The sequence below is a fragment of the Pseudoalteromonas sp. 78C3 genome (genome assembly GCF_002836695.1).
GTDB classification, from domain to species: Bacteria; Pseudomonadota; Gammaproteobacteria; order Enterobacterales; family Alteromonadaceae; genus Pseudoalteromonas; species Pseudoalteromonas arctica.
This window is the reverse complement of record NZ_PJAV01000147.1, coordinates 1-57,313: the sequence shown is the minus strand read 5'-3', so window position 1 is coordinate 57,313 and position 57,313 is coordinate 1. Positions and strand designations below refer to the sequence as shown.

60 protein-coding genes, 1 pseudogene and 1 riboswitch (1 of these 62 cut by a window edge) are annotated in these 57,313 nt (G+C 41.8%); of the genes and pseudogenes, 42 read left to right on the top strand and 19 right to left on the bottom strand.

Going from position 1 to position 57,313, the window contains the following annotated elements; translation table 11 throughout:
* Positions 1-487 carry the 5' end (the start) of an efflux RND transporter permease subunit gene (locus CXF76_RS11725; protein ID WP_101163750.1) on the bottom strand. 2,663 nt of this gene lie to the left of the window's left edge, so only the first 487 of its 3,150 coding nucleotides appear in the window; it begins with the start codon at positions 485-487; its stop codon lies off the left edge, out of view.
* 2 nt (positions 488-489) lie between these two features.
* Positions 490-1,668, bottom strand: a complete 1,179-nt coding sequence (locus tag CXF76_RS11720) for an efflux RND transporter periplasmic adaptor subunit (RefSeq protein ID WP_101163749.1) — start codon at positions 1,666-1,668, stop codon at positions 490-492.
* A 169-nt stretch (positions 1,669-1,837) separates the two neighbouring features.
* Here CXF76_RS11720 and CXF76_RS11715 point away from each other — a divergent pair, with 169 nt between their 5' ends.
* Positions 1,838-2,101 (top strand): YkgJ family cysteine cluster protein, encoded by a 264-nt coding sequence (locus CXF76_RS11715; RefSeq protein WP_024612699.1) that lies wholly within the window; start codon positions 1,838-1,840, stop codon positions 2,099-2,101.
* 204 nt (positions 2,102-2,305) lie between these two features.
* Entirely contained in the window at positions 2,306-2,776 is a 471-nt protein-coding gene (locus CXF76_RS11710; protein WP_101163748.1) for a hypothetical protein, read from the top strand.
* A 108-nt stretch (positions 2,777-2,884) separates the two neighbouring features.
* Here CXF76_RS11710 and CXF76_RS11705 read toward each other — a convergent pair whose 3' ends face one another.
* On the bottom strand, positions 2,885-4,750 hold the full coding sequence (locus CXF76_RS11705; RefSeq protein WP_101163747.1) for a TonB-dependent receptor plug domain-containing protein: 1,866 nt from the start codon (positions 4,748-4,750) through the stop codon (positions 2,885-2,887).
* A 188-nt stretch (positions 4,751-4,938) separates the two neighbouring features.
* Between CXF76_RS11705 and CXF76_RS11700 the strand changes: the two genes are divergently transcribed.
* On the top strand, positions 4,939-5,427 hold the full coding sequence (locus CXF76_RS11700; RefSeq protein ID WP_024607556.1) for a peptide-methionine (S)-S-oxide reductase: 489 nt from the start codon (positions 4,939-4,941) through the stop codon (positions 5,425-5,427).
* Between the two features lie 373 nt (positions 5,428-5,800).
* On the opposite strand, the gene CXF76_RS11695 is transcribed toward CXF76_RS11700, so the two are convergent.
* The 4 genes from CXF76_RS11695 to CXF76_RS11680 all read right to left on the bottom strand — a co-directional run bounded on the left by CXF76_RS11695 (position 5,801) and on the right by CXF76_RS11680 (position 11,043).
* Positions 5,801-6,352, bottom strand: coding sequence for a DUF4136 domain-containing protein (locus CXF76_RS11695; RefSeq protein ID WP_101163746.1), 552 nt, complete (start codon positions 6,350-6,352; stop codon positions 5,801-5,803).
* A 96-nt stretch (positions 6,353-6,448) separates the two neighbouring features.
* Positions 6,449-9,223: an ATPase gene (locus CXF76_RS11690; protein ID WP_101163745.1), complete on the bottom strand. Its 2,775-nt coding sequence runs from the start codon at positions 9,221-9,223 to the stop codon at positions 6,449-6,451.
* The gene (locus CXF76_RS11685; RefSeq protein ID WP_101163744.1) at positions 9,220-9,768 is read right to left on the bottom strand and encodes a condensin complex protein MksE; all 549 of its coding nucleotides are present in this window, start codon (positions 9,766-9,768) and stop codon (positions 9,220-9,222) included. Before CXF76_RS11685 ends, CXF76_RS11690 begins: the two co-directional genes overlap by 4 nt.
* A 3-nt stretch (positions 9,769-9,771) precedes the next feature.
* Positions 9,772-11,043, bottom strand: a complete 1,272-nt coding sequence (locus CXF76_RS11680; protein WP_101163743.1) for a hypothetical protein — start codon at positions 11,041-11,043, stop codon at positions 9,772-9,774.
* A 222-nt stretch (positions 11,044-11,265) separates the two neighbouring features.
* Between CXF76_RS11680 and nhaD the strand changes: the two genes are divergently transcribed.
* Both nhaD and lysC read left to right on the top strand, forming a co-directional pair.
* Positions 11,266-12,513 (top strand): sodium:proton antiporter NhaD, encoded by a 1,248-nt coding sequence (nhaD, locus tag CXF76_RS11675; RefSeq protein WP_007375803.1) that lies wholly within the window; start codon positions 11,266-11,268, stop codon positions 12,511-12,513.
* 101 nt (positions 12,514-12,614) lie between these two features.
* Positions 12,615-12,787, top strand: a riboswitch (Lysine riboswitch).
* 75 nt (positions 12,788-12,862) lie between these two features.
* Positions 12,863-14,266 (top strand): lysine-sensitive aspartokinase 3, encoded by a 1,404-nt coding sequence (gene lysC, locus CXF76_RS11670; protein ID WP_101163742.1) that lies wholly within the window; start codon positions 12,863-12,865, stop codon positions 14,264-14,266.
* Between the two features lie 72 nt (positions 14,267-14,338).
* Here lysC and CXF76_RS11665 read toward each other — a convergent pair whose 3' ends face one another.
* Positions 14,339-15,097: a 4'-phosphopantetheinyl transferase family protein gene (locus CXF76_RS11665; protein ID WP_101163741.1), complete on the bottom strand. Its 759-nt coding sequence runs from the start codon at positions 15,095-15,097 to the stop codon at positions 14,339-14,341.
* 141 nt (positions 15,098-15,238) lie between these two features.
* On the opposite strand from CXF76_RS11665, the gene CXF76_RS11660 reads away from it, so the two are divergent.
* Positions 15,239-16,561: a sodium-dependent transporter gene (locus CXF76_RS11660; RefSeq protein WP_010553436.1), complete on the top strand. Its 1,323-nt coding sequence runs from the start codon at positions 15,239-15,241 to the stop codon at positions 16,559-16,561.
* Positions 16,562-16,649: 88 nt separating this feature from the next.
* Here CXF76_RS11660 and CXF76_RS11655 read toward each other — a convergent pair whose 3' ends face one another.
* Both CXF76_RS11655 and CXF76_RS11650 read right to left on the bottom strand, forming a co-directional pair.
* Positions 16,650-17,630 carry a 2-hydroxyacid dehydrogenase gene (locus CXF76_RS11655; protein ID WP_101163740.1) on the bottom strand — a complete coding sequence of 327 codons (981 nt, stop codon included), beginning with the start codon at positions 17,628-17,630 and terminating at the stop codon, positions 16,650-16,652.
* Positions 17,631-17,740: 110 nt separating this feature from the next.
* Positions 17,741-18,301 (bottom strand): glutathione peroxidase, encoded by a 561-nt coding sequence (locus CXF76_RS11650; protein ID WP_101163739.1) that lies wholly within the window; start codon positions 18,299-18,301, stop codon positions 17,741-17,743.
* Between the two features lie 121 nt (positions 18,302-18,422).
* Between CXF76_RS11650 and CXF76_RS11645 the strand changes: the two genes are divergently transcribed.
* The gene (locus tag CXF76_RS11645; RefSeq protein ID WP_101163738.1) at positions 18,423-19,304 is read left to right on the top strand and encodes an NAD(P)-dependent oxidoreductase; all 882 of its coding nucleotides are present in this window, start codon (positions 18,423-18,425) and stop codon (positions 19,302-19,304) included.
* A 1,018-nt stretch (positions 19,305-20,322) separates the two neighbouring features.
* On the opposite strand, the gene sbcB is transcribed toward CXF76_RS11645, so the two are convergent.
* On the bottom strand, positions 20,323-21,774 hold the full coding sequence (gene sbcB, locus CXF76_RS11635) for an exodeoxyribonuclease I (protein WP_101163736.1): 1,452 nt from the start codon (positions 21,772-21,774) through the stop codon (positions 20,323-20,325).
* Positions 21,775-21,912: 138 nt separating this feature from the next.
* On the opposite strand from sbcB, the gene CXF76_RS11630 reads away from it, so the two are divergent.
* Together CXF76_RS11630 and CXF76_RS11625 are read left to right on the top strand one after the other, a co-directional pair.
* Positions 21,913-23,130, top strand: coding sequence for a tyrosine-type recombinase/integrase (locus tag CXF76_RS11630; protein ID WP_101163735.1), 1,218 nt, complete (start codon positions 21,913-21,915; stop codon positions 23,128-23,130).
* A gap of 64 nt (positions 23,131-23,194) precedes the next feature.
* Complete coding sequence (locus CXF76_RS11625) at positions 23,195-25,126, top strand: ATP-binding protein (protein WP_101163734.1); 1,932 nt, start codon at positions 23,195-23,197, stop codon at positions 25,124-25,126.
* Between the two features lie 216 nt (positions 25,127-25,342).
* Here CXF76_RS11625 and CXF76_RS11620 read toward each other — a convergent pair whose 3' ends face one another.
* Both CXF76_RS11620 and CXF76_RS11615 read right to left on the bottom strand, forming a co-directional pair.
* The gene (locus CXF76_RS11620) at positions 25,343-26,278 is read right to left on the bottom strand and encodes a hypothetical protein (protein WP_157823349.1); all 936 of its coding nucleotides are present in this window, start codon (positions 26,276-26,278) and stop codon (positions 25,343-25,345) included.
* Positions 26,279-26,291: 13 nt separating this feature from the next.
* Positions 26,292-26,930 carry a LexA family protein gene (locus tag CXF76_RS11615; protein WP_101163732.1) on the bottom strand — a complete coding sequence of 213 codons (639 nt, stop codon included), beginning with the start codon at positions 26,928-26,930 and terminating at the stop codon, positions 26,292-26,294.
* Between the two features lie 151 nt (positions 26,931-27,081).
* On the opposite strand from CXF76_RS11615, the gene CXF76_RS11610 reads away from it, so the two are divergent.
* From CXF76_RS11610 to CXF76_RS11570, 9 genes are all read left to right on the top strand, one after another.
* Positions 27,082-27,300, top strand: coding sequence for a YdaS family helix-turn-helix protein (locus CXF76_RS11610; RefSeq protein WP_101163731.1), 219 nt, complete (start codon positions 27,082-27,084; stop codon positions 27,298-27,300).
* Complete coding sequence (locus CXF76_RS11605; protein WP_008135661.1) at positions 27,297-27,590, top strand: helix-turn-helix transcriptional regulator; 294 nt, start codon at positions 27,297-27,299, stop codon at positions 27,588-27,590. Before CXF76_RS11610 ends, CXF76_RS11605 begins: the two co-directional genes overlap by 4 nt.
* Before the next feature lie 9 nt (positions 27,591-27,599).
* Positions 27,600-27,872, top strand: coding sequence for a hypothetical protein (locus CXF76_RS11600; protein ID WP_101163730.1), 273 nt, complete (start codon positions 27,600-27,602; stop codon positions 27,870-27,872).
* Positions 27,873-27,874: 2 nt separating this feature from the next.
* Positions 27,875-28,279 carry a hypothetical protein gene (locus CXF76_RS11595; RefSeq protein WP_101163729.1) on the top strand — a complete coding sequence of 135 codons (405 nt, stop codon included), beginning with the start codon at positions 27,875-27,877 and terminating at the stop codon, positions 28,277-28,279.
* 9 nt (positions 28,280-28,288) lie between these two features.
* Entirely contained in the window at positions 28,289-28,888 is a 600-nt protein-coding gene (locus CXF76_RS11590) for a DNA N-6-adenine-methyltransferase (protein ID WP_101163728.1), read from the top strand.
* Entirely contained in the window at positions 28,888-29,196 is a 309-nt protein-coding gene (locus CXF76_RS11585) for a hypothetical protein (RefSeq protein WP_101163727.1), read from the top strand. Before CXF76_RS11590 ends, CXF76_RS11585 begins: the two co-directional genes overlap by 1 nt.
* An 18-nt stretch (positions 29,197-29,214) precedes the next feature.
* Positions 29,215-29,496: a hypothetical protein gene (locus CXF76_RS11580; protein ID WP_101163726.1), complete on the top strand. Its 282-nt coding sequence runs from the start codon at positions 29,215-29,217 to the stop codon at positions 29,494-29,496.
* On the top strand, positions 29,497-32,616 hold the full coding sequence (locus CXF76_RS11575) for a replication endonuclease (protein ID WP_101163725.1): 3,120 nt from the start codon (positions 29,497-29,499) through the stop codon (positions 32,614-32,616).
* Positions 32,617-32,898: 282 nt separating this feature from the next.
* Positions 32,899-33,180, top strand: a complete 282-nt coding sequence (locus tag CXF76_RS11570) for a hypothetical protein (protein ID WP_101163724.1) — start codon at positions 32,899-32,901, stop codon at positions 33,178-33,180.
* Positions 33,181-33,297: 117 nt separating this feature from the next.
* Here the strand turns inward: CXF76_RS11570 and CXF76_RS11565 are convergent, their stop codons facing one another.
* Positions 33,298-33,543: an ogr/Delta-like zinc finger family protein gene (locus CXF76_RS11565; protein WP_101163723.1), complete on the bottom strand. Its 246-nt coding sequence runs from the start codon at positions 33,541-33,543 to the stop codon at positions 33,298-33,300.
* A gap of 343 nt (positions 33,544-33,886) precedes the next feature.
* On the opposite strand from CXF76_RS11565, the gene CXF76_RS20915 reads away from it, so the two are divergent.
* Positions 33,887-34,447 carry a hypothetical protein gene (locus CXF76_RS20915; RefSeq protein ID WP_232785118.1) on the top strand — a complete coding sequence of 187 codons (561 nt, stop codon included), beginning with the start codon at positions 33,887-33,889 and terminating at the stop codon, positions 34,445-34,447.
* A 17-nt stretch (positions 34,448-34,464) separates the two neighbouring features.
* On the opposite strand, the gene CXF76_RS11555 is transcribed toward CXF76_RS20915, so the two are convergent.
* From CXF76_RS11555 to CXF76_RS11540, 4 genes are read right to left on the bottom strand one after another with little or no spacing between them, the layout of a single operon-like run.
* Positions 34,465-34,920 carry a hypothetical protein gene (locus CXF76_RS11555; protein WP_101163722.1) on the bottom strand — a complete coding sequence of 152 codons (456 nt, stop codon included), beginning with the start codon at positions 34,918-34,920 and terminating at the stop codon, positions 34,465-34,467.
* Positions 34,920-35,246 carry a phage holin family protein gene (locus CXF76_RS11550; protein WP_101163721.1) on the bottom strand — a complete coding sequence of 109 codons (327 nt, stop codon included), beginning with the start codon at positions 35,244-35,246 and terminating at the stop codon, positions 34,920-34,922. Before CXF76_RS11550 ends, CXF76_RS11555 begins: the two co-directional genes overlap by 1 nt.
* Entirely contained in the window at positions 35,243-36,307 is a 1,065-nt protein-coding gene (locus tag CXF76_RS11545) for a phage portal protein (RefSeq protein WP_101163720.1), read from the bottom strand. The genes CXF76_RS11550 and CXF76_RS11545 overlap by 4 nt, the downstream gene beginning before the upstream one ends.
* Complete coding sequence (locus CXF76_RS11540; RefSeq protein WP_101163719.1) at positions 36,307-38,091, bottom strand: terminase large subunit domain-containing protein; 1,785 nt, start codon at positions 38,089-38,091, stop codon at positions 36,307-36,309. Before CXF76_RS11540 ends, CXF76_RS11545 begins: the two co-directional genes overlap by 1 nt.
* 192 nt (positions 38,092-38,283) lie before the next feature.
* On the opposite strand from CXF76_RS11540, the gene CXF76_RS11535 reads away from it, so the two are divergent.
* From CXF76_RS11535 to CXF76_RS11435, 22 genes are all read left to right on the top strand, one after another.
* A complete protein-coding gene (locus tag CXF76_RS11535; RefSeq protein WP_101163718.1) occupies positions 38,284-39,165 on the top strand; it encodes a GPO family capsid scaffolding protein in 882 nt (293 codons plus the stop codon).
* Between the two features lie 42 nt (positions 39,166-39,207).
* Entirely contained in the window at positions 39,208-40,245 is a 1,038-nt protein-coding gene (locus CXF76_RS11530; protein ID WP_101163717.1) for a phage major capsid protein, P2 family, read from the top strand.
* A gap of 76 nt (positions 40,246-40,321) precedes the next feature.
* Entirely contained in the window at positions 40,322-41,062 is a 741-nt protein-coding gene (gene gpM, locus CXF76_RS11525; protein ID WP_101163716.1) for a phage terminase small subunit, read from the top strand.
* Between the two features lie 107 nt (positions 41,063-41,169).
* On the top strand, positions 41,170-41,607 hold the full coding sequence (locus CXF76_RS11520; protein ID WP_101163715.1) for a head completion/stabilization protein: 438 nt from the start codon (positions 41,170-41,172) through the stop codon (positions 41,605-41,607).
* The gene (locus CXF76_RS11515; protein ID WP_101163714.1) at positions 41,604-42,077 is read left to right on the top strand and encodes a phage tail protein; all 474 of its coding nucleotides are present in this window, start codon (positions 41,604-41,606) and stop codon (positions 42,075-42,077) included. Before CXF76_RS11520 ends, CXF76_RS11515 begins: the two co-directional genes overlap by 4 nt.
* Positions 42,070-42,702, top strand: a complete 633-nt coding sequence (locus tag CXF76_RS11510; RefSeq protein ID WP_101163713.1) for a phage virion morphogenesis protein — start codon at positions 42,070-42,072, stop codon at positions 42,700-42,702. Before CXF76_RS11515 ends, CXF76_RS11510 begins: the two co-directional genes overlap by 8 nt.
* A 21-nt stretch (positions 42,703-42,723) precedes the next feature.
* Positions 42,724-43,824, top strand: coding sequence for a DUF2586 domain-containing protein (locus CXF76_RS11505; RefSeq protein WP_101163712.1), 1,101 nt, complete (start codon positions 42,724-42,726; stop codon positions 43,822-43,824).
* 8 nt (positions 43,825-43,832) lie between these two features.
* Positions 43,833-44,282 (top strand): phage protein, encoded by a 450-nt coding sequence (locus CXF76_RS11500; RefSeq protein WP_002960021.1) that lies wholly within the window; start codon positions 43,833-43,835, stop codon positions 44,280-44,282.
* A complete protein-coding gene (locus tag CXF76_RS11495) occupies positions 44,282-44,911 on the top strand; it encodes a hypothetical protein (RefSeq protein WP_101163711.1) in 630 nt (209 codons plus the stop codon). The genes CXF76_RS11500 and CXF76_RS11495 overlap by 1 nt, the downstream gene beginning before the upstream one ends.
* Positions 44,912-44,913: 2 nt before the next feature.
* A complete protein-coding gene (locus CXF76_RS11490; RefSeq protein ID WP_101163710.1) occupies positions 44,914-45,201 on the top strand; it encodes a putative phage tail assembly chaperone in 288 nt (95 codons plus the stop codon).
* Positions 45,177-45,365 (top strand): DUF6890 family protein, encoded by a 189-nt coding sequence (locus CXF76_RS20910; RefSeq protein ID WP_425607974.1) that lies wholly within the window; start codon positions 45,177-45,179, stop codon positions 45,363-45,365. Before CXF76_RS11490 ends, CXF76_RS20910 begins: the two co-directional genes overlap by 25 nt.
* Before the next feature lie 4 nt (positions 45,366-45,369).
* On the top strand, positions 45,370-48,531 hold the full coding sequence (locus CXF76_RS11485) for a phage tail tape measure protein (RefSeq protein ID WP_101163709.1): 3,162 nt from the start codon (positions 45,370-45,372) through the stop codon (positions 48,529-48,531).
* On the top strand, positions 48,531-48,860 hold the full coding sequence (locus tag CXF76_RS11480; RefSeq protein ID WP_101163708.1) for a DUF2590 family protein: 330 nt from the start codon (positions 48,531-48,533) through the stop codon (positions 48,858-48,860). The genes CXF76_RS11485 and CXF76_RS11480 overlap by 1 nt, the downstream gene beginning before the upstream one ends.
* Positions 48,850-50,001 carry a baseplate J/gp47 family protein gene (locus tag CXF76_RS11475; RefSeq protein WP_101163707.1) on the top strand — a complete coding sequence of 384 codons (1,152 nt, stop codon included), beginning with the start codon at positions 48,850-48,852 and terminating at the stop codon, positions 49,999-50,001. Before CXF76_RS11480 ends, CXF76_RS11475 begins: the two co-directional genes overlap by 11 nt.
* Positions 49,991-50,794 (top strand): hypothetical protein, encoded by an 804-nt coding sequence (locus tag CXF76_RS11470; RefSeq protein WP_101163706.1) that lies wholly within the window; start codon positions 49,991-49,993, stop codon positions 50,792-50,794. The genes CXF76_RS11475 and CXF76_RS11470 overlap by 11 nt, the downstream gene beginning before the upstream one ends.
* The gene (locus CXF76_RS11465; protein WP_101163705.1) at positions 50,791-51,366 is read left to right on the top strand and encodes a phage tail-collar fiber domain-containing protein; all 576 of its coding nucleotides are present in this window, start codon (positions 50,791-50,793) and stop codon (positions 51,364-51,366) included. The genes CXF76_RS11470 and CXF76_RS11465 overlap by 4 nt, the downstream gene beginning before the upstream one ends.
* A complete protein-coding gene (locus CXF76_RS11460; protein ID WP_101163704.1) occupies positions 51,366-52,619 on the top strand; it encodes an SUMF1/EgtB/PvdO family nonheme iron enzyme in 1,254 nt (417 codons plus the stop codon). Before CXF76_RS11465 ends, CXF76_RS11460 begins: the two co-directional genes overlap by 1 nt.
* A 68-nt stretch (positions 52,620-52,687) precedes the next feature.
* Positions 52,688-52,963: a hypothetical protein gene (locus CXF76_RS11455; RefSeq protein WP_101163703.1), complete on the top strand. Its 276-nt coding sequence runs from the start codon at positions 52,688-52,690 to the stop codon at positions 52,961-52,963.
* Positions 52,956-53,585, top strand: coding sequence for a hypothetical protein (locus CXF76_RS11450; protein ID WP_198551857.1), 630 nt, complete (start codon positions 52,956-52,958; stop codon positions 53,583-53,585). Before CXF76_RS11455 ends, CXF76_RS11450 begins: the two co-directional genes overlap by 8 nt.
* Entirely contained in the window at positions 53,582-54,067 is a 486-nt protein-coding gene (locus CXF76_RS11445; RefSeq protein ID WP_033040806.1) for a baseplate complex protein, read from the top strand. The genes CXF76_RS11450 and CXF76_RS11445 overlap by 4 nt, the downstream gene beginning before the upstream one ends.
* Complete coding sequence (locus CXF76_RS11440; protein WP_039037828.1) at positions 54,064-54,768, top strand: hypothetical protein; 705 nt, start codon at positions 54,064-54,066, stop codon at positions 54,766-54,768. Before CXF76_RS11445 ends, CXF76_RS11440 begins: the two co-directional genes overlap by 4 nt.
* Positions 54,741-55,697, top strand: a complete 957-nt coding sequence (locus CXF76_RS11435; protein ID WP_101163702.1) for a hypothetical protein — start codon at positions 54,741-54,743, stop codon at positions 55,695-55,697. Before CXF76_RS11440 ends, CXF76_RS11435 begins: the two co-directional genes overlap by 28 nt.
* Here the strand turns inward: CXF76_RS11435 and CXF76_RS11430 are convergent.
* Complete coding sequence (locus tag CXF76_RS11430) at positions 55,694-56,209, bottom strand: hypothetical protein (RefSeq protein WP_039037826.1); 516 nt, start codon at positions 56,207-56,209, stop codon at positions 55,694-55,696. The genes CXF76_RS11435 and CXF76_RS11430 overlap by 4 nt on opposite strands.
* 422 nt (positions 56,210-56,631) lie before the next feature.
* On the opposite strand from CXF76_RS11430, the pseudogene CXF76_RS11425 reads away from it, so the two are divergent.
* Positions 56,632-57,313, top strand: a pseudogene (locus tag CXF76_RS11425) (hypothetical protein); the annotation flags it as partial.

Genomic DNA, 57,313 nt, shown 5'->3' with positions numbered 1-57,313 from the left:
TTATATCGTTGCCAAGCTCTTTTAACTGGTAGTTACTCATGTCGCCATAAAGCGCGAGTATCATTACCTCTTGCTCAAACTTATCGCGGCGAACAACAGGGCGCTCCATTCCCGCAGGAAAGGTGTTTATTGAATCAACTTGTACTTTAATTTCATCAAGTACTTCTTGTGGATTGTATTGTTCTTCTATTTCAATCCACGCTTGTGAAAAACCACGGTTAGAGTAAGTAATTAGGCGTTTAATGCCTTCAATACCTTCGAGGTTTTCCTCAACTTTTATGGTTATTCCTTCTTCAACTTCTTGCGGGGCTGCACCTGGGTAAACCGCTTGTACGCTTATCCAGTTACTTTCAAACTGTGGGAACATTTGTTTGCGAATTGTCATCGCCATTAAAATACCACCGACTAATATAAATATCATTAGTAGGTTGGCAGCAACCGGGTTTCGGGCAAACCATGCTATTAACCCTGTTTCACGAGTGTTCATGATTATTCCTCTTTCAGCGCAAGTTGAGTTACATCAGTTTTATCAGGCGCAATATCTTCAACTTTTACTGCCATACCTTCAGTTGGATACTCAAGCGCTGAGGTAACAATTTGCTCGCCATTTTTTAACCCTTGGCTGGCTATAATCATGCCGTTTTGTTCGCGTATAATATTGAGAGTTTTAAACGATAATGTTAAATCGTCATTTAAAATTACAATTTTATTATCTTTAACTAAATGGTGCGCAACAATAATTGCGTTATCAAGCGGGCGACCTTCAATGGTAGCGTTAATGTATGAACCAAAACGAAGGGGGCGTGTTTTATCGCCATAAGGTGTTGCAAGTTGTGCTACCAAATAGCTCATGCGGCTTGTTTGGTCAACCACACCTTCGGTGCGAATTACTTTGGCTTGCCACATTGTTTGTTTACCTGCGTATTCTGCGTTAAATGTAACATTTGAACCTACGCCGCCATTTTTTAAATATTGCAGTTCTTGATCGGCAACCGGTAAACGTACCTCTGCAACTGAGGTTGCACTCAATGCACCGAAACTATTACCAGGGTTTACTACTGAACCCAAGCTAATTGTGCGTTCATTAATAATGGCATCGTATGGGGCTTTAATATAAGTACGTTCAAGATTGCGGCTAGCACGTTTAACACTTGCTTGAGCAGAACGGTAACGCGCTAGTCTTTCGGCCAGTTGTGGTTTACGTAAATAAAGTTCTGAGGCAATAGCTTCGCTTGAGTCCGATTTAATACGCTCCCATTCAGCTTTTGCTACATGTGCTTGTGCGCGTTCTATTTCAAGTGCTGAGCTTGCTTGTGCTAAACCTGCTTGCGCTTCAATAAAGTCTGCCTCGTAATCATTTGCATCAATTCGTGCTAAAATATCGCCTTGCTTTACAAACGCGCCTTCAACAAATTGATCTGATACCGAAATAACTTGCCCACTAACTTGCGCTATCAGCTCGGTACGGTCCTTTGGTTTAACAATGCCGTACGATTTAACATCGAGCGTTATAGAATCTAAAAGTATGCTTTGTGTTGCAACTAAAGGGCGTAAATCTTGCTCTGGCTTTTCTTCGGGTGGTTTTTTCATTGCCATAAAGGCGAAAGCTAAAGCAATACCGCCTGCTAAAACAGCAATTGGGAGTATTATTTGTTTTGTAGTAGCCACAAGGCATTCCTTCATAATTGGTGGTGACAGAGCAATAATACGCAATAAAGTGTTTACAAGGCGTTTTAAGATGTAACAAAGCATTACATATGTACATTACAACTCAACATGCGGCTAATTACGTTCCTAAAAAGGAATTAAAGTAAGTGTGTTTTATTCAGAGGATATTATGAAAACCGAATCGATGAGTTGCAGGCTAGGCTGCGGCGCATGTTGTATTGCGCCAAGTATTAGTTCGCCTATTCCAGGTATGCCAAATGGTAAAAAGGCCGGAGAGCGCTGTATTCAGCTAGACGAACGTAATTTATGTAAGTTATTTGGTGATTCAAGCCGACCTAAAGTATGTAGTGATTTTAGCGCCACATTTGATGTGTGCGGGTCAACAAATGCACAAGCTTTAGCACTTATTACAGAGCTTGAAGAGCTAACTTAATCCTCGTTTTTAATACACATCTATTTACAATATATTATTAATAAAAATCTTCATAAGGTTATTAAAAGCAGTCGTTAATTTATTTAATGGCGAAATATTAGACATATTTAACTTTGTTGCTAATATAGGAAATTGTAAGATACTTTTTATAAATCTCATTTATAGGTGATTTCGTTCAATCTTAATTTTTAAAAGGAAAGAAAAATGAAAAATTTACTTACAGCATTTACATTAGGTGTGACTTTATTAGGTTGTTCAAACTTACCCATTAAAACCGATATTAAAGAAGACCATTTTAGACTCGAAAACTTTAAAAGAGAGCAGGGAGTAGATCTAGAATATGTCCACTTGATGTGCTTTAACAAAAAACCTACACAATGGGCTGAACCAAAGCAGTATATCAGTGGTGAGCATGATTTATGGGTAAAGGCGAGAGTTTCAAACCCTGATGTTTTAAATAGTCAAAAAGAAGCTTTTGTTAATTTTAACGTTAATTTAGATTCTGATAAAAGCTACATGCTAAATAGAAAAAGGGAAGGGGATAAAATATCAATCTGGATACAAGAAGTTGAAACCGGTACGGTTGTTTCGCAGGTTCTTACAGATGAGCTTAGTCGCCCTTTACAAATTGATAATGAGCTAAGAAAAAGACAATGTCGTTCTGGTTCAATATAAGCTGAGTAATCAAAGCTCTTAATATTTAGTATGTCGTTTATTCTTTGCTAAATATTTATTCAAAGACCTGTTTTAAATAAACAGGTCTTTGAATGTGATAGCTCAATTCTACCAACTATACGTTGCGCTTAACGTATATTGCTCACCTCGCCCTGGTGTACCAGGTATCTCTTCAAACGATTCACCCCATAAGTTATCTGCTGCTAAAGTAATAAATAAGTTTTTTAGCATTGGCGGCGTAATTTTTAACGTTAAATGAGTAAATAAAGCATCGTCGTCACTACCGCGCAGCGCATTTTCGTGCTGTTTGCGCCACTCGTTATCTATTCTAAACTGCAATATATCAGTAGGATTCCACACTGCGCCGAGTGTTAGGCGGTGATCAGGAAAGTTTAATGCGTAAAAACTAGCGTCAATATCTGCCGCACCGTAATTTTCTGATTTATGAAGGTAGGTGTAACTCGCTACAATTTCGGTTGTTTCAAAGTGTTTAGTTGCTAAGAACTCAATGCCCGTCGTATTTATATCTACAGGGTTTGCAAAGCGTGCAGAGCTTGAATCAAAATTAAACGTCCAATCGGTTAAGTTGTCATCTTTGCGATAAAAAATAGCCGAATTAAGTTGCCAAGTTTGCTCATCAACTAATAAACCTAGCTCTAGGCTTTTAGTCGTTTCGCGCTCAAGGGTGTAATTACTTCTAAATAACCCGCCTGAATCACTTCCGCCAATGGCGGTATAGCCTGCCACTTGGCTTGCCTCTGCGTACGATAAATAAAACGTGCGCTCAAAACCTTTGCTGTTTTGTGTATTAAGCGTTATATCACCAATAAGTGACAGTTCAGAGTCGTCTCTGTTTGTATCGTCAAACGCAGCACCTAAACGAAATGTAAGTTGTTTATTATCCTCAAGCGCCATTTTGTATTCAGGCAATACGCTTAATTTATAATACTTACGAGAGGTAAAGTTGTTTTCAAGCGTGGTAGATTCAATTGAGTCGTCAATAAACTGTGCTGAATAATTTACAGCAAATACATCGCTTTGAGCATGATGCCCCGATAGCGCTAACGACTTAACTTCACTTTTGTGAAAAGCTTCAAAAGCGCTTGGATTTTCGCGAGAGTAAATATAATGATCGTCGTGTGTGCGGTAATAAGCCGACACTTCAAAGTTACTATCCTGCGCATAACTTTGCTTATGGTTTAGCATTAATAAGCGGGTTTCTAGCTCTTCTGTTTCGTTAACGCCAAATGGTGTGTACAAATTTGGCCAGCCAAAAAACTTATCTTGTGAGCCAAAAAACAAATCTGTTTGAGAATCAGCGCCAGCTAATTGAACGCGACCCGATGCACGCGTAAAGTCGTGATCGCCGTTATCAATAGTGCCATCGCTTTGTGAGTGAGAAATCTCACCTTCAAAACCAAGCTTCCAATCCTTTGCGCCTTCAAGGGGCATACTTACAGCTGCATGTAAGCTTTGTAAGTTAAAATCGTTTGTGCCAGTACCTACCGATACACTGCCGCCCGTGCTAATTGGTTTCCAGCCAAACGATACAGTGCCTACAGAGCTATTAGCACCATTAAGTGCATTGTCTGCGCCTGTTAAAATATAAGGGCCGGTAAGCATTTGCGGTGCAATAGGAATTTCAGCAAAGTAATGACCAGACTGTGGGTCAAGTAAAGTAGCACTGCCAACCCTAAAGCCGGTATTTTCAAAAATACCACCACGTATAGTTACATCGGCTTGCGCTTCAGCCATATTACGTGATTGCAAATCAACACGTGGGTCATACTCTAAATTAGATACTGGAGAGTCAAATGTACCTACAGGTAATGTGTTTGCAGTGGGCGATGCCTCAACCGTTATTTTCTCGATTGCCGGTGATGCTTCAGTTTTATCAGTTACAGCTTCGCCGTAGGCAAAACTGCTCGCGCTGCATAGCAGTGCAGGGAGTATAAAGTGCGGTGACCATTTCATGTTGTGTGTCTCATTTTTTTATATGCAATTACGGTAACAATTAAATTCAGAACACACTTTTAAGGCGTGATAAAATAATTCAATTAAACAACTGCGATTTTGGCGCGATTGTACATTAATTCATTAAAAACTGCATTTGATTATCATTTGTAAAGTTAATGCATCTAACAAACTTGGTCACATTTATTATGAATATAAAACAGCAAGATACTATTTACTTTGCAGGTGGCTGCCTGTGGGGCGTGCAAGAGTTTTTAAAGCACTTACCTGGTGTAATAAGTACTGAAGCAGGGCGGGCTAATGGAAAAAACGATAATACACAAGGAGAATACGACGGTTATGCTGAGTGTGTAAAAGTAATATTTAGTACAAAAGAGGTTAGCTTAAACGAGCTGTTTGGCTTCTTTTTTGAGATTATTGATCCGTATAGCGTTAACAAACAAGGGGATGACGTAGGCCCTAAATATCGCACTGCCATTTATAGCAAAAGCCAAGATCATTTAAAGGTCGCTAGCAATTATATAAGCCAGCGAAGTGATGCAGATAAAATTGTGGTAGGGGTAGAGCTGCTAACTAACTACGTGCCAAGCGATCCTGAGCATCAAGACCGCTTAACTAATCATCCTGATGATTACTGCCACATACCGCTTGAGTTACTGCATAAGTATAAATCGTAACTTAGAGTAGTGTAAGCGCACAAAGATAAGTAATTAGAAGCTATCGCTTCTCGCGCAAGCAAGCTTAGCGCCTACAGGTAAAGTTTAATCTGGTATTTTGTAGACGTGCAGTTTGCTGACGTGACGAGCGCAGCTCGTAATTTAAGATGGAATATAGCGCTATAAAGTAATTAGAAGCTGTCGCTTCTCGCGCAAGCAAGCTTAGCGCCTACAGGTAAAGTTTAATCCGGTGTTTATTTTGTAGACGTGCAGCTTGCTGACGTGACGGGCGTAGCTCGTAATTACTTTATTTTAAAAGTCCCAAAAACAAACAGACACAAAAAAGCTCACGTACTGTGAGCTTTTTTAAAACTTACTTATAGCTAATTTTAACTTACTGCTGCTTTTGTGGCGGGAAGTTACTTAAAATTTCGCTCACTGTATTATTAATTGATGCTTCACGTTGTTCTGGCGATTGATTTTTCTTTAATCGACCTTCTTTTGCGCCGCGCCATACTAGCTGGTTAGATTCACGATCCACAATATCAATAATCAACGTACCCACTTCGTATTCACGTGCGGTTGTATCACGTTGAAAACCAGTACCCCAATAACCCCAATGCGGGCGGTAGTTTACATTAAATGTATCTACTTCAAGCTCTTTGTCTACCGATGCATGATAGTTAACAAGTACATCAGCTTGCGCTGCATCAACTAAGCTCATACCTAATGTTTGGCTCAGCTCTGCGTTAACGGCAGTGCGAACACGCTTTTCCATTAGGCCATTAATTTGATAGTTATTTGTGTCTTTAGTTAGGCTGGCATTTTCTACCCAAGCAAATGTTTTAAAATTACTAAAGTTAGCTGATTTATCGTAATCCCAATCTGGGGTTTGTGTACAGGCTGTAAGTAGTGCTAGCGCTGCAACAATAAGTATGTTTTTCATTACGTTTGCTCCAATAAAATGCATTAATTTAAAATAACACACATAGTTTAAATGTGTATTATTTAAACGTCCTAAATATTAGTCCAATCACTTTGGCTAATGTTCAACTTCAATCCAATCTTTTTCATCTACCCAGTTTTGTGCACCGTCTTTTACTGAACGAATAGGCACAATGTAGTCACAACTTATTTGTGGCTTAACTGAGGCAAATATAGGCACAAAACCAAAGCTTAGTGCGGTTTCTATAATTGCTTTTTGATTTTGTGGGTCAATGTCGGCCGCTTCATCTATATAAATTGGTATACGGTATAGGTTTTGTTCTTGGTCACTTAATAAGTAACGGATAAACAACATGCCACACAATAACTTAATCGTAATTCGTGTGCCGTTTGAACCCGCCGAATCTATTTTTTCAAAGTGCTCTGTTTCACCTGCACGGTTAACCACTTCAAATCGAATATCAAATAAATCGGTAAGTGTTAAGCCCGCTTTATCTGAGGCGAGTTTAATTAAGTGATCTTTCGCTTCGTTTACTGCGCTTTCGCTGTACGGTTCTTGGCTAAGTAAATCAAGCGTGTCACCTTGCTCAAACTGATGCGACGTGCTGATAATGGTATCTATACTATCAACCAGCATTTTGCGCGGTATGACGTTAATTTTAAATGCTTGCAGGTTTGAAATACGGTGCTGGCTTATGCCTTTATTAAAGCTGTTCATTTCGCGGCGAAGTCGGTCTAAATCTTCTCGTAAGCCTTTAATGGTCGCAGCCACTTCGGTAAGCGCAACGCGAGCTTGGCGCTCAACAGCGTCGCGTTCGTTATCAATATTATGAAAGGCGCTTATTAGCTTTTGGTATTTAGTGTATTCGTCATTTTCGTTATCGAATTTAGTAATACCCGCGTTATATACATGCAAATAGGTGTTGCGCACGTTTATGTCAAAATTACGCAGCTCTTGGCAGTCTTTATTAAAGTGATGAACAAGATCGCTTAAGTTATCAAAGTCGACCGTAATATCAATCATGTACGGGGTCACTTTGCCGCTGTATAAATCAAGCGTGTGGTCAATTCGCTCGCTTTTAACTTGGCGTAAGCGCTCAGTTTGGCGATTAATTTGCTCTTGTTTCGATTTAATTAACGAGCGACGATCGGCAATTGAGCCACTATTTTTTTGAATATCTTGCAAGTAGTCGTCAACTTGTTCACGCTCAGCTAATAATTGCTCTTTTAGCGTGGCTTGCGCTTCAACCGACTGTTGCATTATATCAAACTGCTCTAAGCGTTTTAGGGCGCTCTCAGCGCTCATAAGCTCATCGTATAGCGCGTCTTTTTCTTTTTGCTTGTCGGCAACGTTTGCTGCAACATCGCGTTGTTGCTTAAACTCTTTAAGTGAATGCTCAAGTGCACTGAGCTGAGCGGTTAATTGCTCTTTGTTTTCGCCGCTTTGCATTTGCACAGGCGAGAGCTTTTTAAGCTTAATGCTCGCACCTGGTAGCGTTAGTACGCCGCCTTTAACGTTTTCACTTAATAGCGATAAAAATTCCCCAAACGCATCTTCGTCATCAATGGTTATATCGCCATTAGTGGTGGTTGCAAACGAGAGAATATCTGGGTTTAAAATCCGCGATATTTCTTCTACTTCTTTTAACGAGAGGTCTTCGCGCATGCGGGTAAACAAATTAAACTCAAGGTTTTTAAGTTGCAGCTTTAAGCTCTTAATTTGTTTTTGTGTTTCGCTAATGCGATAGTCAAGCGTATGTAGGCTTTGCCCTTGTGCGCTGGTTATAGAGTGTGAAAGCGACTCGTAATCTTGTTTTAATTGAGTCAGGCTGGTTTTAAGCGTGGCTTTATTTACCAGTTCAAACTCGCTTTTAAGCGCATCGTAATCTAAAAACCACTGCTCAATTTGTGTTTGTCTGCGCTCTATATCACGCGATTGCTGTACGTATAGGCTTTGTTTTTGCTCAAACTCGTGTTTTTCGTGCTCTATATCTTCAAGGGCTATGGCAAGCTCAGAGAGTTGCGACTCTTGATAGGTATCAAAATCAATCAGTGCTTGGTCAATTTTAGGCGCATACGCGGCTAATTTACCTTTAAGCACGGTTTGGTTTTCAAGCATTGATTCAAGCGCGGCTATTGGCTCTTGCATTGACTCAAGGGCTTTTAATTCGCGTTTTGAGCGATTTACTTTATCAAACGAGCGACGCCATACTTCATAAAAATCGACCTTAGAGTTCGACATATGGCGTTCAAACACGCGTAGCATAAAGCGTTTTACGTCGCTTGCGCCTAATTTGTGTAAGTTAAGAATACGTCTAAATATTTCTTTATAAATAGAAGAGTCTTGCACATTATTAAGCGGGATCATTTTTAGGTTAATGTCGCCGTCAAAAGGCGTTGCGCCGCCAGTAAGTAGCGCGTTGAGCTCTTGTGCTTTAAGCTCAATAGGGTTGTAGTTAAGCGATTTTAAATGGTTGAACAGCTTGGTAAATTTAATAATAGTTTTACCTTGCGTGTACTGCTCTAAATCAAGCTTTCCTTGATAACAAAAGTACTGATGCGCGTAACCGGCAATTTTACCAAGTCCCGCAACGCCTATTACTACCGAGCCATGAGGCAAGTTAGCTTCTAGTAAAATGTACGACTGATCGGATGAAAAATAAAACTTACGGGTTTCATCTAAATCGTGTCCGTCCCATTCTGTTAAGCGTAAATCGTTAATAAGTGGAAACTGCAGGGCGTTAATAACCGAGCTTTTACCTGTGTTATTTGGCGCGCAAATAGAGCTGCTTTTATCAAGCGGGATCACACATTTTGCATAGCCTGCGGTGTTAAGTAGGGCGAGTTTACTTAGTCCGTATAGATTTTTCATTCCTCGTCCTCTGTAATATAGGTTTCTTCGTTTACTTCCATGAGTGCATCTATGTAGCGGTGAATTGGCGCTTGTAGCATAAAGCCGCCTTCTACTTCACGGGCTAAACCTAAGCGCACCATGCGCAGGTAAACGTCTTTGCGCAAATCAGATCCCGAAAATATCTCAAGCTGATCAAACAAATGTTTGTTAATTTGCACCAGCGTTTGCATAAGCTCTAAATCGTTTACGTCGTCAAACAATGCGCGCATTGGGTCTTTACCCGTATTGGCGTAGTGCTCAATTAAAATGTAAATAGTGAGCGCGATAGCGCGAGATATTTTGCCCATATTGGGTGTGCTTTCGTCGCTACCAAAATAATAAAAGCCACGGCTGTCGCGTTTTAAATTGTTACCTAAAGCGGTAAATAGGGCGGTGTAGTCTTCTATGTGTTGGTCAAGCTCTTGCCACATTACGTTGTCTTGCTCGCAAATGTGATAACCCGCTACTAATTTTTTATTAATGGCTTGTAGGTGGGTTAGCTCGTCTAAGTTTATGTGTGTCATGGTTTATTTACCTGCCTTTGAATCTGGCTGAGGCTCTGAATTAAATGGATATAAAGAAAAGTGCTGACCGGCAATTTTTACGCGGGCTTTTTCATCGCTTTGAATTATTTTAATATCGCTGTCGCTGACTAATTTTTGATACAAAAATAGCATTTCGTCGGCATCGAGATTTGGGTAGCTTTCGTCTAAAAATTGCAGCAAGGGCTGAGCCTTTTTGCGTTTTTTATTAAAGCGCTTAGCAAAGCTGGTTTTAACATCGTTGTAGTCAGGAATATTAGGCGTAACAAATGCAGGCACGTCTTGTTGATCTGGCAATTGGTATTCTTCGTGTTCAAATTCAACCAAGCTTGCCATGTAAGCCACAATATGGCGCTGCTGACCAAGCGAATATCGCTGCGCGTCGCTCACAAAATGTGGCTGCACAGCACTTAGCATGTTGTCTACGCCATTTTTGCGCACAAGCCCAAGTACTTTGGCTGCTTGGCGAGTAATTAAGTTATTACGGCGTAACTCTTCGCGCAGCGGCATAAGCATATCGGCACTTTTACGTAAGCTTTCTCTACCCACTAAATGCATTTCGAGTATACGGGTACGTAATTGCTCCAGCATACGTTTGTCGTTGTACGCTTTACCTGAGCGCTCAATGTGCAGTATTTGCTTACTTATTTGCTCTTCAATGAGGGTAAAACACGCATGAAATTCACCGCGAATATCAACCATTTCAAGCATGGGCTCTATGTATTCGTCAAACGCTTCTATTACTGCTTTGTAACGCTTTTGCAGCGATTGCACCGCATTATTAGATTTAGCTTGTTCAACAATATTTAAAATAGCGTTTTCGTTGTGTGCGTATAGCTTCATTATTTTACGCACCCGATCATCCATAATGCGGCTGTAGCGGCGTAAATCGTCAAAGTCTTCTATTTCGCCAGCGTTATCTAGGCGATTACCTAAACGTGCCAGGTCGTCGACTAATACGCTAATTTCTTGCGCTAAGCCTAAATGCTCTTCTTGCAGTAAAAACGTAGCAAAATCGGCAATGGCACGATTTATTTCAAGCTGAGAAGATTTAGCCAGTGGAATTAAAATATCTTGGTTTAACAAACGATTTGTTTCTTTATAAATGCGTTCGTTTGACCACGTAGGCTGCTTTTGCTTAATCGCGTTTTGTACGTCTTTTAGGCTAAAGTCAGCCATTTTAAAACGTTTAAATAATAGCTCTAATACACCCCAATGTTCGGTTATGGTGTTTAGCAGCTTTTTAGCTGGGATCATAAGAGGTTACAACATCCTAGTATTTTATTATTGAGTTCTTTTAGAAGACTCATTATTACGTATTTTTAATTAACCTTGTCTGTATATAGTATTCGTTTTTAAGACCATTTAATAATAGTTTTTGCATAGAGGCAGTGCTAAAATTCGCGCCGAAAATAGGCACATGAAATGGAATGTTATTTGTGTGTTCTTTAAAACTATATCAAAGGTTGTTTAACTACCATGGTTTCCTCGATTATTCTAACCCTGATAGCGATTGCATTTTTACTGATCGTTATAGAAGATATAATCCATGTCAATAAAGCTAAAACCACGCTGTTTTTTGGTACGCTTTGCTGGATTCTTCTTTTTATATACCCTCTACACGGGCAAAGCCCCGATACGATTCAACACCTTTTAAATGAAAATATTTTAGAAATTGCCTCGTTATGGCTGTTTTTAATGGCTGCGATGACCTTTGTAGCGTATTTAAATTCAAAGGGGTTTATAGAAAACATTGTTCACCGCGTTATGCCAAAAAGTATTAGCGAAAAAAAGCTCATGTTTTTGGTGGGTGGTTTTGCATTTTTGTTTTCGTCGATTTCAGACAACGTAACAGCTACGCTTATATCGCTCGCGGTTGTTATGTCGTTAAAACTTGAACCTAAAAAACTCATTAAATACGCCACGCTTATTGTATTTGGGGTTAACTCAGGTGGGGTATCGCTAATAACAGGTGACGTAACCACATTGATGATATTTTTAGATGGCAAAGTAACCATTGCTCATTTATTACTACTTATAGCGCCAGCACTTGCAAGTGTTATGCTGCTAGCCGCGTTACTGTCTATCGGTATGAAAGGGCGTGTTGAGTTTGCTGGTGCAGGTAAAACCCGCATCGAAAAAACCGACATTACCATTGCTGTTATATTCTTATCTACCGTAGTGAGCACACTTATGCTGAGTGTAGTTTACAGCGTACCGCCTTTATTAACCTTCTTGTTTGGCTTGTCAGTGATGTTTTTAGTGGCGCAATTTTTAATGCGCAAAAAAGACATAAACAAAGACATAATCGATTTTGTTCGCGATATAGAATACGACACATTATTGTTTTTTGTAGGTGTACTTTTACTTGTAGGCGCACTTAAAGAAATTGGTATGTTGAGTAAATTTACCGACCTATATACGGTAATGGCACCTGAATACGCAAACTACTTAATGGGCATATTATCAGCAGGGGTCGATAACGTACCGCTTACCGCTGCATTATTAAAAGCCGATATAGTAATGAGCCAACAACATTGGTTGTCGTTTACTTATGCAACGGGCGTGGGCGGTTCAATGCTTATCATTGGGTCGGCTGCGGGCATTATTGCCATGAGCAAAGTTAAAGCACTTACCTTTATGAGCTACTTGCGTTTATCGCTGCATTTATTAATTTGTTACACGGTTGGATATGCGGGCTCGTATTACATGGGCAGTTTTATTTAACTCATAAATTATTAAATGCTTGACAGCTAGACGTCTAAACGATAACTTTCAAAGCCCCGCTACTTAGTGGGGTTTTGTTTTATTAGCCACTGGTTAATAAAGCATTCAGAAGAGGTGCGATACTTAGGTACTTAATGTTAGGCGACGAAAGCCGATGATCATTAAGGAGGGAAGTACTCGCCGAGGAAAATAATGATACGTCGTCATTGTTTTTCGGTTTATGGGGCTGAATCCTCAAAACTGTCACCAATATAGGTGGAGAGCTTCTGGCAGTGGACTTATCTTCAAGCATTCCTTTGCCAAGTTCTTCTTGTTTTATTGCGATTTGGATATCGCGAAAGGAGACTAAATGACTACCCAATCAGCGCCACAAACAGTGCCTAAAACAGAGTTAAGCGCAAAATCAGATTACATCGTTGCCAAATTTGGCGGAACCAGTGTTGCAAACTTTGAAGCGATGAGTCGCTGTAGCGAAATTATTGTTGCAGATAAAAGCGTACGTATTGTTGCCGTGAGCGCTAGTGCCGGCGTAACTAACCACTTAGTTGCACTGTGCAAACCAAGTATTACCTCAAGTGAGCGCCAAGAGCATATAAACGGTGTGCTTGCTATTCAACAAACTATTTTAGATGAGTTATCGCTAGATGCCGATTTAGCGGTTGGCTTTAACGAAACCCTAAAAGCATTTCAAACATTGGCTCAAGAGTCACTAACAACCGATCAGCAACACGACGAGCTACTTAGCTTTGGTGAGCGTTTGTCGTCGTATTTGTTTGCACAAGTGCTGCGTTTACAAGGTTTAAACGCCGATCGCTTTGATGTGCGCAAGGTGCTTAAAACCGACAGCCAATTTGGTAAAGCAACGCCTAATGTTGCAGCCACAGCGCAAGCCGCTAAAGAACATTTAATCCCGTTATTAGACGCTCAAGTAATTGTGACTCAGGGCTTTATTGGCAGTGACGAATACGGTCAAACCACAACGCTTGGACGTGGTGGTTCTGACTACAGTGCTGCATTATTAGCTGAAGCAATTAACGCTAAAAGCGTGCATATTTGGACCGACGTAGTGGGTATTTTTAGCACCGACCCGCGTTTGTGCTCAAAAGCGACGCCTATTGCACGTTTAAGTTTTGACGAAGCCGCTGAAATGGCAACCTTTGGCGCAAAAGTATTACATCCAGCGACTATTTTACCAGCGAGCCGTAGCCACATTAATGTGTTTGTAGGTTCTAGCCGAGAGCCTGAGCGTGGCGGTACGTGGATTGAGCGCGAAAAATCGCAGCAACCAGGTATACGCGCAGTAACACAACGTAAAAACCAAATTTTGCTTACGCTTAAAAGCCCAGAAATGCTACTAGCAAGCGGCTTTTTAGCACGCGTATTTACACTATTAAGTGAATACAATATATCGGTAGATTTGGTAACCACATCAGAAATCAGCGTAGCTATAACCCTTGATAACGCGCAGAACGCCTCGCGCCCAGAGCTTGATCAAGAATGCCTAGATAAGCTTGCAGAGTTTTGCCATGTTTCGGTAGAAAACAACCTAACATTGGTGGCACTTATTGGCTCTGAGATTCAATTACGCCAACACGAAATGAACTTAATGAGTGTACTAAAAGACTTTAACATTCGATTAATTTGTCACGGTGCAAGTAAGCACAACCTGTGCTTTTTAGTAGAGCAAACTGAGTCAGATAACGTAGTACAGTCTATTCATAGCCGTTTACTAGAAAATGATTTTGCTGCGTAAGTAATCGTTATTCAGGAAAATCACCTAGTAAAGTTACCTAGTAAAATTAACTAGTAAAGTTACTTAACAAAATTACTTAACAAAATCAGTTAATAAAAAGCATCGCCAGTCGATGCTTTTTTTATGCACCACACTCACATCAAAACAAACATTGCTGTCACTGCTATCAACTACAGTAACGCGATTACTGCAAGCACTCAGCTTTGCACTATGTAATTCGTCAAACACATTGGGGCTAAGTAATTTTGCAATAGGGCGGCTGGTGGCTTTAGCAAGTGACTCTTTTAATGTCCAAATTCTAAAAAACGTATCTGCTTGGGCTTGGGTATTAGTAGGCTCAGTGATAAGTGTAATTTCATCATTATGATAAAAATGCTTAGCGAGCTTTTCAAACGGGCGCTTTAGGCTTACTTTTTCAATATCAAAACCAAACTCACTTTTATCAAGATTTAGCGCGACCCCAACTAAACCATGCGAGTGCGAAATACAGGTATTTATAACATCACCACTCACATGTATTTGCAGCTTTGAGCTTGCCTCGTCAAATTCGGTACTCATTTTATTAAGCGCCACGTGCGCATGTTGCGGCTGCGCTACTTTAATAAGGTGTTTTAACAATAACCGCGTCGCTAAATACTCTTGCTTAGCTGGCGGGCTTTTACGGCGGTTTATAATGGTTAACTCAAATGGGCTTAAGCAATCGGGCAAATTAAAGTCACTAAGCTCAAGTGTTTTAGCATTAAATAATAAAATACTGTTACTCGCTAAAGACAAATTTGCCAATTGAGTTGAAGTAATACTCAAGGCGTTTTTAAAATAGTGTTCAGTCATAAAAGCCCTAAAGCAAAAGAAGTCGCTGATATTGTGAGCGGTTAACGCCACTAATAAAGGCTGGGTACAATTTTATTACTCAGCTGGCATGAAATATGGTTTAATTCACAATAATCAAAATAATAACAGATTTGTAGATGTATGGCACAAGTGCGTGATGGGTTTCAAAGCCGACTTGGTTTTGTTTTAGCCGCTGCTGGCGCAGCAGTGGGTTTGGGTAATATTTGGGGTTTTCCTACGCAAGCGGCCAACCATGGCGGCGGTGCTTTTTTACTGGTTTATTTTATTGTTATATTTTTACTTGCGCTACCTGCGCTGTATACCGAACTTTATTTAGGTCACAAAGCACAAGCTAATCCTGTAAAAGCATTGGGCGATGCATGGCAAAACACTAACCGTAAGGTTGGTGCTGCGGCAGGTTATATAGGCCTTGCGGGCGCAGTTGTTATGCTAAGTTTTTACTCAATAGTAGCAGGGTGGATGCTCTCGTACGCTATTGAACCTATAACAACCTTTTTTGGGTTTACAGGCGCAAGCGAGTTTTTACATAGCGACTCAGTGCTGCGTAATTTTGTATTTACGCCGCTTATGCTTATTTTAACTGCCAGTATTATTTTAAAAGGTGTTAAATCGGGAATCGAAACCTGGTCGCGCCGTTTAATGCCACTGTTACTTGTGCTGCTTGTTGGTTTAATTGCCTACATTGCAACACTCGATGGCGCAAGCGAAGGTTTTGCTGCGTATTTAATTCCTGATTTTAGCCAAATACTCGACCCTAATTTAATTATTGCTGCAATGGGGCAAGCGTTCTTTTCGCTCTCTTTAGGTGTGGGTTGTATGATGATTTACGGCTCGTATTTACAGCCAGATGCTAATTTACCAAAGCTCACAGCCGGTGTTGCACTACTTGATACTGGCGTTGCTTTTTTAGCGGGGTTACTTATTATTCCTGCTATTTATGTGGCGCAGCACAACGGTGTTGAAGTATTTAGTGGTGGTAAACTGATTGGGGAAGGGCAGCTTATTTTTGCTATTTTACCTGAGCTATTTAGCACCATGGGCGAAATTGGCTTATTAGTTGGTTTATTATTTTTTGTATTAATGTCTATCGCATCGGTTACGTCAACTATATCGACGACTGAAATTCCGGTAGCGTTTTTAGTCGAAAACCACAAGGTTAGCCGCACCAAAGCAACATGGGCGGTAAGCGCCGTTGTTCTTGTGTGTGCAAGCGCGATTATATTAAATTTTGATTGGTTATTTGGTTTGGTAATTATGCTATTTACTCAATACCAATTACCGCTTATGGGTTTATTTTACTTTATTACAGTAGGGTGGATGTGGCAGCGTGGTAACAAATTACATCAAGCAACAACAGGCGTACATTACTGGTTTGCTCAGTATATTCGTTTTGTTTGCCCAGTATTAATGACCTTAGTATTTGCAAACGTTGCCTTTGGTTAAGCTCTATTTAAAGTAAATTTTTAAACAAAAAAGCGAAGAGACTAACTTCGCTTTTTTTGTGCCTATTATTTAGGTAAAGCTAAGGTATTTATAAAACCTCATTAGTCAGAGGTTTACCTTCATTTACTTCAAGCGCGTTAAGTAGGGTTGTGTTTGCTATTTCGGTGAGTGCTTCTTGGGTAAAAAAGCCCTGATGGCCTGTTACTAAAACATTTTTAAAGCTCACTAAGCGCGAAAATATATCGTCTTGATTTATTTCGTCGCTGTGGTTTTTAAAAAACAGCTCCGACTCTTGCTCGTAAACGTCGAGCCCTAAATACCCTAGTTTTTTAGTTTTAAGCGCACTAATACATGCGCTACTATCAAGTAATGCACCACGAGAGGTGTTAATAAGCATAACGCCGGTTTTCATTTTGCTAAATGCCTCGTCATTTATTAAATGATGAGTTTGCTCCGTTAAAGGGCAATGCAAAGAAATCACATCGCTTTGGCTAAGTAAGGTGTCTATATCGGTAATTGTATAATTGCCAGGTTGTGCGTAGGGGTCGCACACTAATACATTAGCGCCAAAGCCATTTAAAATGTTACACAGCGCAAGGCCAATTTTACCGCAACCTACAATACCCACGGTTTTATTGTGCAAGTTAAAACCAAGCAATCCATTTAAATCAAAATTGTCTTCGCGTACGCGGTTATACGCTTTATGTGTTTTACGGCTAAGCGTTAGCATAAGTGCAATACAATGCTCGGCTACGGCCTCAGGGCTGTAAGCAGGAACACGTAATACTTTAATTTTATGTGCTTTTGCTGCAGGTAAATCAACATTATTAAATCCTGCACAACGTAGCAAAATAGTATTTATGCCTTGGCTTGCCAATTGTTCAATAACAGTGGCGTTTACAGTGTCGTTAACAAATACGCATATGGCATCAAACCCGTTTGTTAAAATGGCCGTTTGTTCGCTCAGGGCTTGCTCAAAATACGTTATTTTTATATCACGGTGATCGCGTGTACTTTGTTCAAAAAAAGGCAGTTCGTACTTTTGAGTACTAAAAAAAGCAATGTTCATGGTAATAGCCTCGACGCTTAAGGAGTATTATTTATTACTAATACAATAAACTACTTTATAAACCTGTGCTTTAGTAACACGCATTTTATTGATTTAAATTAAGCCCTAATTTATGCCTTAGCCGACGTAAACAAAGGTATTTTTGACGATACTTTTTTACCACCTCTAGCAGCGCTTAACTTTGCGGCTTGCAGTAGGTTGCTTTCTATTACTTGTTTAAGTGTTTCGGGCTTAGTACGTGGTGCATAGCGTGCAACAAGTTGCCCTTGTGAGTTAATTAAAAACTTAGTGAAATTCCACTTAATTGCACGATTTTGCGAAATACCCCGCGTATGCGATTTTAAATAATTAAACAACGGGTGTGTTTCTGGCCCATTTACCATTACCTTGCCAAATACCTCAAACGAGATATTAAATTGATCTTGGTAAAAGTCTTTTATGGCTAAATTATCAAGCGGCTCATTTTGGCCAAACTGGTTACAGGGAAACGCAAGTACAGTAAAACCATTGCTTTTGTATTGCTGATAGAGCTTTTCGAGCGCGTTTAATTGCACCGAAAAATTACACTTACTCGCTGTATTAACAATAAGAACGGTTTTGCCCTGTAACTGGCTAAGAGGAAAATTTTCGCTGTTAAAAAGTGGTGCATTAAATTGATAAATACTGTCCATAGGTTACCTACTTACCTTTCCCGTTGAGGAAATTTTATAAAGACTTTCATTCGCTTTTTTATCGACCGGTTGACATAATCGAGGTCTAGTTTCTAAGTTATCAGTTAAATAGGTCATTTTTATGTCAATGAAAGTCGCATTTATAGGTTTAGGCGTAATGGGTTACCCAATGGCGGGGCATTTAGCAAAAGCAGGATACAGCGTATGCGTTTATAACCGCACTCAAGCTAAAGCACAAGCGTGGACTGCAGAACATTCAGGAAGCTTTGCACCAACCCCGCGCGAAGCTGCCAATAATGCCGACATCGTATTTATGTGTGTTGGTAACGATGACGACTTACGCTCAGTAGTGTATGGCGACGACGGCGTGTTAGCGGGCATGTTGCCGCACACTATTTTGGTTGATCACACCACAACCTCTGCCGAAGTAGCACGCGAAGTGGCTGCAAAAGCGGCTCTGCAAAATATCGACTTTATTGATGCGCCTGTATCGGGCGGACAAGCTGGCGCCGAAAACGGCGTATTAACGGTTATGGCGGGTGGCAGCGAAGCCGTATTTGCTAAAGTGCAGCCAGTTATAGGGGCGTTTAGTCGTTTTAGCCAACTGTTAGGCGGCGTTGGCTCGGGACAACTTTGTAAAATGGTTAATCAAATTTGTATTGCTGGTGTAGTGCAAGGTTTAGCCGAAGGCTTACATTTTGCCAAGCAAGCTGGGCTTGATGGTGAAAAAGTTATAGAAACCATTTCTAAAGGTGCAGCCGGTTCGTGGCAAATGGAAAACCGCTACAAAACAATGTGGGCGGGTGAATATGAGTTTGGTTTTGCCGTAGATTGGATGCGTAAAGATTTAGGCATTGCACTCGATGAAGCTAAAAACAACGGCGCAACACTGCCAATGACCGCAACGGTCGATCAATACTACGCCGATGTACAAGCACTTGGCGGCGGCAGATACGACACCTCAAGTTTACTAGCACGCATTGAAGCACTGCATAAAAAGTAACGTTTAAGTTGGGTATGTCGATGTAGACGCGAAGCTTGCTTGCGTGACGGGCAAAGCCCGTAAAGTGATTTATCACAAAGAGGTTATGAGGCGCTGCGCTTTTAGAGGAAGTAATAGATCTAAAAAACTATTGTTTTTATGTTTCTCATTTACTCCTCATTCGCTTCTCTTTGTGAAATAGTATTTTATTTAAGTAATTAAAAGCTGTGCTTTTCACGTGAGCAAGCTCAACGTCTACCCCAAAGTATAGATTTGTGGTTGTTTCGTAGACGCGAAGCTTGCTTGCGTGACGGGCAAAGCCCATAAAGTAATTTATTCACAAAGAGGTTATGAGGCGCTGCGCTTTTAGAGGCTGTGATAAGTCTAAAACGGTTGTTGTTTTTATGTATTCTCATTTACTTCTCATGCTCTTCTCTTTGTGAATAGTGTTTTATTTAAGTAATTAAAAGCGGTGCTTTTCACGTGAGCAAGCTCACCATCTACCGTCAAAGTGTAGATATCAGTTTTACTTTGTAGACGCGAAGCTTGCTTGCGTGACGGGCAAAGCCCGTAAAAGTGACTTATTCACAAAGAGGTTATGAGGCGCTGCGCTTTTAGAGGAAGTAATAGATAAAAAAGATTGTTGTTGGTCTTTATATTTTCTCATTTACTCCTCTTGCTCTTCTCTTTGTGAATAGTGTTTTATTTAAGCAATTAAAAGCTGCGCTTTTCACGTGAGCAAGCTCTACGTCTACCCCACAGTATAGATTTGTGGTTGTTTCGTAGACGCGAAGCTTGCTTGCGTGACGGGCAAAGCCCGTAAAGTGATTTATTCACAAAGAGGACATGAGGCGCTGCGCTTTTAGAGGAAGTAATAGATCTAAAAAAGATTGTTTTTTATGTCTTCTCATTTACTCCTCATTCGCTTCTCTTTGTGAAATAGATTTTGCTTTGTTTGAAGTGGTACAGATATTTATAAACAAAAACGCGACGCTTTATTGCTAAAGCGTCGCGTTTTTAATGCGTTATACAAACCAAATTACATGCTTTGTGCGTAGTTATACAGTGCCTTTAAAATTGTAAGATTTTTTTCGCTGTCGTCATGTTCATGCGCTAGGTTTTCAAGGGTGATCATAAAATCTTGCGCATTAATCGACGGTTGATCTTCCCCGTGCATTAACTTGTTTTGGCAATACTGGCGCCATTGGTCAAGCTCTTGCTGGTTTAGCGTTTCAGGCCAGTTACGGGCGCGGTATCTAAACAACAATGTATTAAACTTTTTATCTTCAAAGTCTAACTTCAATCCAGCCAATTCATCTGGTTTTGCATCACGAATAATCGCAAACTTAGCTTTATCGGCATGGCTTGTAAACCCATCGTAAAGTAAGTAGTCAACGTTAGTGGTTGCGCTGTAATCGCCTTGCTCGTTAAACACTTCGGTTACTTTATCGCGAAGGTCGGTATTGGCTTTTAAAATAGCTAAGTTAGCTAAGCACTGCTCGCGATCAATCCCAAGGCGAGCGGCGTTTTCAGGCAATAATGTTTTAGCTGGGGCTAAAATAGGGCACTTGTTTAAATGCACTAGTTTTAAGCCAACAGGTAATTCACCCTCGGCTAAATCTACACGTTTGGTGTATAAGCGTTTGCGTAACTCTTCTACGTTTAAATCAATGAGTACTTGCGGGTTTTGAGTTAAATCAAAACAAATAACCGCGTTTTTATTTACCGGATGAAAGCTCATTGGTGCAACCCAGCTTGTACAGCCTTGTGTTGCAGGTATGCGCGATGTGGTATGCACCAGCGGCGTCATGTTAAATACATCAACCAATTCAGCAAGGGCTTTTTTATTACGCAAACCAAAAAAGAAGTTATACAGCTTTGGTTGTTTTTCTTTTATTAGTTTAGCCAATGCAATAGTGGCGGTTACATCGCTTAGTGCATCATGCGCAGCGGTGTGTTCAATACCATTAGCTACGGTTAAATGCTCTAGCTTAAAGCTTGGGCTGCCGTCTTCTTTTAACGGCCATTCAATCCCTTCAGGGCGCAGCGCGTAACAAGCACGTACTAAATCAATAATATCCCATCGGCTGTTATTGTTTTTGTATTCGCGCTCGTATGGGTCGTAAAAATTACGGTAAAAGCTATAACGGCTTACTTCGTCATCAAACCGAATGCTGTTGTAACCGGCAACACAGGTGTTTGGCACACTAAACTCAGCATGAATTTTTGCTATAAACTCAGCCTCAACCAAGCCTTTTTTCATCGCTACTTGTGGCGTAATACCCGTAATTAAACACGCCTCAGGGTGAGGCAAGTAATCCGCTTGCGGCTTACAATATTCAATAAGCGGCTCGCCAATAATATTTAAATCAAGATCGGTACGAACACCCGCAAACTGGCTCGGCTTATCCTTTTGAGGGCTCGCCCCCCAAGTCTCGTAGTCGTGCCAATAGATTGTCGCTTGATTCTCTTGATAGCTTTCATTATTCATTCTATGTCTTAGCCCTTTATATTTGCGGGTTATTAGCGCTGCTCAGTTTCTTTTTGTATTTTTGAGTTTCTTGTAATTGACGCATTGTGTGTATAGTATTGTGTATAAATTTTTTGCTAACTGTGTATAAAAAATTAAATGGCAATCAGTGACACCAAATTAAGAAAGCTGCTAGGTAAAAATCAAATACCGTGCGTATTATCGCATAGAGATAGTTTAAGTGTAAGGGTATCAGCTAAGGGCACCATCACTTGGCAATACCGTTGTCGTGTTGATGCTAAGCAGGTAATTATTACACTAGGCCGCTATCCTGGGCTAAGCATAAAAGAAGCACAAGATTACATACCATTGTTTCAAAATTGGTTGAGTCAGGGTAAAGACCCACGCCTAGAACTTAAGTTTATGCGTAACAATGCCAAGGGCTTGCCCACAATGTCAGAAGTTGCTGCAAAGTGGTTAGATAAAAAAGTACCCGATCTAAAAGAAAAAACGCAAACTTTATACACAAACCAAGTCAGCAAATGGATTGTACCAATCCTTAATGATAAAAATATGCCGCTTGATTTAATGACCATCAAAGATTGGATAACCTACTTTGATGACGTAAAAAAATTAGGCAGTGCTAAAACAGCCGGCACTATATTAGTGCGTATTAAATCAATTATTGGTTGGGCTGAAAAACGCGGCGAAGTTAAGCCGTTTAACCCAGTACTAACACTCAACGTAAATGATATTGGTGAGCAAGCATCAGTTGGCCAACGAGTTATGCGCTTTGATGAAATTGCAAAGCTTTGGATACAAATAGAAAGCTCAAAAGCCACACCAGCAACTAAAGCATGCCTTCAGCTAATTTATATAACAGGGGCAAGGCAATCAGAAGTTCGTTTAGCCAAGTGGGAGCATTTTGACTTTGACAACAATATTTGGACAGTACCACCCGAAAATTCAAAAACAAATAAAGCAATCCGTCGCCCAATATCAACTAAGATGAAAAGTATATTAGATAAGCTTGCTATGGTATACGGCCGTCAAGGTTATTTAATACCTGGCGGTAATCCACACAAACCAATGACCACCCACAGCATCAACCGTTACTGCTGCCGAATGTGGGATCACCTGTTTGAAAAATACAAAATGCCTAAGTTCCTACCGCACGACGCTCGCCGTTCAATATCAACATTACTAAGCGAAAATGGTATAGCACCTCACGTAACAGAAAAAATGCTCGGCCACACAATGCGCGGAGTAATGGCCGTATACAACAAACACGATTGGATAAAAGAGCAAGCAGAAGGGTACGAGTTATATTGCCAGCTGATACATAAAGCGATAGAAAATGAGCTTGTTAAAAATTAGCCAATAGCTGCTAATATAAACTGTTGTACAGTAGTTTTGATTTAAAACATTTTAGGGGAACAGAGTGCTAATTAAGCTTGAAAATATAAAAGAATATAATGGTTTTAAATTGCAGAGTCCTGTTAATTTAGATGAAAAAATAGTTGTTTTAACAGGAAGAAATGGATCAGGGAAAACACGCTTATTAGAAGGAATTCAAAATAATTCTATCTCATTTTATTTAAAAGACTCTTTGCTTGAACGACAAGATATTAGATTGGTAGCACAATCAAGTTTGATACAGCCACAGGCATCTGGGTATTATACGTACAGTAGTCAGCAGAATCAGCTTATAGCAACGCTTCAATACTATCACCAGATTAAGAGTGATTTTGATACCCTTACTAACACTAAAACGCCAAGTCATCATGGAAGAATGATGGGTGGTAGAGGAGAAGAAATAGGCTTAGATTACCAATCCATATTAAAACTTGCGACTTCGATTGGAAGAAAATTAGGTAAGCGAGCATCAGAACTGACCGAAGACGAGCTTATTCTGTATTATGAAGAACCATCTCTCAATGTTCTTGGAACCCAGAATGTATCTACTATTGCCAATCAATATATAAAGCGTCGAAACCAAAATGAGCAGAATGAATATTTCCACAAAGTAAAAAGTAGAAATGTTAAGTTCTTTTCTGAAGAGGAGTTTATAAAGCAGTTTGGTGATAAACCTTGGGTACTTCTCAATCGTATATTAGATGATACATTTGACGGTAAATTTCAGTTTTCAATTCCTGATGAGAATTCACAAAGCTATTCTTATCAAGCCGAGCTACTTCAAGGGCAAGAAGAAACACCAGTTAAAGTTGAGCACCTATCTTCTGGAGAAAAAACTTTATTATGGTTAGCGCTGACTTTATTTAATAGCCAATACTATGATTCTGATATGGCAAATGCTCCAAAGGTGCTTATGCTCGATGAGCCTGACGCTTTTTTGCACCCCAAAATGGTGGAGAAAATGTATGAGGTATTTAAATCATTTAATAAAAATTTTGATTCAGTCATTCTTATTACAACACATTCACCAACAACCGTAGCGCTAGCACCAAGTGATAATGTTTATTTAGTTGATGATAATTATATACAAAATATTGATAAAGATACTGCTGTTACAGAGCTTCTTGACGGAGTTACTCAAATTGCAATAGACCCCAAAAACCGTAGGCAGGTTTATGTTGAAAGTAATTTTGATGCAGATTTCTATACGATTATTTTTAATGAATTAAAATTACTTGGTAAAGTCGATCCATCTATATCTTTAAACTTTATTCCGTCTGGAGCAAAGGTTCCTGAAGAGACCCTTAAAAACAAATTAAGGCAGATACTTGATATTACTGATGATGCTCTCGTAAATAGTTTTGTTAATGCTATCAACGGCGAAGGGGACTGTGTGAAAGTTGTTGCTAGTGTTGAGTCATTGAGTTCCGATGGAGCTACAAATGTTAGAGGAATTATCGATTATGATAACAAGCATAATAAAAGACCAGAAAATGTAAAAACCTTAGCGAATAATTATGCTTATGCAATCGAAAACCTATCACTTGACCCAATAAATGTAATACATTTACTACATGACACTGGTAAAACTGAGTATTCACTTGAAAGCATCTGTGGTGAAAAAGTTTCTTTTAATGATTGGTTAGAAAATGATGCTCTTTTGCAGATATCTGTAGATTGGTTTATAGCTAAAGTTCTTGGCCGAGAGTCAAAGAAAGACATTGATTTAAAATATATTTCTGGACTTGTATTGAAAACAGACAGTGAATATCTTTTGTATGATGGGCACCCACTCGAAAATAAGGTTGTTAGTATATTTCCTGACCTAAGGAAGTCTTTTATAAATAATAATCAAAGTACTTTAAAAGTAACTATAGCTAAAAAATCAATGTGCAAAATTAAAGGAAGCTTCATTCCGCAATCGTTCTTAGATGTAATTCTTGAAGTTCAAAAATAAGAACGCAACTAATGAAACAAAAAGCCCACATTAGCGGGCTTTTGGGTATTTAAATTGTTGGGCTATGGCCCTGTAAATTCACTTGATTTCATAACAACCTCCAAAGATTTAACGGTGTCGCACTAATGTCGCACCAAATAAGGCTTGTATTGAGTATATGACAACAGATCATAACTATCAATATTAATTAAATACTAATTAAATACTAATTAAATACTAATCAGGTAGTTTCCAGCTTTCAAAATGGACAATAATTTTTTCACCCGGGGTGCAAGAGCCTACTTTAAAATTATGTGAGCGGCCAGGTTGAATTTGAAAAGATACATCAGCATCATTAGGTATGCCCACCCGGAAATCTATAGCGTATTGTGTTTCATTGTGAAGCGTCACATCTTGGCTTTCGGTATAACGTGGTGGTGTAAACCTTAAAGATTCTTTAATAGGTTGCCAAAGCCATGCTGACGTTTGATAACTTACAACTTCACCAGGTGATAATTTTAATGAAAATGTTTCCGAAAATTCAGGGCTCGATGTTGTTATAGGATAAGCACCACTAAGAATATGTTGGTTTTTACTAGGATCTTCAAGATTAGATAAGATCGATATATCGTTCACTTCACCTATTAAGTCTCCATCTACTTTTACTGGGTCAGACTTAACACCAAATGACATTGAATCAGTTGCATAATGATGGTTGTTATGGATATTTTTTATAATACAGTTAGTTCTCGACATCACCTTAACAGTTTCATTTTCTTCAGAAATCTCTTTAATCGTAATAATTCGGCTAGTAACAGGGCTAATACACGCTAAAGCCGAAACCTTACTCGCCAGAAACCTTCCTAAAGTTGAGTCCGCGTCAGCATCAGGAAAAATGTACTCTATTTTAGTTGCTAATTTCTCTTCTTCTGGCCTCTTAATTGAAATGATAGTGATGGCTAAACCCACTACGGTAAAGAAAATTAGGCTATCTAAAGCTGATGCAGCATAAGAAATAGAAAAATTAGATGGTTTCCATTGGATTCCATTAATATGGTTCATTATCGAAGGGCAAAGAGTTCTAGTGTAAATGAGCCACCCTAGTACCCACAGAAGATAAACACCCGCAGATAGACATAATATTTTCCAATACCGTTTAAAAAAACTATTCATAACAATTCCTTGTTTATAACGACTTACCTGTAAATATTACCTTTCCAACCAACGTGCAATTACCATTAATTGGAATTAGCTGTTCAGGCCAGTTGGGGTTGGCGGCTTTTAGGAATTTGTGGCCGTTTTCGATAATTAGCTGTTTAAATGTCGCTTGGTTGTCGTCGTCTAGGCGGGCTACTACGTATGAGCCGTGGATGCATTCGGCTTCAGGATCTACAAAAATCAAATCGCCCTCATCAAACTTTGGCTCCATGCTAATACCTTGCACCTTTAAAACAAAAGTTAGGTCGCTGCAATTAACAGGGCACATAAAGCGTTCAGCGTCGTAGGCTTTAATTTCACTTATTTCTGACCAAGCACCGGCTTGCACCCAGCTAATAAGTGGGGCGGTGGCTTTGATTGATGGCCCTGGTGTAACGTTGTTATTTATATTTTTTTCATCACTCTGTATTTCGCCAATTCCAAATAGTAAATATTCTGGAGTGCAATTGAGAGCTTGGGCGAGAGTATCAATCTTACGAGGGCGTTTAGTTTCGCCTGATTCAATATTATGAATAGAGTTTTGTGCTAAACCCGCAATTAAGCCTAGCTGTGCTTGAGTCATCCCCAACTGAACACGTCTTTTTTCTACTCTTTTTCCTAAATCCATTTTTAAATTCCTAATATTAAAATCGCTTAAAGTGATATTTACTGATTATTGCCTTTTTATTTTATTTTGTCTAATCAGTTAAATCGATATTGACATCGGTTAAATAGATATTTATTATCGGTTTAATTGATAAATACTGCTTGGAGGAAATATGAGTGCCGTAGCAAAAGCAATAGAAATAATTGGTGGGCAAACAAAAGCCGCCAAGTTGTTAAGCACAAAACAAAACATTATTTGGTATTGGATTAACCGTCACTGCCAAGCCCCAGCGAAATACATTCCGCGTATTTCAGAACTAACTAACGGTGAAATATCGGTAAACGATTTACTAGCCGATCATCAAAAAAGCAACAAGGAAGATGCAGTATGAGTACTGAACAACAAATCATATTATTAGATATTCACCCAGACGCTAAAGCTGTGCTGTTTGCACTACTGCAAGAAAACAACCAACTACGCACTGAGCTTGAAGAGCAAAAAGACCGCCTAGTTAGCACCGTTGAGGCATGCGAAGTATTGGGATGTGCGCGTAAAAAGTTTTGGATTTTGTCGAAGTTGTCTGATTTTCCTAAATCAATTCAGTTTGGCAAAACTAATCATTATCGCTTAAACGAGCTAATTAAATTTAGAACGCAGCACCAACAAAGCGTTAATAACTAGGAGCAAACAATGAGCACATATCAAGTATTTGACCAAAACACGTATAACGCATTACCTAACTTAGCTATTAAGGCTGAGTATTTACTTACGTGCCAAATAAGCACCAAAGAAGCCGTTAATTGTAAATCAGTTGAATTTGAACCGTGCTTACAAGCCTTTGTTGGCGAGTTGCCATTACCTATTTACTGCCACGGAAACGAAAACCAAACCATACAAAAAGCCGTGTACTGGTTAAAAACACAAGCTTTATCTAAACCACAGCAACAAGCACAAGGAGTATAACCATGGCAAATGCATTAGTTAAACACACCAATAACGCACAACCAGCGCCATTAAAAGCTGTAGAAGGGCGCCACATACCAAAAGGCTTAGCTGAAATAAAAGCATTAATGAGCGATAGAACGCGCACACCAGGTTATGTGTTTAATGCCGTTTTAACTGATCAACAACGAAAATTAGTGTGTATTGCTGCAGGACTTAAACAACGCCATATAGAAATGAGCTTTTATCAATTTAATTTGCAAGAGCGTGAAGCAGTGCGCAAAGGCATTTTAGCGTTACAAGACATTGTTGCCGCTTTTACCGACGCCAACGTACTTGGCCGCGAAAACTTCGAAAGAACCCCGCCTAAGTTTGATGTTGTTCCGCGTTTAGTTAAACAGTCAAAAACTGATTCACAAACACACTAAGGAATAGCCATGACTCCCGATCAGCTAATCAATCAAGATAGTGGCAATGTTGAATTTTACACGCCCGATAAAGTTTTGAAGTATGTGCACCAAATGTTTCCGGTTATTGATTTAGACCCAGCAAGTTGTGTAGTGGCTAACAAGTCAGTAAAAGCAACGTGTTATTTAACCAAAGATGATGATGCATTAACACGAAATTGGATAGCAAACACGGTTTGGTTAAATCACCCATTCAATAAAGGTGAACAGGCATGCAAACAGAAGTGCGTTAAAAAAATATGTAACGACCCGACTTACAGTAAGTATCGCGGCCACTGCATTACCGAAGACATAGCCAGCAACGGCGATTGGATTGACTATTACTTAGACCAATATGCGCAAGGTAACTTTAAAGAAGCAATGAACATTACCTTTGTTAATAGCTCAGAGGCATGGTGCCAAAAGTTATTAAACGCAGGCTTAAGCTGTTTTATTGATGGTCGTACGCACTTTAATGATGCACAAGGCAATGTAAAAAAAGGCGCACCCAAAGGCTGTTTTATTACTTACCTTGGCAATAGAACCGACGAGTTCCGAAAAATATTCTCGGCGCTTGGAGTAGTGAAGTAATGAAACTACACCCAAAAGCAAAAAAGGCACTTAGCTATTTAGTTCATTGTGAAAAATCAATGGACTTTAGAAAGATGTTTTCTGTTGGTCACGAGATAGCAACCAAAGCACTTGAAAAATACGCCCCTGAAATATCAGCGAGGTTTGATTGCATTAACTCACAAACAATAGAAGAGGCTGAGCGTGCAGATGCTTGGTTTAACTACTCATATAAAGAATACATGATTCAGGATCATCACGATGTAAAAAATGTAGAAGTTTTTCATCAAATACACCTACCCAACGAATTAAACGACATCCCGTTTTAACCCCAAAGGAATACTAAAATGAACACTATCAAAGACCAAGTTATGCCTAAAAATAAGCTATTAGTTAAAAACATTGTTGAGCACGCGGTAGAGCAAGCAAACTTTACGATTAAAAATTTAGGCAAGCGCTCTACCGTTGCCATGCTTATGGAGTGCGAAAACTGCCTAACTGACTTTATGCCAGTGGTTAAACTTATTGCCGATGACTACATTGAGTACGTACCAATTCACGACCAAATGTGCGCCGCTATTGATGCCGTTCAAGTAGGTAAAGATTTAGTAGAAATAGAGTTTGCATAAATGAGCATGTGGCCCATTGTAAACTTTGATGTATGTAAAGCGGCTTTAACTTTGGTTAAGGCCGTTGACGACATTGAACACCGCACCACATTAATAAACGGCCTTGGCCGTTTTACTGCGTACAGCCAATATAAAATGGTTAAGCAGTACATTGCCAAAATTACCCCACCAAATAATGCCTGGTATAAAGACGAGCCCATAAACCCAAGCGAAAAAGCAAACGCTTGGCTTTATGATGAGCTTAAAACAGCACAACACCGCATTGATGTAACTAACCTTAAATTAAGTAAGCCAGCTAAAGCGGCACTTAAAAAAGTGCATAACAATAATATTCATAATTTTATTGTAAAAGACATTATTGAAAGCAAACGCGCACCCAGCATACAAGCCAGCTTTGTACGCCAAACTGCTAAAAATATGGAGTTTGCACAAAAGCAGCGCAACGCAAAAAATAAACAACCTTTAACCGAGCAAAATTTAAAACAAGCAGTAGGCGATCAGGTTTCTAGCTCAGCCATGTCGGTTATTAACGCAATAGACGACGCTGAAGAGGTTAAGTTTGTTTACCAATGTTTAAGCAAAGTACCCAAGCCACTGCAAATGCGTGTAGCTAAGCGCTTTATTAATAAATACGACACCAGCTTAAAAAGCACAGCCAACGCAACCAAAGACGAACTAATACAAATAAGCCGTGCGCTTTACGACTTTAGCGGCACTAAAAACCCGCACCAAAAAGCACAGCCAACAAGCGCAAATATTCGCGCTCAATACAGTGCAAATAACTGGTTACGTCGTACCGTTAAAACATTAAAGCCACGCCTTAAAATACTAGAGCAAATTACTAATGCTATGCCATTACCGTGGTACATATTAGCCAATGCAGATAAAACCAAAAAACATGCAAATGTATTGGCTATGCAAACAGCTGAAATAATAGCCGACCTAGCAAAAGAACAACCCACGTGGGATGCAACCGACATACACGAAAAAGTAAACGAATATGCCGCACAATTTAGCGTGCAATTACAGTTTGCCGAAAAAAGCGAATACCTAACAATACCCGATGCCGAAGTAGCGCTTTTAAAAGCACAAGATCATAAGTGGTGGGCGCGTAAACTTAAAACAGTACGCAGCCGCTACCTAGAGCACCTAGAAATTGCAACGGGCGAAGTAGGCCGCGACCTATTTAATAGCATTGATAAAAAAGGCGCTAAAACCACCAAGCGCCGTGGCATAAGTGCGTATTGTTCAAAGCAAGCAATTGCCGAATACACCACCAATCGCGAACGCGGCCAACGCTACCTAGAAAGCCTAGAATTAGTAAACGAACAAAGCGATGTTATATCGCTAATGAAAGCAGTAGAAGCAGGCGTTGCCAACCCTGAAAACATGCGCAACGAATTAATGCTACGCATACGCGAAACCGAAGAACTGGCCGACGAAATGGGCTACACAGGCGGCTTTTATAACATTACAGCGCCTAGCCGTTTTCATGCAAACTCGCCTACGTGGGATGGGTCAACGCCAAAAGATGCAAGCCTATATTTAAATAAGCTTTACTCACAAGCCCGCGCAAAATTAGACCGCGAAGAAATACCATACTTTGGTATACGCGTAGCAGAACCACATGCAGACGGTTGCACTCACTGGCACATGCTTTTATGGATGCCAACCCGTTACTACGACAAAGTTAACCACATATTACGCCGCTACTTTACCCGCGACAACCGTGAGGTATTTTTTCAGCGCTTTAAAAACCGCAAAGCATTACGCGCACGCTACACAAAGGCGCGCCGTATTTGGGGTTTAAATAAATCTAAAAAGGTGTACACCCGTGCACCGGTTAAAAACTATTTTCCGAGCAGCCCACGCTACACCGCTATAAAAATGCTACCTGCGCAAATTGGCAAAGACGGCAAAAAATCAGGCGGCGCAGCGGCTTATGTTGCTAAGTACGTAAGTAAAAATATTGATGGCTTTGCACTGGCAAACGAACATGACGCAGAAACAGGCGAAAAGCTCACCCAAGCAGTTAACCCAGTTAAAGCATGGGCCAGCACGTGGGGTATTAGGCAGTTTCAGTTTCAAAAGTCGCCATCTATTACTATTTGGCGCGAATTGCGCCGAGTGCGCGAAGAAGTGGAAGGCAACGAACAACTAGAGCAAGTACGCCAAGCTGCCGACAAGGGCGACTTTAAAACCTTTGTTACCTTAATGGGTGGCTTTGGTATTGGCCGCGATGCACGCTTTAAACCTGCATACCAACATACCGAATACGGCAATCAATATGCCGAATTTACTAAAACCCTAAAAGGCGTTGAAGACACCTTTGGCCTTTGCACGCTTGTTACTCGCGTTCATACCTGGTCTAAGCAAGTTATAGGCACCGCAGCAAACGAAAACACCGCCGTTATTGGTGGGCAGGATGCCAACAACGTCGGCGCAGCCGACCTACCTTGGACTAGTGGGAATAATCGTACGCCTTTAGCTGTAGGGCATACAGACGAATTATTGCTAGACATGATCGGTTTTTCTAAAAAAGAGATCATTAACGTTAAAAAGGACCTGTTAGCAGGTAAGCGGGTTAAAAATAACGACCATATTTACCTAATAAAAGACGGCCATTTAGTGGTATTGGACGAAGCAGCGCAGCAAAAAGAGCATCGCCAGCTATCTATTGACGAAATAGCCCGTACTGAAGCCAAAAAACACACCCCAGCAGCAGACGAGCAAACAGCCAAACCATGTGATGACCTATTAAACATGTTTACAGGCGCTCAAATGAAGCAGTTAAACCAAGGCGGCAATGTTATTAGAGCCAACCGCGTGTACTACCTGCAAGAACGTGAGCTACACAGCTTTGAAAAGCTCGATATGGCAAAACCTAAAAAGCCAATAACGCTAGCCCCAACCGAAAAACACTACGCATATGCCCGTGAGCTTTACGACCTAGCGCACATGTATGCAGAGCTTGACGGGCGTAACACCCTATCAAACACCCAATTTAGTAAAGGTAATGCCGACATTATTGGTGATTTAGATTTAGCTCGATTAGTATTGAACGGTGAGGCCACGGCCATCAGTGATAATGATTGGTGGGCAATAGATTTAATGGCCTAAGTGTACCCGTTAATTGCTTAATTAGCGGGTACACTTAGAGGCGCTGATATTAAAGAAGGCTACATACGCGAATTTAACGCCAAAAAACGCGGCCGACTCTACGGCCACCCCACACCAGACAATATCCGATTTTTAGCCCCATTAGGCAAAGCTGGGGATCAGTTAGCTAAATATTAATAGATGGTAAAAAGATTAAAATTTTTTATTTTTATTGATTGGGTTTTAGACAGTAACCCCCATTAATTTAATTGTGTAAACAATATTCAAATAAAGGATGCCATCATGGCTAACAATTTAATAATTTCTTATGATTTAAACTCACCGGGTCAAGATTACGACAAAATTTTTGATAAAATAAAGTCGTTAGGTAGTTGGGCTAAAGTGCAAAAATCTTTTTGGTACGTAAAATCTAGCTTAACAGCGGCTGAAGCGAGAGATAAATTAAACAGTGTAATAGATTCAAATGACTCTTTGATAGTTATAGATTGTACAAATAACGACGCTGCATGGTTTGGTCTTAATGAAGAAGTAGCAAACCATTTAAAATATAAATGGCTAGATTAATTATTTGCAAAACCCACAAAAGGGACTAACTTTGAAAGTGCCGAAAGGCAATTTTTAACGTTTTCGTTCTAACCCACACATGTTGTGGGTTTTTTTATGGCTAAAACAAAGTTAGGGCTAAAGCCCAATCAATTCTAATTGTTGTTCTCGAGGTAAGTTTTTAATAAGCGCTGCGGCTAGTTGCGCAGTGGTTTTACACGGAGGATTTAAGAAGTGATCAAACGATTGAGTAATACGAAATGTGGCCCCGCATTCTTTAGTATTAGTACACGAGCAATATAAATTAACAACATGGGCGCTTTGCTTTTCGCGTGATGTAATCGTTGCTTTAGCTTCGCAATTTGGACAAGTAACCCGCGCCATAATAACCACCAATAGTTAATAAAATACACTGTCATTATATACAGTGGTCGGGTGCGTTACAAATAACCATTTAACTATTGGCTGAGAATCAAAAAGCTAAAAAATTCACTCCTCCTCGCCTTCCGCTTTCGTGCAAAAAATGCGTTTAATTGACAACCCCAGTGACAAGCCATTTTTAGCTAGCCCTTATAACTAAAGGATCTGAATGGAAGTTTAAAAGGATCGTAATGGCAAAAATGTGACAATGTTTGACAAAAAATGACAATTAAAAGATCAAATAGGTGGTGATTTACTTAATATTGAAATATCATTAATTTATTATCAGTTAAGTGATAAATAAATTATGAATTATTTATACAAAGGCTCTCAAAGCCAAGAGCGGTTAAATGCACTATTGTCGTTTGGTAAAAGCACCAGTGAAGATATAAAAGCAGCACTCAGTGATTACTTAGTTCGCGGTATAAGCAAGACCAATGCAGCAACACTTAATGGTGTGCCTGGGCCAAATTTTACAAGGGCACTTAAGCGTCTTGAAGTTGTTGCAGGTAAATTGGAAAACGCATTAGAAATTGAATGGTACTCAAAGAGGCAAGATATGAAATTAGAATTAATAAAAGAAAGAGTTGATGCTTTATTGGTTGAGTTAAATTCGTTACTAACTAGCCTTGATTATTCAAACGATGACCTAGAAAACCACACACTTAGAATAGCTAATAGGCTTGAGCTAGAGGTAGAGCACATAGGCACAAGCAAGCGTAGTACTGAAAATGAACATTGTTATCTTGCTGCCATTTATGATGATGTGCTAAACCCAATAACGGATAATAAATACGAGGTTACACAAAGAATAGATAACAGTATTTTTAATTTAGAAGAATGGCAAAGCAAACTAAGTGGTTTGTAACACCAAAGCGCTAGCTCCTAACTAGCGCTTTTTTTATTGACGTTCTTACTTCCCCAAAATGCTCTAAACAATCGCATTAATCCAAGCGTTGAAACGGCAATACCTACAATCACAAATTCAAAGTACCAAGGCGCACCCTCATAGCCCATTGCTTGCCAGCCCTTATACATGTACGGCTGCATTGCCGGTATAAAGTGGCAAACAAACAAGCCCAAAAAGAATAGGATGATCACTTCATCCATAATGGTTTTGTCGCGGTTCTTTAAAACCAGTAAGTCATAATCAGCGTCGTTTTGCTCGGCTTGCATACAGCGTTTTGCTTTGGCATTAAACTGCGCAATTTTAAAGTTGTTTTCAGCGCGTGCAACATCGGCAGCCATTTCGGCCGCTATCCGTTTACGCTCAACATAGCCACCGGTCAAATCGGCTATTGGGTCTGTGATAAAAGAAACTAACGTTTTTAGCCAGCCCATTATTTGCCACCTCTAATTAATTTAATAAAGCCCTTTGGGTCTTTGCTAAACGTTTCAATAAATTTATTGATCCCCTCCAAAATGTGCGGGGCCGCGTAGGCGGTTACCCCAATTACACCCGTTTTTAAACTTTCATCAAACTGCCGCCACTCGCAAAACATAGCCGCAAGGTAAGCTGCAAATATCGCAATGAGTACACTCATAAAATAATGAAAAAACGTAAACACCTTACGGCTTAAATACATTTGTATAGCCGCCGCTAAAAAGCTCAACATAAGCAACTGCCCCCACTGTTTTATAAATTCAACTATATCTATCCAGCTCATGCGTCTTCCTTGGGTGTTGGGTTAAGGTCTGAATATTCAGGCTCTTTAAATTCAATATGCTGCGCGGCAGGCAAATAATTATTAATACCTAAAACATCTTGCTGCAGTGGCACCACTTCGTTGTTGTAATAGGCGCGGGTAATTTTATCTAAATCACCAAAGCCAGCACTATCACCAGACGACTGGCCGCTTAGCGCTTCTTGCGCGCGGTGCATACTTAGCATATCGTTAAGCGTAATTTTTTTAATCCGCTCAAATTCATCTTTAGTTGATATATCGCCAACCGGTGTAATGTTTATCGCCTTTTCGGCATCAGCTTTATTACTGCGGAAGTTAAAAAACAAACTTCTAAAATTGCCCACGCCTTTGCTATCGCGTATAGCATCTTTTAATGCCGTTTCATCTTCAGCGCTTAAATTAGGATCAGCCATTGAAAATATAAAACCCATGTGCGCACCGTTTTTGTAATACCGGCGGCGAAACAAAGTCGCATCTTCATTTAATAATGCCGACTGAATACCGCCATAATATTGCGGTATACCGTAAATACCTTGGCCGGGATCGTACTCTTTTACGTGTATAATTTCGCCCGCATTAAAATAAATAGGCTCATGGCTGCGGTTACTTAATTGCACATACACACCGCGCGTACTCGTATAGCGCATAGTCAGTGCAGGTAGGTGTCGCAGTTTAATAATTTGCCCAAACGAATTTTTAATAATTTGCAAATAAGCGTTGCCACTCCACAGCAAATCAAAGCCAAATTTGCTTAAAGCTTGATGGCTTAAAAGCGCGTTCGGCTTATACCATTTTAAAATCATATTGCGCTTAAAATATAAAATGGGTCCGTGCTGGGCATTAACGCGCAGCAGTTTAATTAAACCCTGCAAACTAATGGGCGGCGCATAAATACCATTGCTATCACTAAACACACCAACATAATCAGTTAGCCGGTTGTCTAAACATGGCTCTGGGTCGCCAAAACTAAACGCATCAGTTACCGCAGTGCGTTGGTTGTAATTAGGCGCTTGCCCGTTGCTTACTTGTAATCGTGGTTTCATTAAGCTGCAATTCCTACAGATGTTTGGCGGCTGTGGGCATTACCGTCCAGTGGTTCAAATAACAAGGCGTGCATAATTGCCCACGCAATATCGGCATGGCCCGTAGTAGCGGTGCGGTTAGTGGCATACGTAATTTGGTCGCCAACTACTTTGCGGCGAATATTAATAAACGAGCTAGCAATGTTTACCGCGTCCTGGTCAAACTCAAGGCGGCGGTTTTGAATAACGTTAATCGCCTTAATAACCATGCGGTTTTTAATAATAGGGTTGTAATGTATTGGCTCGGCATTAGGGTAAAACTTAGTAATAAGCTCCCACACACCGTAACCAATACCGGTGGTATCAACGCCAATGTGCACAACATTGTATTTTTCGGTAAGTAGTTTTATTTCGCTGGCCATAGCTTCAAAATCATTACCGCTCAAATCAATTGCTTCAAGCAGCAAAAACTTTTCACCAGGCTTTATCGGCGCACTTAAAATAGCCACGCTCGCCTTATCGCCAAATCGCGCAGGGTCAAAACCAATAACGACCGGCTTTAACCCGTAAGGGCGTTCGTAATCTAAATCAAAGTCAGGCCACTTGGTAGAGTCGCCCACGCAGTTCATAAGCTGCTTAAGGTTAAACGCACTGTGCGCATCATCAATAAATTTGCACATAAACAAGTTGTTAAACTCATCTACACTGTACTCGTTTTCAAGCACGCCAATATCAATGCGGTCAAATCCACTGGTAACAACATCGTACACAGTAAGCATTTGTCGCCAAATGCCATCTTCGCAAAGCCTGCCATTTTTTAAACTTTTATGGCTAACATCAATCGCAAACTCAGGATCATTACACGCCTTAGTTTTGCGGTACCACTTACCATTCCAATGTTCATACGCTTCATGGCTCGTAACACTCGGCGTACTAAAATAAGTAATGCGCAAATGCTTATGCGTTGCCATAGCCTGCGCCAACCCGCGCAAGCTCTTATATTTAGGGATCCAAAAAACTTCATCTATATATAAGTCGCCGCTTTCCGATTGTGCAGTGCGCGCATTAGTGCTTTTAAAAATAAGCTTAACTGTTTTGCCGCCAGCCAAATTTAGCACCATTGGTGAACCGGTTAGCTCAACATTAAAATGTTCACGCACCAGCGCCACAATATTAGCTTTAAATACCTCAGCCTGATCACGACTCGCCGATATAAATATTTTATTGCGACCATTAATAACCGCATCGTAAAAGGCTTCAAACGCAAAGTAAAAAGTAGCCCCAATTTGACGGGGCTTTAAAATAAAGCGGGCGCGGTGATCTTGGTTTTCAAACCAATGTTTTTGGTGGGGATAAAGCAGTTTATCTTTAAGCTCGTCAAGCATTTCAAGCGTAATGCCAGAGCAATCATTTTTCTTTTTCTTCTTCGACTTTTTGCCGCTACCGGCATTATTACTAGTGGCCGCATCGTCATTGTTAGCACGTTGCTTAGGAGCAGGCGCAAGTTTGCTTTTATTAAGCGCACACAGCTGGCGCGTGCAAAAGTCTAGCTCTTTATATTCAGCATCGGTTTTATTGTCTTTATCGGCTAACAAATTAATGCGGCGACTAAACGCCATTTCGGCATTATACGTTGGGCACATGTCCGCCCAGTTCTCAGACTCAGACCAACGCCTAATGCTGCGCGCACTTGGCATGCCTGCTAAATCAGCTATTTCCTCGTAGGTATAGCCATCAACAACATACAAATCCTGTGCTTTTTTGCGTATGTCTGGTCCGTAGTTAGCCTTCATATTGCGCCACATTAATTAATCCATGGCGGCAGTGTATTAGTAATAAAGGGCGTAATCTGTTTGTTAAAAACCTATCCATTCCTAAAAGTTAAATATAGGAATTTCAAAAAGTTAAACCGTTGGAAAGGGTTAAAAGGAGGGTGCAAACTGCAGTTACTTTAAAGCATAAAGCTTAATTAAAAAACATTTAAAAGGTTTGTTTATATGCCAGGTCAACTACGCACAAAACCATTATCAATTGCCGCTGTTGGCATGACTGTCGACGGCCGCGAAATAACCGAGCAAGACGTAGCCGACATAGTAGAAACCTACAACCCCCGCAAATATGGCGCACGCATAAACCTCGATCACGAATTTAACTGGTCAGGCTGGGCTGCTAAAAACCTACACAACGTAGACATACCAGGCATGCTCGGCGACGTAGTAAGCGTAGAAGCATACGAAAACGAAGAGGGCATATTGTGCCTATACGCCGTACTGGCGCCCAATCAAGGGTTTGTAGCATTAAACAAAGCCGACCAAGCCGTATATTTTAGCATCGAAATAAGCCGCGACTTCATGGGCACTGGCAAAACCTACCTAACCGGACTAGCAGTTACCGACTACCCAGCAAGCTGCTACACCGACCGTATTCATTTCAGTAGTAAGAGCAAAGCAGATGACACGGAAGTCTCTTTATTAACCGTTGACTTAGGGTCATGTGAGCCTATCGACACACCTAAAAAACCCTTTTTCAAACGACTATTCACTAAGGAAGAACCCGACATGAACGAAACACAATTAGCCAATGCATTAAAAGATGCACTCGGCGCACCGCTTGAAGAGTTTGGCAAAAAGCTAGACAGCCTAACCACAAAGCTTGATTCATTCTCAACCACTAAAGTGGAAGGCGAAGAAGAAACCGCCCCGCTAGCCGAAGAGTCAGCCGAGCTAACAAAGCTTAAAGAAGAGCTATCAAGCACAAAAACAGCGCTTGAAGAGCTTAGCGACAAGTTTGCCAAAGCATTAAAAACACCTGCGGGTGACACAACCAACGCCGACGAAGAACACGAAGGCGACGAAGGCAAATACAGCAACTGCTTTTAATTGCCGCACCCTAACTTAACTTAGCAAAACGCAGGAACGAAAATGAAAACCAGAACAAAACAATTATTTGTCGCAGTACTAGCAGGCATGGCCAGCAACTACGGCGTAGCATCAATGAACGAGCAGTTCAACGTAGAGCCAACAACTGAGCAGCGCTTATACGACGCAACTTACGACTCAGTAGAATTTCTACAATTAATCAACACCGCACTAGTAGACGACATCGTAGGCCAATCGGTAATGATGAGCGTAGACGGTGGCGTAACAGGGCGTGCCGGTGTAGAAACCGACGACGACAAAGAGCGTCAAACGCGCGACGTTGCAGGCTTAGCAAAACGTGAATACCGTTGCTACCCGGTAGAATGCGACATTCATTTATCATGGGCAAAAATGGATCAGTGGTCAAAATTCCCCGACTTCCATCAGCGCTACCGCAACCACGTGCGCCAAGCAATTGCACTCGACATTATTAAAATCGGCTTTCACGGCACGTCAGCCGCCGACTCAACGAACATTACAACTAACACAATGCTGCAAGACGTAAACATTGGCTGGCTGCAACTCATTCGCCGCGACGCACCAGAGCGCGCAGTTAGCGAAGGCGCAACCGTTGGTGAAATTCGTATCGGCGCAGGTGGCGATTACGAAAACCTAGACCAAGCCGTGTTCGACGCACTGCAAGCAATACCAGAGCACAAGCGCGTAAACATGGTTGCCATCATTGGCGACGAACTACTAGCAAACGACCAAAACAAGTTGTATGCAAAGCAGTCGCACACGCCAAGCGAAAAAACCAAAATCGAACTTGAGCAAATCATTAAAACCTATGGCGGCCTAGCCAGTTATAAAATTCCGTTCTTTCCATCGCGCGGTATTTTAGTAACAAGTTTCGACAACCTAAGCCACTACGTGCAAGCCGGCTCAACCCGCACCCACGTAGAAGACAACCCAAAAAAGAAACGTGTAGAAGATTACCTATCGCGTAACGACTGTTACTACATCGAAGACCTAGAAAAAATAGCCTACTTCGAATCAGCCAATGTAAAACTGCCAAACAAAGCAGGCACCAGTTGGGAATAGTTTTTTAGCAGCGCCAAGCCGCCCTTTTATCCCAAGTTTCGGGCGGCTTTTTTTAACAATTAGCGAGTATTTTTAAATGAGCCTTTTCAAAAAATCATTAGCCCAAGCTAAAGCAGTACCAACAAGCACTGAAAATAAAGCGCCAACGGCAGTGGCTAACGCCACTCAAGCCAATGCGCCAGCAACCGTAAACGAGCAAACCGAGTACCAGCTTTATGCAGCAGCCATTGAATCTGACTTGGCTCAATTAAAAACATTTGCCGACATTAGCGACAAAGCAACATACAAATCAGAAGCGCTAGAGCGCCAAGACTACCTAGCATACATAAACCAATACCGCCTAAGCGGCCAAAACCACCACAACAAGGTGCTGGCATGGGTGTTTATTTGGCTCGTTGATTTAAAGCGTTGGGATGCAGTAATGGACTTATTGCCATTAATGATCGAGCAAAAACAACCACTGCCAACCGTGTTTAATACCAAGCATTGGGCAGCGTTCGTTATCGACCAGCTCTACGACGACGCAAATTACTACCTTGCCGAATCATACCAGCAAGGCCTGTACGACATTGGTTTTATCCTGCGCCGCTTAATTTACGTAGTTAAAAACCAAGACTGGGCAGGGCTAGAAGTAGTAGGCGGCAAGCTTTACGCAATAGCTGCAAAAGTAAATAAAGCACAGATCAACTTAGGTAATGCACTTTACTTTGCAGAAATGGCCCAATCAATTAACGACAAAGCAGGCGTTAAAACGTTGCTAAAAGAATTGCAAAAAATGATTAAACCAGCGGAGCCAGAGCAGCAAACCGCTAACTAGCTCCAGCGCCAGCGGGCAACTTAGCACAGTGCGAGTATTAATTATGTCGTCAATGTGACTAAGTGGCGCCCGCACCCAATTTAATGTGTGTATTTTACAGGTGCAATATGAACTTAAGCGGCATGCCACAGGCTGATTTACAAAGTGTCAATGTAACAGTTGAAGGCAATGGCTATTACCCGGCATTAAGCACGGCTTATTTTATAGAGCATTACGCCGTTGCCCAAGAATACGCAAGCAAAAGTGATTTGCTAGTTGAAAAACTTAAACGTGCACAGGGCGAAATTAACCAAGAACTAGCAAGCGCAGTTCTCACCAATGGTGAGTCACTAAATGCACAGCAAGTAATTTTTTATAACGATGCGGTTTACAGTAAAGCCAAAGCAAATTTACTGGTATCAAAGATGGGGAGTACGCACCGCGACAGCGCCACAGCACAAAGCCAAGCGGCAATAGACAATCATGAGCATTGGTTAAGAGAAAGTATAAACGCCATGCGATTACTGCAATCGCTTAGCCCTAACTTATCGGTAGAACTGTTATGAGCAAAAGCAAAATAGCAACGCTTAAGCAGCATTTAGCAACCGCAGAATACCAAGGCCGCAACCTAGCGCTAAGTACTCAGTTCGACAGCTGGATAGAAGGCGGGCGCATAGAGCCAAGCAGCAAAACTATTAACGGCAACGGCCTATTGGCCGCACGCTTTTATTACTCAGGGGTTATTAGCATCAACCCATGCGCAGCACCGGCCGCACTTATTTGTGCCTTTGCATCGTTTTGGTTGCAAAACAACGGAGGCAGATACGACAGCACCGACATTGAATTTAGTGCCGACGTTAACGACGACAACAGCAACGAAGTAGAGCTAACAATAAATCAGCTTTGCGAAGACATAGAGCTAATACAAGCGCCAAACGGCCCGTTTGAATTTAACAGCAAACGTTACGACTTTGGCGAGCAAAGCCTATGGATAGCAGAAGCGTTCACACTTGATGGTCAAGTAAGCGGTGCTTAATCTCAAGTTTGACGAAGGCCGCAGCCAAGAGCAGTTAGCGTTTTTGCAGCTTAAGCCACAAAAGCGCCGCAACATATTGCGCAGTGCAATACGTGCAGCAAACAAAAGCAGTAAAGAGCGGATCACCAGGCAAAATGATTTAGCCGGAAAAACTTGGCAAGGCCGCGCTAACGGCAAAAAAAAGAAAATGCTAACCAAGCTAAAGCGCAACATGAAAGTGCGCTACGGAGCAAATAGCGCAAGCGTATATTTTAAAGGTGGCAACAGCGGAAAAATAGCCCGCGCCCACCAAGAGGGCATAAGCCTAGATGCAGGCAAGCCCAAAAGCAGTGCCGCCCAAAATAAAGAAGGCCCAGCCACGCGCAACTTAGCCAGGGCATTAATAAGCGAGGGTTACAAAATACCGCGCGGCAAAGGCAAGGACAGCAAGCGGCCAAGCATTAAATGGATAACAACAAACTTAAGTATTAACCAAGCAGGGTTTTTACTGCGCGAACTAAAGGGCAGCTCAGGTAAGAGCAGTTGGAAAATTGATTTACCGGCCCGCTCCTTTTTGGGGCAAACATTAGCCGAGCAAAAAGAGCAAATGAATTTTATTTTAAACAAAGCTATGCAAGTGGCGTAGCGCAAAGCAAAAGGAACGACCATGGCACAAGGTAAAGTATCCGTTGCCGCCATTCAAACAGGCAGTGGCGCTACAAAACAGGTAGAACGCACCGTATTGTTTATAGGCCAAGCGCCCGAAAACAACGGCAAAATTCTACCCATTAATGCACAAAGCGACTTTGATGCTGAGTTTGGCGCAGCCGACTCACCATTAAAAACCCAAGTTAAAGCATGGCAGCGCAACGGCGACGACCTAGTAAGTGGTTATGCAATAGCGCACGCAATCGACGCCGACGTAATGGCGCTTATTGACGAAGCAATGGATCAAGACATCAGTCCAGAAATTATTGTTATTTGCACACCCGTAACAGGTAAGGCCGAAGTAGAAAGCTATCAAGCTAAAGCCCTTGAAATCCTAGCAAGTCTTGCTCGCCGCGTGCGCTTTTTAATAGCAGCGCCAGGGCTAACCGAATTACAAAACTGGTCAGACTTAGTAACCGCATTACAGCCAATAACCGACGGCGTAGTAGCAACGCAAGCGGCTGTTATCCCTTTGTTATTTGGTGACGAGCTAGGCGCAGTTACTGGGCGTTTATGTAAAAGCTCGGTCACTATTGCCGACAGCCCAATGCGCGTACTTACGGGGGCAATGTCGCTAATGTCGCACCCAGTAGATGCAGCAGGTAAACCGCTAACCAACTCAACCACAGCTGCGCTCGACGCACTGCGCTTTAGTTGCACACAGTTTTATCCTGATTTCGACGGCGTTTATTTTGGTGACGTAAACATGCTAGATGCAGAAGGCGGCGACTTTCAGCAAATCGAAACAGGCCGCATTGTCGATAAGGCAGCACGCGACGTACGCATTATTGCTATTCAAAATATTAAAAACCGCCGCTTAAATAACAGCGCCAGTGGCATTGAATTTGGCAAGCGCATTATGGGCAAGCCGCTACGCGAAATGGCGCGCTCAATTAACATTGGTGCCGACAAGTTCCCGGGCTTAATCGATACACCAAAAGACGACAGCATCAGCTTAACATTTATGAACGCAACTACATTGCAGGTAGTGCTGAAGGTTAAGCCAATCGGTTCACCCAACACCATTATTGTTGGCATCATGTTAGATAGCGCAGAGTAGGAGCGAACATGCAAAAAGTACTAGGCGGTAAAGACTTCGACATCTTCATTGGCAACTCAATGGTGCACGTAATCGAAGCAACCGTAAAAATCACCGACGGCCGCACCGTTAAAAAAGTGCGTGGCGTACCAAAAGGCTTTATCGATGGCGACGTAGAAGGCGAAGTAACGCTAAAGCTCGATCACGAAAATTGGCTAATTGTTCAAGCGCAAGCGGCAAAAGCGGGGAGCTGGAAAGGCATCGAGCCGTTCGACGTGGCATTTAACGCAGAAGTAGCAGCAGGCAAAAAGAACATTGAAGCGTTTGGCTGTCTACCGCAACTAGATGAAATTCTAAACATTAAAGCCGACGGCGGCGAAGAAGACACAACATCAATTAAGTGTCCGATCACCAGCCCCGACTTTGTAAAAATTAACGGCGTGCCGTACCTAACATCTGACGAAGTGAGAGACTTGTAATGACTAAAGCCATTCGCAAACTAACTGCCGCAACACTGATTGACACTTTAAAGGCCTGCGGCTACCGCGTGTTTGAAGGCGAATTAAACCTAAATATCATAGGTATTCGCCACAACAACACGCGCGCCAATACCTTTAACGATGTTATTTGCGTGCTGTATCAGCAAAGTGGCGAATGGCAATTAAAGCAGTACAAAGCTACAACAGACGCAGGAACGTACTGGCGAACCAACCCAATGAATGTAAGTGGCACCGCAGTGCTAATTGCAGGGCAGCATAAAAGCGTATGGAAATTGGGTTATCACCAGGGCAAATATCGCGCCCTAGTGCAGCACAAACCTGTTGTTGTTCTACGCGACAACGACAAAAACACCGAGTTAGACACGGAAGTCACACCACACGCCGAGCTACAGCAAGGTTACTTTGGTATTAACTGCCACCGCGCAAGCAGCAAAACCACATCAACCCAGGTTGATAAATGGTCTGCAGGTTGCCAAGTGCTAGCCAACTCAAACGACTTTAACGAGCTTATTGCTTTGTGTGACCAATCAGCAGCCAAGTACGGCCCTTATTTTAGTTACACCCTGCTAGACCAAGCAGACATTGCAAAACCAACAGAGAGTAAATAATCATGGCGTTCGAGAGAAAAATCACATTAGAAACACCGGTAGGCGAAATTACATTTAACGTAAACGCTGCCGACTACAACAAATACATCAACTCTACGCAGCCAAACAACAAAGTGCAGCCGGCAACTAACTTTGTATTAAACACCGTAGTGCAAGAAGACGCTAAAAAGTTAAAAGAGCTAGTGCAACAGCCAGGCGCGGCATTATTTTTAGTGGGTGCAATTGTTGAAGACTACCAACCGGAGTTTAATTTCACCGTAAAAAAATCGAAGACCGAGCCAAGCAAATAGGCAAGTCTCGGTTAGATCAGCTACAGGCATACCACGCCAAGTATTTTGGCGCGGTTACCGCCACCCAAGAGAGCCTAGCGCAAGCGCTATACCTCGAAACGCAGCAGCAAGAAAACTTTGTAGTTGCTGTAAATAACGGCATATGCCAAGCACTAAGCGAGTAATGTAATGGCCACGCTCAGCAAGTTAGACAAGCTTAATTATTCAATCGGCATCATCGACAAGGTGACGGGTCCGGTTAATAAAGTCATGGCTAAAATTAATCAGCTGAGCCAGCAAACAGCCGCCGCGCAAGATCAAATGATGCGCGGCGCAGCCACGGCCGTTGGTGGTGGTTACGCACTAGCTAAATCACTAGCTCCCGCAATTGATCACGTTGCCGCCTTGGGCGAAGTGCAATCATTGGGCGTTGCCGACGACGCATTGAAAAAACTAACTAAAACATCATACGAATTTGGCTTTCAATTTGGTGGCAACTCTGCCGAGTTTGTGCGCAGTGCATACGATATTCAATCAGCCATTGCCGGACTAACGGGCGATGAGCTATCAGAATTTACTAAAACATCAAACATACTAGCGGTAGCGACCAAAGCCGACGCGGCCACCATTACCAGCTACATGGGCACCATGTATGGCATATTCGAAAAAACAGCTAACAAAATGGGCAAGTCTAATTGGGTAAACCAAATAGCAGGCCAAACCGCCACCGCAGTGCAACTTTACAAAACCACCGGTGCAGAAATGCAAGCGGCGTTTTCAAACCTTGGCGCAACTGCAACAAATATTGGCCTAAGCTCAGCCCAACAATTTGCCCTAGTGGGCGAGTTACAGCTAGTTGCTAAGTCGGGTTCGGTTGCGGGCACGCAAGCCGCATCGTTATTGCAAGGCATTGGCAAGGCGCAGCAGTCGTTAGGCATTCAATTAACCGACGACAACGGCGACATGCTTGCAATAGACGTAGTGCTAGGGCGTATTAATAACCGCCTTTCATCGCTGGGTTCTGTTGCGCGTGGCGATGTGCTAACGCAAATATTTGGCAAGCAGGGCGCAAAAGCAGTCGACGTACTAAGCACCAAAGTAGACAAATTAAAAGACGGCATTGCTGTTTTCGAAGGCGTGCAAGACAACTCCAAAGCGGCAGAAATGGCAAACATCATTGCAAGCCCATGGGATAGAATGGGCGGTTCATTTAATGCCGCAGCCACAGCAATGGGTAACCGCTTGTTGCCAGTGGTAGAGCCATTTGTAGAAGTGCTTGCGTCAATGTTTGCGGGCATCGTTTCTCTAACCGAAGAGTTTCCATTTTTATCAAGCGTGATCGCAACCGCAGTAGTGGGCGTAGTTGCGCTAATGACCGCCTTCGGTATAGCCACCTTTGCCATGGGGCTATATAACTTTGCAACAGGCATTGGCATAACGCTAACCAATGCACAGCTAATAGTAACTAAGCTATGGCAGGGTGCATTAATCGCACTGCGTGTTGCAGGGTTCTTATCGCTTATAGCTACCATGGGTGCGGCCGCTATTGCCATGGGTACATTTAAAGCGGTTATGCTTGCAGGCCAAGCGGCCACCTGGCTATTTAACGCAGCGCTTTGGGCAAACCCATTAACATGGATTGTCATAGCAGCTGTTGCATTAATCGCCGCTGTCGCCGCACTTATCTATTATTTTGACGACATAACCGCCGCATTTAACGAGTGGGCGCAAAGTTCAACCGTGTTTAAATACCTTAAAGTTGCGTTCGACCTGCTAACGTTACCACTGCAATTAGTGTGGCGGTTAATAAAAACAATAGCCGCAGGCATAGTCGACTTTTTTGCACCCGCATTTTCAGCAATTGGCAGTGTGGTTATGGGCATGGTTAACGCCATAGGATCAGCGTTTTCATATGTGGGTAATTTACTGTCCAGCTTTGGCGGCGCAATCACCGGATTTTTCTCAGGCATGGGGAGTTCTGTATCAGGGTTTTTCACCGGCATTTGGCAAAGCGCAGTCGACATAATTGAATCGCTAATAAATTATTTAACCGAAACGTTCGGCTTTTTGGGCGACTTTTTCGGCGGCATAGCCAGCGGCATCAGTGGAATATTTGACGGCGTAAGTAGCTTTATTTCAGCCATTGCCGACAACGGCGTATTAAACTCGGTTATCTCGTTTTTCTCAGACGACGAGCCAGCAAAAGTATCAAACAAAGTTGAGCAGGTAACCCAAGCAGTTCAGCCGCAAACAATGGTTATGCAAAGTGCCGACCAGGCTTACAGCCGCGACTACGGCCAAAGCGTTATCAGCAAAGCAAACGCACCTGCACCGCAAGCAAGCTCGCAATACATAGCGCCAAATAGTCCTATAAATTATGCAGCGCCTAGAGTAACAGCAATTGTTGAAACCGAAGAGCCGCGCACGCAGGCATTAGCAGGCCCAGCAGCAAACGACCCTGTTTATTCAGCGCAACCAAAAGTAATGGCCGAGCGTGAAGCCGCAAACGATGCATTTAAATTTACTAGCCAGCGCTTACCTGCAGTGCCAACCGACACCACCGCACCGTTAAATTTACAGGCGCAAGCCGGCAGCCAGGCATTAATAAATAATGCATTCCCAAGCGAGCAAAACAACGCAGTAAATAACAGCGCAGTAACTAACAGTGCAGTGATCGGCAATACTGCAAGCAGCGCAGTAACTAGCAGCGCAGTGAGCGCCACGCAAAACAATGCGGCAACGGCAATCAACAACGCAACTAACGCTACGCAAAACAGCTTAGCGCCAGCGGCCATAGCTGCCCAACCAAAAGTAATGACCGAGCGTGAAGCCGCAAACGATGCATTTAAATTTACTAGCCAGCGCTTGCCTGCAGTGCCAACCGACAGCACCGCACAGTTAAATTTACAGGCGCAAGCTCGCAGCCAGGCATTAATAAACAATGCATTCCCAAGCGAGCAAAACAAAGCAGTTACGGTTGCAAATAACAATATTACTAACTCGGCAAATTCGCCTGTTTATAGCCCTAAGCAAGCACAGCTAGTAAGCGTTAACCAAGGTGCAGCACCAGAGCCAGCATTGCCCAGCGTAAAAACAGATCAGGTAATTACTAACACAGCCAGCAACAGCGCCGAAAAATCACAGCAAATTAGCGCAGAACAACAGGCCACTGCATATAAGCCTAAGCTGCAAAAGTCGGCTTACCTGCAAAGCCTAACTAACAACAGCAACAGTACAAACAACAACAGCAATAGCAGCGACAGCAGCAAGCATATAAGCATTGAGAACGTGAACTTTAAATCTGACGACTTAGCGCAAAGCTTTGAACAAATGATGGAGTTAGCCGGCTAATGGAATTTGATATAGCGCTGCATATAGATTTAGAAATACAAGATAACGACTTTGTACTAAACGACTCGTTAAGCCCAAGCACATTAAAAAAGGCTGATGTTATCGCGCAGGATATTAAGCACCGAATTTTAGAAAGCGGCCTATTAACTAAGCTGGTTGGCCTGCGTAATAAAAACGGTATAGCACCCATTTTAACTGAGCTTGAATTACTCACAGAGCAAGACAATCGCATTAAGCCAGGCACTATAAAAGTGTATCGCAATGACGACGGTACATTAAGCATCACCGCGCAAACGCGCCAATACGGAGGCCTACAAAGTGGACTTTAAAACCCTAATGCAAAACGCTGGCTTGCCAATGGACGAGCAAACGGCACAAGCGCAGTGGCAAACACAACTAAAAGAACAAAACATACAAGTTGCCAACAACTCACCGTTTGGCCCGTTCTGGCGAACCGTTGAAGCGTTGATCACAAAGCCCGTTGTACGACTCTTTAATTGGATAGCCCAGCAATTAATGCCCGACTTATTTATTATGACCGCCAGCCGCACTGCATTGATTGAACGCCACGGCCCCGCGCGTAATGTATTTATTCAAGCAGGCGTAAAAGCACAAGGCATACTCACGTTCACCCGTATCAATATTGAAGGTGAAAGCGCTATTGTTGCTGGTACGCAGGTCATTACTGATGTACTCGGCGATAAAACGTACACGCTCACATTGTTGCAAGATGTTTATTTCAGCGACGGCCAAAGCACTGCATATGCACTGGCCGAGGCGCAAAACACCGGTGCCGCATTTAACTTACCCGCCCATGCTTACCGCTACTTTACAGAACAGCAAGGCGGGATCACCGTAACCAACAATGAGGATTGGTTAATTAAGGCAGGTTCCGATGATGAAAGCACCGAGCATTACCGCCTGCGTATTCGCAATGTATTCGGTACCGCTGCGCGCTGGCATATTAACGCCGTGTACAAACAAATTATTGCCAGCTTTGCCGTACCAATCGACAACATAGAAATAGAAACAAACGCCCCCCGCGGTCCAGGTACTGCCAATGCCTATATTTATTTAGACGTAGGTACCGTGCCAACTGCGCTATTGAGCGCGATTAACCAGCACATTCGCACCGCAGGCCATCATGGTTTAGGTGACGACGTTATGGTTTACGTCATGGCAACCACGGGCTTTGATATTACCGCAACGTATAAATTGCACCCACAAAGCAGCAGTATTCAGAGCGATTTAACCACGTTTATACAAGCCGCTTTTCGTCAAAATGCAGCGTATGCACCTACACGCGTAGCGCATCAAACAGTATTCAGCATTAGCCAATTAATAGCAGAATGCCACGAGCAATTTAGCGAGCTTAAATCAATTAAATTTGATATTGACGACATAACCGCCGCGAACTGGCTGCCGGTACTTACATCATTAACCGTTAATGAGGTGGCAAATGGCCAATGAAATCGCCACTTGGTTAAATAAAGGCTACGCCGAAAAACTGGTAAAAGCAGCAACTGGCTATTGGGATCAATCACGCGACTACGTTATGTGGGCTGTTAACCAAAAAGATGAATCTAAAAACGAAGAGCCAGTTTTAGGTTTTTTGGCGTGGGAGCGCCTAACTACTCGTTTAGATGACGAGCCGATAGAGCTCTATCGTAAGCGCGTGCAGCATGCACTGGTAAATACCATTGATGCCGGCGAAATTGCCTCAGTTAAAAGTATTTTTGACCGCTTAGGGCTGGAGGTGCTTAACGTGCGCGAAAGGCTCGACGGACGTGACTGGGACATTATTGCTATTGACATGACCGATTCAACACTCGCAGGCAATACTGATTTACTACCAGAGCTCATACAGCTTTATGGCCGCACTTGTCGCCGTTATGAATTAACCGTGCATAACAAAGCGGATGTATCGCTAAGCGTGGGGTTAACGCACGTGCAATGGGATAGCTGCCACATTGATCACTCACTGCATTTGGCCGCACAAAATAAAGCCGCGCAGCAATACAGCCATGGTTTTACTAACCTGCAAAACGAAAGTAGTCACGCGCCGCTGCATGCAATTACGCACAACGTAAAACACACACTGCCCACTGAGTTGTTATATCAATTTTTAGGGTTTGATAACGTAGTGAGCAACACCGCACATCAAGCAATAACCACCGATGTACAGCATGTTATTGCGGCGCATCACCGCTATGGATTTTTAAGTAAAGAGGGCGGTATAAGCATCGCCAAGGAGACACTATGAGCGAAGCCATCACCGGCATTATGACCAACGCCGGAAGAGGTTACATAACCACCCGAGCACTTGAAAACAAAGGGCTTGATGTAAAAGAGTTGGTGTTTGCAAAAATACCAAACCTGAATGAGCAGGAAGAGCGCAATCCAAACGAGCCAATGCCTAGCGATTTGCAAATCGTACACCGCCGAAATATTGATGTGTCTGGCTATGTTGACGAAAACACCGTTGCATGGGCCGTGGTGCTAGAGCAAGAAATCGGCGACTTTGACTACAACTGGATAGGCCTAGTAACGCAAAACGGCACTTTATTAGCCGTTGACTACCTGCCGCTTCAGCGCAAACGCCAAGGTGTAAATAACGTACACAACCGATCGTTTGTTCTTAAGTTTGCAGCAGCGGCGGCGCTGGCTCGAATCACAATCCCTGCGCAATCATGGATGTTTGATTACAGTCCGCAAATAGATGCGCTAAACGCACTATCACTAACCACAGCAACCGCGCAGGTAAACAACATGTACCGCACGTTGCGTAACTATTTCTTAATGTCAGAATTTACAGTATTTACTAAGGAACTATGATGAGCATTGAACAAATCAACGAAATCGTAACTGCGGCAGACCGTGTGGTTACAGCGGTAGAAAATAAAGCAGCCGAGATAGACTCAAAAACAGCCGCGCTAGACAGCGACTACAACAGTAAAAAAGCAGCCCTTGATCAGCAAGTTGCCGAAAACTCGGCGCAACTGGCAATCGTTGCATCAGACGGCTACCGAAAAGCAATCGAAGATGCATCAGGTGGCCGTAATACGGTAGTAATTGACGAGCAAGGCAATCCAAATGTCATGGTGCGCATCCCGCGGTTTAACTACGAAGACATCAACCAAGCAATTCTAGACCGTTTGGGAGTTGACTTAATGCTTGGCACGGGTACTCCAACTATGTTCCAGCGCAATGGCGAGCAAATGGGTGAGGTGCTCATTGCAAAATATCTAGCATCATCAGGCTCTAATGGCGGCTGCAGTGTAATTGGTGGTGTACAGCCGCGTACATCGGTTAACTATGATGTAGCAAAAGCACTGTGTAGCAATAAAGGCGAAGGTTGGCATATGATGAGCATCCATGAGTGGGCGGCAATCGCACTTTGGTCATTAGCCAACGATACAGAACCACGAGGCAATACAAACTATGGTCAAAGTCATGATAATAAAATCGAAACAGCACATCGCAAAGACAGTGGTATGCCTGGTGACATTAGCAATGGTTCAATAACTGACACAGGCAGTGGACCAAATACATGGTCACATGATCATACAAAGTGGGGGGTACAGGATTTAGTGGGTAATGTATGGGAATGGCTAGATCAAATGAAGTTCAAAGACGGGCAGTTTATTTCTACTCTAGATAATAATCCAGATATTGTAGAAGAAAATTGGATTAAACATTTAGCGTTCTTAGATTCGCCAGTAGAAATTAATGAAGGGGTAGGAAATGCAGGCTCACCAGTTCTGAGTAACACAATTACTAACCGTAACGGCCCAGTTGGAAATGATGAATATGACCATCCATACCTAAGCAATCAACACTTTGCTGCAATTGAACAGTCGCCGAGCTATAGCAAAATAGAATTATTACGCAGATTACTCATCGAGTCAGAGTCAGTTATTACGGTTAAAGGCTATATGTACGGTCGAAATTATGGCACTCGATTCCCTAGACGAGGAGGGCATTGGATATCTAATGCAGGAAGTGGTTTAGGAGCGCTGGATTTGCGGGACACACGACAAGCATCAAATAGTGGCATTGGTTTTCGGCCCGCTTTCTTTGCGCAATAAAATAACTCGTATTGAATTATGAATCCAATCTATCGCCAGAGTTAACTAATAATTTAAAAGGTAAGAATATGTTTAAATACACCTATAAAGGCGTAAGCCACAGCAACATAAACGCCGAGTACATGAAAAACTTAGGTATGGACCAAGAACAAATCGACTCAGTATTAAATCTACAGCAATTTGAGCTGAGCCAAAATGTTGTAAAACGTCAGGCTGCATACAAAGCCGAGTCAGACCCATTATACATGGAAGCGCAGTTCGACGGCACGCCAGAGTCGCTAAAGGTATGGCAAGACAAAGTAGCCGAAATCAAAGCGCGCTACCCACTGCCTGAAAATGCATAACCTAGCGCTTTGTTATTATCAAACTGCCGTCCCTTGCTCAATGCAAGTGGGCGCGCAGTTGCTTGCGTCTGCCATTAAAGACGACTCGCGCACAGATAAGCCAGCAAGCTATGGCGGTTTATTGTTATCGGTGAGTGCAACCGATCCCGCAACACTGGCCAGTAAGTTGGAATCAATAAACAACTATTGCCCAATCCCTGAGTTTATCGCCTGCGACCAGTATGCCAATAGTCAAAGCACCTTAGAGCAAACCAAGCTAGATACCTATGACGGCCAAAGCATAGAGTGGCAAATAAACACCCTGCAAAATTTATTGCCTCTACGCGAGCAGCTAATAGCTGACGAACTCGCGGTGGTCGATGATAGCGGCAAGCAATTAATCACCACCATTGACGATGCACTAACCCAAACAGCGGAGCTAAAAACAGCCCGCGACGAGCGGCTAAATCAAGCGCAATTCACTGCTCAAAGTAGCGGGGTAGATGTGCAATTAATTACAGCTGGCACAGCAAAGCAGCTAGCCGACTCAGTGGCTAACAAAGGCAATGAGCATAACTATTGGGCAATGTGTTTGTTTGTTGGCGAACCAAGCGAGCTTAATAATATTAAAGAGGTGTTATGAGCATATCGTTAGATGGCTGGAATATCCCCGGGTATGAAACGCGGGTCAATGCTGGTATTAAATTAGCCGGTGGCGATATGTCAGGCATGGGAAGTTTTGCGCTCATTAGCGATCAAGGTGTTAAGCCTGGCATATTAACTGTGAGCACTAAAATACCGCTTAATGAAGAGGGGGCTTTAGCATTGCTTATTAGCAAAGCGAAAGCACTTGATGAAAACGGCGCCCGTATTATTTACACAATTAATAATGCATTGGCAGAGGCTTATAAAATACGTAAAGCTAAATTTGATGGCGAGGTAAAGGCTGTAGAACTTGAAGAAAAGCGCGCATGGCAAATCACCTTTAAACTTATTGAAGTGCAGTCCGTATCAGAGCGTGAGCAACAACAGCTAGATGGTACAGCAAACCAAAATGCACAGTCGCAAGCGGTCACTTCAAATAACGATGTACAAAGTAAATTTGCAGCGGTGGAGGGGCCATGAGTACTCGCCTATCTGATACGCTAACCATTGGGGGTAAACCAGTAACGAGCGTCGTTACTAAAAGTGTACAACTTGATATAGCCAGCACTGGTCGCGCAAAGTTTGAAATAGTGACAGAGCAAGTGCCAAGCGGATTAGTCGAGCTGCATTTAGGTTACACACTAGATAATATGGTCCCGTATTTTCTCGGCGTTATCGAATCAAAACACCAAGCAAACGGCCGTTGGTATTTAACTTGTCGTGAATTACTCGGCGCATTAAGTTTCACTGCCCCCCTTGCAGTTCGCCATGCAACAATCAAAGCGGTGCTTGATGAATTGGCAAAGCTCGGTGTTGAATTTGTGACACCTGAAAACGCCGGCTATTTAAATAAAACGATACCCGCGTTTTATCATAGCGGCACAGGTATTGAAGCGCTAAAGCAAATAGGCAAAGCATGGGGCATTAGTGATTTTATATTTCAACAACGCCCCGATGGCAAAATATTTGTCGGTAGTTGGCACGACTCCCGCTGGCCGCTTGCAGCAATAAACGATTTTCCAGAGCATACAATAACAGCCCAAAGCTCAACTACCGGTGAGTTGATCGCCATTCCAAAATTAAGACCAGGCATAAAGCTAAACGGGCGTCATATTACCGAAGTAACCTTAATTAATAACAGGATGCACATACGATGGTCAAACAAGCCATTAAACGCCTAATACAGCGCTACTTTCCAGAGTTAAACGAGCGTAAACACCTGCCGCAACTTGCACGTATCGAAAAAATATACGACCTACCAAGTGGCGCCGCAGCAATCAGTACCGCATTTAGGCCACTAAAATCGGCCGACGTACAGCTATTGAACCCGCTCACAAATGAGCCATTACTCGTGCCTGTATTTGAGCAAGTAACACTTGGCACAGGGCAAGCATCCGATCACGGTTTGTTGAACGAACCTATGCCAGGCATGCAGTGTTTAATACAGTACATCGATGGCCTAAACAGCCATCCCGTCATCACCAGTTTATTACCTTGGCAAAGTTTAGTGCCCGAGCACAAACGCACCGATGTTACGCTACAGCAAAACAGCCGCAGCAAAATACAAGGCCGCGACGGCAACTGGCACACCACAACTGATGGCGATATAACCCAAACTAGCGACAGCAAAACTGTGACAGCGCGCAAAAGTGAACAAAACTATCACCAACGCACCTGCAGCATAGACAGCCACGACATTACAAAAATAGATGGAAATCAAATCACCGAAGTCATGGGCGCATTAAAAACCGTGGTCGGCGAAAAAGCCTTAATAATTGCACTAGAAGGGTTATTGTTAGGCAGTAAAAAGCAGGTAGATATTGAAGCAACCGAAAACATGAACCTAACCACACTAAAAACCCTCCACGCTAAAGCCACAGAACTAGCAAAGGTCGAAGGAAAAACAGTTTGGTTGGGTGACAGTTCAGTAAACGTGGCTAAAGTACTTCTTGATTTAATAAGCCTGGTTAAAGACATAAACCAAAGTTTAGAAACTCACGGCCATAAAGATCAGGGAGCAGGGCCTCCAATAACAAAGGGCGAATTTACAGGCCACAAATCAACAGCAAGTGATTTGAAAAGTATATTAAAGCCAATTGTGGCTAATTAATTTTTGGTGCTGAATTTAAATTTTTCTTTAACTGTTTCATCATAGAGTGATGTGTATCCAAACTCTAGAGTCAATTTGGATGTTATTTCGCTCTCAATCTCGTTTTTACTTTGTTGGCTTGTTCTGTCATCAAACTGTAATTCCAATATGATTATTGTTTCGCCTTTAGCTATATAACTATTTTGTTTTTGTGTAGAGGTAATTGGTGGTTTTTTGTATGCACAATACGTCTGAAATTTTTCATTAATTATTTTTTCGAAGTCTTCGTATTCGATGAGTTCATCATCATAAAAAAACTTAAATTCATCTACTTTTGCTGGACCTAAACCTTTATTGGTTATTGAAAATGTAAAGGCTTCTACATGTAGGTTAAGATTACTGCATATTGCAGGTCTTACCGATAGCTCATTATGCCGTTTATTTGACTTTGATTGCTGCCAAGTAAAGTAGATCGCAACTATCGCTATAAGTGTTGAAATTAAGGGTAAAGCGAACTTTAGAATTAGATCCATAATCGTGCAATCTCATATTAGAGCGGAGAATAAGAGTTGTGTATATATATGTGTATAAAATATTTTAAATGTTATTTTTAGTTGTTCAAAAACAGGTGCTTAATTTCGTTATCTCATAGTCGTGCCAATAGATTGTTGCTTGATTTTGCTCTTGATATGCCATGCTGAAAACCCTGAGTAGTTAACTTAAAAGCGCCTAAATACACGCCAAGTTACTAAAATAATGAATTATTTAGATTATGGCATATGGGCGAGGGAGTTTATAGGTTTGGGTGATAAATGATGTGTTAGTACACTTTTTTAATTTTGAGGGCAAGGACTTACCTAATGCTTAATTAAGTAGTTCCAAAGTGGGCTTTATTGCTGCGAATAAAATTAACTGTTACATTTGTAATCATATTATACGAAAGGACTCTGTAAAAATGAAACTCAATCAAGTTTTATCAATTGTTAACCAAGTCGAAAAATCTAAATTCATTTCGTGTCTCGACCGCCTTTGTTCTGATGCTGCTAAGAATAATAAAAAACTAGCTAAAACAATAGACAATATTGACGGTCAAATTAAAAACGCATCTGGTAGCGAAATTACCCAATTATTCCATACGGTCAGAGATTTTTTTAAATGCTCTGTAAAAGATCAAATATTAATGAGTACAGCACAATTCAACTTGCTAGTTAATATTTTGAGTCGTGATGGGAATGGAGTTGCTCGAATTAGCTGGATTGAATCGCTTTATGAGAAAGAGTGGGCTGAATTATCAAGGCTTTCTAAAGAGCTTAAAGAGTATATCCAACAAAATTCGGCTGAAAGCATTTTAGAAAGAAATCGCGCCTTGAAAATTTATCATTCGTGCATGAAAGAAGCATACTTTAATGATGAAAAGAACAATCGCGATGCTAAAGTAACTGACGATGAGCGCAGCATTCTGAATGTGCTTGCAGATGAGTTGAATTTAACAACAGATGAATGCGCTGCTGTAGAGCATTTAGTCGATGTTATTCCTAAAAATGGAGTGTTGGATGCTTTAAATAGCCTGAGGGATATGGGGTTATTGTTTATAAGTAAAAAGCGCCAAGAAGTGTTCATTCCAGATGAAATAGTAA

Bases quoted from the DNA above. Each gene is read 5' to 3' on its own strand.
- CXF76_RS11715 (WP_024612699.1), top strand. From the start codon at position 1,838: ATGAAAACCGAATCGATGAGTTGCAGGCTAGGCTGCGGCGCATGTTGT.
- CXF76_RS11710 (WP_101163748.1), top strand. From the start codon at position 2,306: ATGAAAAATTTACTTACAGCATTTACATTAGGTGTGACTTTATTAGGT.
- CXF76_RS11705 (WP_101163747.1), bottom strand. From the start codon at position 4,750: ATGAAATGGTCACCGCACTTTATACTCCCTGCACTGCTATGCAGCGCG.
- CXF76_RS11700 (WP_024607556.1), top strand. From the start codon at position 4,939: ATGAATATAAAACAGCAAGATACTATTTACTTTGCAGGTGGCTGCCTG.
- CXF76_RS11695 (WP_101163746.1), bottom strand. From the start codon at position 6,352: ATGAAAAACATACTTATTGTTGCAGCGCTAGCACTACTTACAGCCTGT.
- CXF76_RS11690 (WP_101163745.1), bottom strand. From the start codon at position 9,223: ATGAAAAATCTATACGGACTAAGTAAACTCGCCCTACTTAACACCGCA.
- CXF76_RS11685 (WP_101163744.1), bottom strand. From the start codon at position 9,768: ATGACACACATAAACTTAGACGAGCTAACCCACCTACAAGCCATTAAT.
- CXF76_RS11680 (WP_101163743.1), bottom strand. From the start codon at position 11,043: ATGATCCCAGCTAAAAAGCTGCTAAACACCATAACCGAACATTGGGGT.
- nhaD (WP_007375803.1), top strand. From the start codon at position 11,266: ATGGTTTCCTCGATTATTCTAACCCTGATAGCGATTGCATTTTTACTG.
- lysC (WP_101163742.1), top strand. From the start codon at position 12,863: ATGACTACCCAATCAGCGCCACAAACAGTGCCTAAAACAGAGTTAAGC.
- CXF76_RS11665 (WP_101163741.1), bottom strand. From the start codon at position 15,097: ATGACTGAACACTATTTTAAAAACGCCTTGAGTATTACTTCAACTCAA.
- CXF76_RS11660 (WP_010553436.1), top strand. From the start codon at position 15,239: ATGGCACAAGTGCGTGATGGGTTTCAAAGCCGACTTGGTTTTGTTTTA.
- CXF76_RS11655 (WP_101163740.1), bottom strand. From the start codon at position 17,630: ATGAACATTGCTTTTTTTAGTACTCAAAAGTACGAACTGCCTTTTTTT.
- CXF76_RS11650 (WP_101163739.1), bottom strand. From the start codon at position 18,301: ATGGACAGTATTTATCAATTTAATGCACCACTTTTTAACAGCGAAAAT.
- CXF76_RS11645 (WP_101163738.1), top strand. From the start codon at position 18,423: ATGTCAATGAAAGTCGCATTTATAGGTTTAGGCGTAATGGGTTACCCA.
- sbcB (WP_101163736.1), bottom strand. From the start codon at position 21,774: ATGAATAATGAAAGCTATCAAGAGAATCAAGCGACAATCTATTGGCAC.
- CXF76_RS11630 (WP_101163735.1), top strand. From the start codon at position 21,913: ATGGCAATCAGTGACACCAAATTAAGAAAGCTGCTAGGTAAAAATCAA.
- CXF76_RS11620 (WP_157823349.1), bottom strand. From the start codon at position 26,278: ATGAATAGTTTTTTTAAACGGTATTGGAAAATATTATGTCTATCTGCG.
- CXF76_RS11615 (WP_101163732.1), bottom strand. From the start codon at position 26,930: ATGGATTTAGGAAAAAGAGTAGAAAAAAGACGTGTTCAGTTGGGGATG.
- CXF76_RS11610 (WP_101163731.1), top strand. From the start codon at position 27,082: ATGAGTGCCGTAGCAAAAGCAATAGAAATAATTGGTGGGCAAACAAAA.
- CXF76_RS11605 (WP_008135661.1), top strand. From the start codon at position 27,297: ATGAGTACTGAACAACAAATCATATTATTAGATATTCACCCAGACGCT.
- CXF76_RS11600 (WP_101163730.1), top strand. From the start codon at position 27,600: ATGAGCACATATCAAGTATTTGACCAAAACACGTATAACGCATTACCT.
- CXF76_RS11595 (WP_101163729.1), top strand. From the start codon at position 27,875: ATGGCAAATGCATTAGTTAAACACACCAATAACGCACAACCAGCGCCA.
- CXF76_RS11590 (WP_101163728.1), top strand. From the start codon at position 28,289: ATGACTCCCGATCAGCTAATCAATCAAGATAGTGGCAATGTTGAATTT.
- CXF76_RS11585 (WP_101163727.1), top strand. From the start codon at position 28,888: ATGAAACTACACCCAAAAGCAAAAAAGGCACTTAGCTATTTAGTTCAT.
- CXF76_RS11580 (WP_101163726.1), top strand. From the start codon at position 29,215: ATGAACACTATCAAAGACCAAGTTATGCCTAAAAATAAGCTATTAGTT.
- CXF76_RS11575 (WP_101163725.1), top strand. From the start codon at position 29,497: ATGAGCATGTGGCCCATTGTAAACTTTGATGTATGTAAAGCGGCTTTA.
- CXF76_RS11570 (WP_101163724.1), top strand. From the start codon at position 32,899: ATGGCTAACAATTTAATAATTTCTTATGATTTAAACTCACCGGGTCAA.
- CXF76_RS11565 (WP_101163723.1), bottom strand. From the start codon at position 33,543: ATGGCGCGGGTTACTTGTCCAAATTGCGAAGCTAAAGCAACGATTACA.
- CXF76_RS20915 (WP_232785118.1), top strand. From the start codon at position 33,887: ATGAATTATTTATACAAAGGCTCTCAAAGCCAAGAGCGGTTAAATGCA.
- CXF76_RS11555 (WP_101163722.1), bottom strand. From the start codon at position 34,920: ATGGGCTGGCTAAAAACGTTAGTTTCTTTTATCACAGACCCAATAGCC.
- CXF76_RS11550 (WP_101163721.1), bottom strand. From the start codon at position 35,246: ATGAGCTGGATAGATATAGTTGAATTTATAAAACAGTGGGGGCAGTTG.
- CXF76_RS11545 (WP_101163720.1), bottom strand. From the start codon at position 36,307: ATGAAACCACGATTACAAGTAAGCAACGGGCAAGCGCCTAATTACAAC.
- CXF76_RS11540 (WP_101163719.1), bottom strand. From the start codon at position 38,091: ATGTGGCGCAATATGAAGGCTAACTACGGACCAGACATACGCAAAAAA.
- CXF76_RS11535 (WP_101163718.1), top strand. From the start codon at position 38,284: ATGCCAGGTCAACTACGCACAAAACCATTATCAATTGCCGCTGTTGGC.
- CXF76_RS11530 (WP_101163717.1), top strand. From the start codon at position 39,208: ATGAAAACCAGAACAAAACAATTATTTGTCGCAGTACTAGCAGGCATG.
- gpM (WP_101163716.1), top strand. From the start codon at position 40,322: ATGAGCCTTTTCAAAAAATCATTAGCCCAAGCTAAAGCAGTACCAACA.
- CXF76_RS11520 (WP_101163715.1), top strand. From the start codon at position 41,170: ATGAACTTAAGCGGCATGCCACAGGCTGATTTACAAAGTGTCAATGTA.
- CXF76_RS11515 (WP_101163714.1), top strand. From the start codon at position 41,604: ATGAGCAAAAGCAAAATAGCAACGCTTAAGCAGCATTTAGCAACCGCA.
- CXF76_RS11505 (WP_101163712.1), top strand. From the start codon at position 42,724: ATGGCACAAGGTAAAGTATCCGTTGCCGCCATTCAAACAGGCAGTGGC.
- CXF76_RS11500 (WP_002960021.1), top strand. From the start codon at position 43,833: ATGCAAAAAGTACTAGGCGGTAAAGACTTCGACATCTTCATTGGCAAC.
- CXF76_RS11495 (WP_101163711.1), top strand. From the start codon at position 44,282: ATGACTAAAGCCATTCGCAAACTAACTGCCGCAACACTGATTGACACT.
- CXF76_RS11490 (WP_101163710.1), top strand. From the start codon at position 44,914: ATGGCGTTCGAGAGAAAAATCACATTAGAAACACCGGTAGGCGAAATT.
- CXF76_RS11485 (WP_101163709.1), top strand. From the start codon at position 45,370: ATGGCCACGCTCAGCAAGTTAGACAAGCTTAATTATTCAATCGGCATC.
- CXF76_RS11480 (WP_101163708.1), top strand. From the start codon at position 48,531: ATGGAATTTGATATAGCGCTGCATATAGATTTAGAAATACAAGATAAC.
- CXF76_RS11470 (WP_101163706.1), top strand. From the start codon at position 49,991: ATGGCCAATGAAATCGCCACTTGGTTAAATAAAGGCTACGCCGAAAAA.
- CXF76_RS11465 (WP_101163705.1), top strand. From the start codon at position 50,791: ATGAGCGAAGCCATCACCGGCATTATGACCAACGCCGGAAGAGGTTAC.
- CXF76_RS11460 (WP_101163704.1), top strand. From the start codon at position 51,366: ATGAGCATTGAACAAATCAACGAAATCGTAACTGCGGCAGACCGTGTG.
- CXF76_RS11455 (WP_101163703.1), top strand. From the start codon at position 52,688: ATGTTTAAATACACCTATAAAGGCGTAAGCCACAGCAACATAAACGCC.
- CXF76_RS11450 (WP_198551857.1), top strand. From the start codon at position 52,956: ATGCATAACCTAGCGCTTTGTTATTATCAAACTGCCGTCCCTTGCTCA.
- CXF76_RS11445 (WP_033040806.1), top strand. From the start codon at position 53,582: ATGAGCATATCGTTAGATGGCTGGAATATCCCCGGGTATGAAACGCGG.
- CXF76_RS11440 (WP_039037828.1), top strand. From the start codon at position 54,064: ATGAGTACTCGCCTATCTGATACGCTAACCATTGGGGGTAAACCAGTA.
- CXF76_RS11435 (WP_101163702.1), top strand. From the start codon at position 54,741: ATGGTCAAACAAGCCATTAAACGCCTAATACAGCGCTACTTTCCAGAG.
- CXF76_RS11430 (WP_039037826.1), bottom strand. From the start codon at position 56,209: ATGGATCTAATTCTAAAGTTCGCTTTACCCTTAATTTCAACACTTATA.